Here is a 57671-nt window from a genome sequence, read left to right as displayed (position 1 = left end):
TTGTACGCGTGTGACGTGCTGACTTCCCCGTTGTTGGACACGATCGCCATCATCACATCGGCGCGTCGGCGGAAACAACGCGGTACGAGGCGGTGATCACGCGCCAGCACTCACCCGGCAACGGGCCAGGGGTACCGGTGTCGGTGCGGCACGGTGGAGGAGGGGGGAAGCGCACGCCCACAGCCCGTGCACGGCGCCGCCGTCGTATCCGCTGAAAGCAAAAGCCCCAGGCCACGGCGAGTGAGTCCTGGGGCTTCCACAGAGCCGCCTTCGGGATTCGAACCCGAGACCTACGCATTACGAGTGCGTTGCTCTGGCCATCTGAGCTAAGGCGGCGCGCCGTCCACACCATGGTGCGATCAGCAACGTCGGTAAGTCTACACAGTTTCGGGGGGTGCTCCGTACCACCCCCGGAGGAGCCGGTTGGCGGGGTGGCCGCCGGCGCTACGAGCAGCGTTTCCCGGCTGCCGGGGGCGCCCCGCGCAGGAGGTAGGCGTTGATCGTGGAGTCGACGCAGGCGCTGCCGCGGCCGTAGGCGGTGTGGCCGTCGCCCTGGTAGGTGAGGAGGCGGGCCGAGGAGAGCTGCCGGGAGAGGGACTGGGCCCAGCGGTAGGGGGTCGCGGGGTCGCGGGTGGTGCCGACGACGACGATCGGGGCCGCGCCCTTCGCCTCGATGCGGTGCGGCTCACCGGTGGGCGCGACCGGCCAGTACGCGCAGTTCAGGGAAGCCCAGGCGAGGCCCTCGCCGAAGACGGGGGACGCCTTCTCGAACGCGGGCAGCGCCCTGCGCACCGCGTCCGGGCCGTCGAAGGCCGGCGGCAGGTCGACGCAGTTCACGGCCGCGTTGGCGAACATCAGGTTGGTGTAACGGCCCTTGGCGTCACGCTCGTAGTAGCTGTCGGAGAGGACCAGCAGTCCCGATCCGTCGTTCTCCTTGATCGCCGCGGTGAGCGCCTCCCTCAGCTGCTCCCAGGCGCTCTCGTCGTACATCGCCGCGATCACGCCGGTGGTGGCGAGGGACTCGGTGAGCCTGCGGCCGTCCGCGTCACCGGTCGGCAGGGGCCGCGCGTCGGCCTTATCGAAGAACGCCTTGAGGTTCTTGCCGACGTCACCCGCCTTGGTGCCCAGCGGGCAGTCCGGCTGCCGTACGCAGTCCTTCGCGAACGACCGGAACGCCGTCTCGAAGCCCGCCGTCTGGTCCAGGTTCAGACGCCGGGCGGGCAGTGCCGGGTCCACCGCGCCGTCCAGCACCAGCCGCCCCACCCGGTCCGGGAACAGCCCCGCGTACGTCGCCCCGAGGAACGTCCCGTACGACGCCCCCACGTACGTCAGCCTCCGGTCCCCCAGTGCCGCGCGCAGGACGTCCATGTCGCGGGCCGCCTCGACGGTCGAGACGTGCCGCAGCAGCTTGGCCGACTGCGCCCCGCACCCCTCGGCGAACTTTTTGTAGGCGTCGACGAGTCCGACCGTCTCCCGCTGGTCGTCGGGCGTGACGTCGGTCCGCGTGTACGCGTCCATCTCGCGTCCGTCGAGGCACTTCACGGGCTCGCTGCGGGCGACGCCCCGCGGGTCGACGGCGACCATGTCGTAGCGGGCGCGGACCCCGGCCGGGTAGCCGACGCCGGCGTACTGCTGGAGGTAGCCGATCGCGGAGCCGCCCGGCCCGCCCGGGTTCACGAGCAGCGAGCCGAGCCGCCCGCCCGGGCCCGTCGCCTTCTTGCGGGCGACGGCGAGCCGGACGTCGCCCGCGCCGGGCCGGTCGTAGTCGAGCGGCGCCTTGAGGGTGGCGCACTCGAAGCCGGGGACGCCGCAGCCGCGCCAGCTCAGCTTCTGCCCGTAGTACGGCGCGAGCGCGGACGGGGTGGCGCGGGGCAGCGGGGCCAGCGTCGCCTCCGCCGCAGCCGGCGTGGCGGAACTCGTCACGCCCCCGGAGGAGCAGCCGGAGAGGAGCAGGGTGGCGAGGGCGGCGAGGGAGAGCAGGGTGACGCCGGTACGGGACCTGCGGGGGGAGCGCCTGATGTGCATCCAGTGAGCGTAACTCTGCGCGATGCCGTGAACGCGCTGCGTGCATGAAGTGCCACGGACGAGTGACGGGCTCGCTGTGGGGACGACGAGACGGGTGGTGCGTCGGCGGGGACGGTGAGGCCGGCGGGTCGCGGATCGGTGGGACGGCGCGCGGCCGCCGCCGACCCGCCGTCCCGACGTCCCGTCTCAGCCCGCTCTCAGCGCCATCGTCATCGCCTCCACCGCCAGGAGCGGAGCCACATTGCGGTCGAGGGCCTCTCTGCACGCGGAGATGGCCTCGATGCGGCGGAGGGTGGACTCGGGGGTGCTGCTGCGGGCGAGCCGCTCCAGGGTGTCCTCGGCGTCCGTGTTGGCCAGGGCGACGCGGGAGCCGAGCTGCAGGGCGAGGACGTCGCGGTAGAAGGCGGTGAGGTCGGTGAGCGCGAGGTCGAGGCTGTCGCGCTGGGTGCGCGTCCGGCGGCGCTTCTGCTTGTCCTCCAGGTCCTTCATCACGCCCGCCGTGCCGCGTGGCATCCGGCCGCCCTGGACGGCGCCCAGCGCCGCCTTGAGCTCCTCGGTCTCCTTGCCGTCCCGCTCCTCGGCGAGCTGCTTGGCGTCCTCCGTGGCCGCGTCGACGAGCTCCTGCGCGGCCTTGAGGCAGCCGCCGACGTCCCCGACGCGCAGCGGCAACTTCAGTACGGCGGCGCGGCGCTCGCGTGCGGCGGGGTCGGTGGCCAGGCGCCGGGCCCGGTCGACGTGCCCCTGCGTGGCGCGGGCGGCGGCGACGGCGACGGCGGGCTCGACGCCCTCGCGCCGTACGAGCATGTCGGCGACGGCGTCGACGGAGGGCGTGCTCAGGTTCAGATGGCGGCAGCGGGAGCGGATCGTCGGCAGGACGTCCTCGATGGAGGGGGCGCACAGCAGCCACACCGTGCGCGGGGCGGGCTCCTCGACCGCCTTGAGGACGGCGTTGGCGGACTTCTCGTTCAGCCGCTCGGCGTCCTCGACGAGGATGACCTGCCAGCGGCCGTTGGCGGGCGAGGTGAAGGACTTCCGCACGGTGTCGCGCATGTCCTCGGCGAGGATCTGCGTGCCCACGGCGGCGACGGTGGTGACGTCGGCGTGGGTGCCGATCAGGGCCGTATGACAGCCGTCGCAGAAGCCGCAGCCCGGAATGCCGCCGAGCGCCCGGTCGGGGCTCACGCACTGGAGCGCGGCGGCGAAGGAGCGGGCGGCCTGCGTCCGGCCCGCGCCGGGCGGTCCCGTGAACAGCCAGGCGTGCGTCATCTTCGACGCCTCGGGCCGCGGCGTGTCGGAGGCGACCGCGGTGACGAGCGCGTCGGCGTCCCGGGCAGCGGCGGCGAGCTGTTCACTCACCCTCTCCTGCCCGACGAGGTCGTCCCAGACGGTCATGGGTTACGCCGCCCCTTTCGTCACGGTGCGCGGTGTGGGTTCCATTGTGCGGGCTGCCACTGACAGCGACCCCGGCGCCGGCCGGAAGCCGCCCGGCACGAGACCGGCGGCCGGGCGTCGGTCACCGCCGCCGGGGACGCACGCGTGCATCAGGCCCCGCCCCGCCAGGCGACCCGACCACGCGCAGCCGGCCCCGACCTCGCCACCAAGCGGCCGAGACCGCGACGCAGCCAGACCGGGGACCTCGCCACCGGACAACCGGACCACGCCCAGCCGGCCCCCGACCTCGCCACCGGGCGGCCGAGACCGCGACGCAGCCAGACCGGGGACCTCGCCATCAGGCGACGCGACCGCACGGAGCCACGGCCGGACCGCTCGGAGCCGGACCGGAGCTCAGCGGCGGCGGCCCCGCCCGCGACCGCCGCCGCGGCCACCGTCTCGCCCGTCATCGTGCCCGCGGTCGTGCCCGTCGTCGTCGCGGTGCGGGCCCAGCAGCTCGTCCGCCAGCGTCGGCAGGTCGTCCAGGGGGGTCTCCTCGGCCCAGTCCGAACGCGGCCGGTGGCGGGGCGAGCCTTCCTCGTCGACCTGCGGCAGCTCGCGCGTACGGTCCTCGGAGCCGTCCGGCCCCGGCCCCGGCCGCTCGTCACGGAAGTAGCCCGGCGGCACCCGGTCGGCAGGGCTGTCCCCGGACACCGGCGGCCGCACGGCCGCCTCGTCCGCGGGGTCCTCCGCGCGCACCGGGGGCAGCACCGCCGTCTCGTCGGCGGCGCCGGACGGAGCCACGGGCGGCAGGACGGCCGTCTCGTCGGCGGCACCGGCGGGCGCCGGCGGCTGCGGCAGCTCGGCCGTGACCTCGGCGTCGGGCCCTGGTCCCTCGGGCGACCGGGACGTCCCGGTCGACGCGCCCGAACGCGTCCCCGAAGTCCTGGCCGCCGACTCCCGCGAGTCCGCCACCGGCTCCTTGTCCATCCGCACCCGGGGCAGCACGGCCGTCTCCTCGATCGGCCCGCCCGAGGCGTTCGTCGGCGTCACCACGGGCGTCGGCACGGTCGCCGCGTCCGGCGCGACCGAGGCCGGCGCGGGCGGCGTCGGCTTCCGCTTCGGGCCGGCCTGGGCCGCCGCAGCGGCCTGCTCCGCCGCGCGCCGTGCCTGCTCGGCCCGCAGCAGTGCCTCCTCGGCCTTCCGCTGCTTCTCCAGGCGCCGGGTCTCGGCCTCGGCGCGCAGCCGGGCCTCCTCCTCGGCCTGCTTGCGGCGCCGCTCCTCGTCCGCCCTGCGGCGGGCCTCCTCCTCGGCGCGGGCCTTCTCCTCGGCGAGGAGACGCACCCGCTCCTCCTCCGCGCGCCGGGCCGCCTCCTCGGCCCGCTGACGGGCCTCCTCGGCCTGCCGTTCGGCCTCGCGCCGCTGCGCCTCCTCCAGCTCGCGCCGCTTGCGCTCCTCCTCCTCGGCGCGCAGCCGGGCGAGCTGTTCCTGGCGCTCCCGCTCCAGGCGCTCCTCCTCGGCCTTGCGGCGGGCCTCCTCCTCGGCCTTTCTGCGCGCTTCTTCCTCGGCCTTCTTCCGCGCCTCTTCCCGGGCCCTGATCTCGGCCTCGGAGAGCGGCAGCATCCGGTCGAGCCGGGCCCGGACGACCGCGGTCACGGCCTCCGGCTCCTGACCGGCGTCGACGACGAGGTAACGGCCGGGGTCGGCGGCGGCCAGCGTGAGGAAACCGGAGCGCACGCGCGCGTGGAACTCCGCGGGCTCCGACTCCAGCCGGTCCGGCGCCTCCGTGAAGCGCTCCCGGGCGGTCTCCGGGGAGACGTCCAGCAGCACCGTCAGATGCGGTACCAGTCCGTTCGTCGCCCACCGCGAGATCCGCGCGATCTCGGTCGGGGACAGGTCGCGGCCGGCACCCTGGTAGGCCACGGACGAGTCGATGTACCGGTCGGTGATCACCACCGCGCCCCGCTCCAGGGCGGGCCGTACGACGGTGTCGACGTGCTCCGCGCGGTCCGCCGCGTACAGCAGCGCCTCCGCGCGGTGCGAGAGGCCGGCGCTCGACACGTCGAGCAGGATCGACCGCAGCCGCTTGCCCACGGGCGTGGCCCCCGGCTCGCGCGTGAGGACGACCTCGTGGCCCTTGGCCCTGATCCACTCGGCGAGTGCCTCGGCCTGCGTGGACTTCCCGGCGCCGTCGCCGCCCTCCAGGGCGATGAAGAAACCGTTCGACGTCGGCGTCTGCACCGGGTCGTCGCCGCCGAGCACCGCGTCCCGCAGGTCGTGCCGCAGGGGCACGCCGGAGCGGTCGTCGACCTTGGCCAGCACCAGCGCGGCCACCGGCAGCAGCAGCGCGCCCACCAGCATCAGCGTGAACGCGGCGCCGCCGTGCGCGAAGACGAACTTGCCGTTCTCCAGGCGGTGCGGGCCGATCAGCGCCGCCACCACCGGGGCGATCAGCGCGCCCAGCGCGACCAGGACCCGGACGACCGCGTGCAGGTGTTCCGTCACGCGCGTGCGGCGGTGGTCCTCGGTCTCCTGGTCGAGCAGCGTGTGCCCGGTGTTGGCGGCCACGCCCGCGCCGACGCCGGCGAGGGCAGTGATCAGCAGCACGGTGGTGACGTCCGGGACGAGCCCGGCCGCGAGCAGCGCCACGCCGGTGAAGGCGATGGCCAGCGCGAGCAGACGCCGCCGCGACAGCGTCACCAGCACCTTCGGCGCCATACGGACGCCGACGACGACCCCGCCGGTCAGCGCGAGCACGAGCAGGCCGTACGTCACGGGGCCGCCGCCCAGGTCCTTGGCGTGCAGCACCGCCACGGCGACCGCGGCCGCGATCGCGCCGGCGACGGCCGCGCAGGCGAGGACCAGCAGCGGGATCGCGCCCGTGCGGCCCGCGTCGACACCGGTGGCCGTCCGGGGCCGGCGCAGCCCCTCGAGCGGGGACCGCGCGCGCGGGGTGCGCGTGCCGGGCAGCTCCAGCAGGGTCACGACGGACAGCGACCCGGCGAACAGGCCCGCCGCCACGTACGAGGCGAGGGACGCCTGGTGCTGGGCGAACCACTCGATCCCGGCACCCAGCAGATTGTTGAGCAATGCCGCCACGAGCAGCATCGCCGCGCCCAGCGGGATCGCCACGAAGGTCGTGCGCAGCGACAGGCGGCGCAGTGCGTCGAGGTGGTCCGGAAGCGGCCGTACCGTCGCGCCCTCCGGCGGCGGGGCGGGCAGCAGCGCGGGGGCCGCGCTCTCGCGGGCGACCGTCCAGAAACGCTCGGCGACCCCGGTCACGAACACGGTGACCAGGAGCAGCGCCAGAGCGTCGTCCGGGGTCCAGTCGATCCACAGGGGCGCGACGATCAGCAGGGCGGCGCGCAGGCCGTCCGCGCCGACCATCGTCCAGCGACGGTCGAGCGGACCGTCCGGCGACGTCAGTGAGGTCAGTGGCCCCAGGAGGACGGCACCGAAAAGCAGGGTGGCGAGGATCCGCACCCCGAAGACGGTCGCGACCGCGAACGCCACGCCCCGGTAGCCGCCTCCGAAGGAGCCCTCGGCGATGGCCGCCTGGAGGGCGAGGAGGACAAGCACCAGGAGGGCGAGGGCGTCGGCGACGCCGCTCACCAACTGCGCGCCCCACAGCCGCTTGAGCTGAGGCTGGCGCAACAAAGCGCGAACGGCGCGCTCGCGGGAGTCCGCTACCAGGGCGTCGTCTGGGGCCGGGTGGTGGGCCGTTGGCTGCTCGGCTCGCGTCATGCTTTCAGCCTATCGGCAGTGACTGACAGGCCAGAGGGCCCGTCCACAGGTGCGCACACCCCGACACCAAAGTGATGCCGGGGCGTGCGTTTCGCGAAGCCGGTACGGGGAATCCCCGCGCGGTTCAGGCGGTGCCGTCCCGCTCAGGACCTCAATCCGTCCGAAACGTCGGCCCGTTCGGGACGGTCCGTATCGGAACCCGGTTCCCCGGGCGAGAGCTCAGTCCTCGGTCGTCGTCTTCGAGGCCGTCGCCTTCTTCGCCGTCGTCTTCTTCGCGGCCGTGGTCGTCTTCTTCGCCGCGGTCTTCTTGGCGGCCGTCTTCTTCGCCGGAGCCGCCTTCTTCGCGGGCGCCTTCTTGGCGGGCGCCTTCTTCGCCGTCTTCTTGGCGGGCGCCTTCGCCCGCTTCTCGGCGAGCAGCTCGAAGCCACGCTCCGGGGTGATCGTCTCGACACTGTCGCCGGAGCGCAGGGTCGCGTTGGTCTCCCCGTCGGTGACGTACGGCCCGAAGCGGCCGTCCTTGACGACGACCGGCTTGCCGCTGACCGGGTCCGCGCCCAGCTCCTTCAGCGGCGGCTTGGCGGCCGCGCGGCCACGCTGCTTCGGCTGGGCGTAGATCGCCTGCGCCTCCTCCAGCGTGATCGTGAACAGCTGCTCCTCGGACTGCAGGGAGCGCGAGTCCGTGCCCTTCTTCAGGTAGGGCCCGTAGCGGCCGTTCTGGGCGGTGATCTCCTGGCCGTCGGCGTCGGTGCCGACGACGCGCGGCAGCGACATCAGCTTCAGCGCGTCGTCGAGGGTCACCGTGTCCAGCGACATCGACTTGAACAGCGAGGCCGTACGCGGCTTGACGGCGTTCTTGCCGCTCTTCGGGGTGCCTTCGGGAAGCACCTCGGTGACGTACGGGCCGTAGCGGCCGTCCTTGGCGATGATCTGGTGGCCGGTGGCCGGGTCGGTGCCCAGTTCGAAGTCGCCGCTCGGCTTGGCGAGCAGCTCCTCCGCCAGCTCCACGGAGAGCTCGTCCGGTGCCAGGTCCTCCGGGATGTCCGCCCGCTGGTGGTTCTCGGCGTCCTTCTCCCCGCGCTCGATGTACGGGCCGTAGCGCCCGACCCGCAGCACGATGTCGTTGCCCACCGGGAACGACGACACCTCGCGCGCGTCGATCGCGCCCAGGTCGGTCACCAGCTCCTTGAGGCCGCCGAGGTGGTCCCCGTCGCCGTTGCCGGCGTCGGCGGCCACACCCTCCACGGTGCCCTCGCCGAAGTAGAACCGCTTCAGCCACGGCACGGACTGTGCCTCACCGCGGGCGATGCGGTCGAGGTCGTCCTCCATCTTGGCGGTGAAGCCGTAGTCGACGAGCCGCCCGAAGTGCTTCTCCAGGAGGTTGACCACGGCGAAGGACAGGAAGGACGGCACGAGCGCCGTGCCCTTCTTGAACACGTACCCGCGGTCGAGGATCGTGCCGATGATCGACGCGTACGTCGACGGGCGGCCGATCTCGCGCTCTTCGAGCTCCTTGACCAGGCTCGCCTCGGTGTAGCGGGCCGGGGGCTTGGTGGCGTGCCCGTCGACCGTGATCTCCTCGGCGCTGAGCGCGTCGCCCTCGTTGACCTGCGGCAGACGGCGCTCGCGGTCGTCCAGCTCGGCGTTCGGGTCGTCGGCGCCCTCGACGTACGCCTTCAGGAAGCCGTGGAAGGTGATCGTCTTGCCGGAGGCGCTGAACTCGACGTCCCGCCCGTCGGCCGCAGCGCCGCCGATCTTCACCGTGACGGAGTTGCCGGTCGCGTCCTTCATCTGGGAGGCGACCGTCCGCTTCCAGATCAGCTCGTAGAGCTTGAACTGGTCGCCGGTCAGGCCCGTCTCGGCAGGGGTGCGGAAGCGATCACCCGAGGGGCGGATCGCCTCGTGCGCCTCCTGCGCGTTCTTGACCTTGCCGGCGTAGGTGCGCGGCTGCGCCGGCAGGTAGTCGGCGCCGTACAACTGCGTGACCTGGGCACGGGCCGCCGCGACGGCGGTTTCGCTCAGCGTCGTGGAGTCCGTACGCATGTAGGTGATGAAGCCGTTCTCGTACAGCTTCTGCGCGACCTGCATCGTCGCCTTGGCGCCGAAACCGAGCTTGCGGCTGGCCTCCTGCTGCAGCGTCGTCGTACGGAACGGTGCGTACGGCGAGCGGCGGTAGGGCTTGGACTCGACGGAGCGCACGGAGAAGCGGGTGTTCTCCAGGGCTGCGGCCAGGGCGCGGGCGTTCGCCTCGTCGAGGTGGAGGGTGTTCGCGCTCTTGAGTTGTCCCAGGGAGTCGAAGTCGCGGCCCTGCGCGACCCGCCTGCCGTCGACGGTCTGCAGGCGCGCGACCAGCGACGACGGGTCCGACGGATCCCCCGCGCGGCCGGTCGCGAAGGTGCCCGTCAGGTCCCAGTACTCAGCAGAACGAAACGCGATGCGCTCGCGTTCCCGCTCGACCACGAGCCGGGTGGCGACCGACTGGACACGGCCGGCCGACAGGCGCGGCATGACCTTCTTCCACAGGACCGGCGAGACCTCGTAGCCGTAGAGGCGGTCGAGGATGCGGCGGGTCTCCTGGGCGTCGACCAGCTTCTGGTTGAGCTGGCGCGGGTTGGCCACCGCGGCCTGGATGGCGGACTTGGTGATCTCGTGGAAGACCATCCGCTTGACCGGGACCTTGGGCTTGAGCACCTCCTGGAGGTGCCAGGCGATGGCCTCGCCCTCGCGGTCCTCATCGGTGGCGAGGTAGAGCTCGTCGGACTCCTTCAACAGGTCCTTGAGCTTCTTGACCTGGGCCTTTTTGTCGGCGTTCACCACATAGATCGGCTCGAAATCGTGTTCGACATCCACACCGAGGCGGCGCACCTCGCCGGTGTACTTCTCCGGCACCTCCGCGGCGCCGTTGGGGAGGTCGCGGATGTGCCCGACGCTCGCCTCGACAACGTATCCGGGGCCGAGATAGCCCTTGATCGTCTTCGCCTTGGCAGGCGACTCGACGATGACGAGTCGGCGGCCGCCCTTCGCGGTCTCGCTGGTCGGGGACAACTTCGCTCTTCTCTCCGGTCGACGCTGGGGCCTCCCCAGGCCTTGCTCCCGGGGTCGGGTCTGCCTTCAGTGGCTCGTTCGCCTCCGGGGCGCTCGGAACCGGTACCGCGACCGCGACCGTGCTCAGCCCTCAAGGCCTCCGCGCGCTCGCGCCCTCGCCACCGGCGCACCTTCGGCTCACTCGCTCGTGACGCTGCGGAGTGTGACGGTACATCCCGCCCCCGTGTCAAACGGGAAAAGCCCGCAACGGCCACTCGAACGGTAACCCGACTACCGCCATTCCTGCCGCCCGGAGTCCCGACCGGCACTTTTCCGCCGGACCGGAGCACGACCTCTCCATTATCCGTATTGCCGCCCCTACGCGGTTCTCACCGGCGCTTCAGCAAGATCTTCTGGGGTGCCTCAGAGGCGGCTGAGGGACCATGTTCCGAGGGCCAGCGCGACCAGTGCGACCAGCGTCGCGAGGGTCGCCGATGCGACGGGGTTCACACCCTGGGCGACGGGTTGGCGCTGCCGTACGCGGATCGCGGTCCACCCCAGCAGACCGCCTCCGAACAGTGCGAACACCACTCCGGTGAAGATCGCCGGTCCGCTCTCCATGATCGCCCTGGCCTCTCTTCTCCCACCCGCGTGTGCCCCGGCCCCTGGGAGGCTGACACGCACGGGCGGCTGCCGCGCGAACCCGAGGTGAACGTCCGGTCGACGGGCGGGGTCGGCGGGCCGCCGGAAGCGGCGCCGGCAGATGCGACCGGCCTCACACCGAACCGGGCGGAGGTGTCTTTCCCGCCGTCTTTCCCGCGCTCTTCCCGCCGCCGGTCCCGCGCACCACGCACATGATCTTGGCGAATCCGGCGTTCCCGTCGGCCTCGCCGGCGATCCGGCGACCGCGATGTGCTCGGAACCGGGCGCCCGAATCGACTCGAATTTGTCGGCGCGGAGCTTGATCGCGTTGTCGAGGCCGTTCTTGTAGCGCATTTTGTCGGGCGCCTGAACGGATCCGATCACCGATCTGCTGGGGCGGCGCCGCTGACGGCCTGGGGCGGGCGCCGCCCGGCGCCGGCCCCTGAGGCGGGCGCCGCCCGGCGTCTCAGGCCGGCTCCAGGAACCCCTGCTCCACCAGCAACCGGATCTGCGCCGGGGTGCGGTCGCGCAGCAACACCGGGTCCTCGCCGACGAGCTGCGCGATGGCGTCCAGGATGCGGCCCGCACTCAGCGAACCGTCGCACACGCCCGCGAAGCCCGCGCCGACCGTGTCCACCTTGGTGGCCCGGCGCATGCCACGGTGCTGGCGCAGCACGACGTGCTCCGGGTCCTCGGCGCCCGGCAGCCCGACCTGCTCCTGCACGACCTCCGCGGCGAGTGTGAAGTGCCCCGTGAGCAGGGCCGCGTCGTCGTGCGCGCGCAGGTAGTCGAGGCGTGCGAAGTGCGCCCGGACCGTCTCGCCGAGGGGCTGTTCGACCGGGTGCGGCCACTCCTCGACGGTGATGGCGGGCTCGGTGGACGCCGTCTTCCGCAGCGTGATCCAGCCGAAGCCGACGGCCTTCACCTTGCGGGCCTCGAACTCGTCCAGCCACGCGTCGTACCGGGCCTGGTACTCCTCGGGGTCGCCCCGGTGGTCACCGGCGTCCCTGAGCCACAGCTCGGCGTACTGCGTGACGTCCTGCATCTCGCGCTGCACGATCCACGCGTCGCAGCCGCGCGGCACCCACGACCTGAGTCTGTCCTGCCAGTCCTCCCCCTCCACGTGCTGCCAGTTGCCGAGGAACTGCGCGAACCCGCCCTCGTTCAGCCGTTCCCCCGCCTGTTGAACGAGCGACCGGCACAGATCGTCCCCGCCCATCCCGCCGTCCCGGTAGGTCAGCCGGGCGCCCGGTGAGATCACGAAGGGCGGGTTCGACACGATCAGGTCGAACGTCTCGTCGTCCCGCACGGGCTCGAACAGGGATCCTTCGCGCAGGTCGGCCGCCGGGACGCCGGACAGCGCGAGCGTGAGCGCGGTGACGTGCAGCGCGCGCGGGTTGAGGTCGGTCGCCGTCACACGCGTGGCGTGCCGGGCGGCGTGCAGCGCCTGGATCCCGGAACCGGTACCGAGGTCGAGGGCCGAGGCGACGGGCGTACGGACGGTGATCCCGGCGAGGGTCGTCGACGCTCCCCCGACGCCGAGGACGACGTTCTCGTCCCGGCTGCCGATCCCGCCGGCCCCGCCGACCGCGCATCCCAGGTCGGACACGATGAACCAGTCCTCACCGCCCGGCCCTCCGTACGGCCGTACGTCGACGGTCGCGGCGACGTCGTCCGCGCCCGCGCGCCTCAGCCAACCGCTCTCCACGCACGCGTCCACGGGCAGAACGCCCTCCACGCGCGCGCGCGGCACCGGCTGCTGGAGCAGGAAGAGACGGACGAGCGCCTCGAGCGGAGTGTCCCCGCGGGTCGCCCGCAGCGCGGGCACGACCTCGCTGCGGGCCAGGGCCGCGTATGCGGGGGCGCCGAGCAGTTCGAGCAGCCCGTCTGCGGTGAAGGAGGCCGCGAGGAGGGCCACACGCAGCCGGGCGGCGACGTCGAGGCGATCGACGGAGGGCAGGGGGGACAGGGTGGCGTTACTCACGCCCCCATTGTGTCCCGCGTGGTGTCCCGCGCGCGTGCCCCACACCCGGGCCGGACCAGCCGACCGGCCGGCGTCCGCGGGTCGTGCTTCGACGCTGCCGGTCGCCGGGCGGTGCGAGGGGGCCCCGGCCCACGTCTGCCGTTCACGGTCCCCGGCGTCTGCCAGGACGCGGCCGGGCATCAGCCGTCGTCCACACATCACGGCCGGCGTCTGCCGGGCGTGCGCGGCGTCAACCGGGCGTGCGCGGCGTCAACCGGGCGTGGGCGGCGTCAGCCCGGTCGCCGGCCGCGTCCAGCCGGTCCCGCCCCGCATCAGCTGGTCGTAGCGGCGCGGGCCGAAGCCGAGGCGGCCACCTTCTTGCAGCTGTCCTGCTTGGCCATGGCGTTCTTGACGTCGCCCTGCTCCAGGTTCTTCAGCGCGGTGTTGCCGCTCTGGCTGAGCTTGCCCAGTTCGGTGGCGATGCCCTGGAGGCCGTCGGCGAACTTCGCCTGGTCCTTCGTGTCGAGTGCGTCGACCTGCTTCTTCAGGTCGGCGTAGGAGGCGGACAGGCCGTTGAGGGCCGTGACGGCGTCCTGCTGCTTCTTCTCGCCGTCCTCGACGCCGGGCGGCGTCCCCGCCTTCTGGACGGCCTGCGCGAGCGCCTTGTAGGCGTCGGACATGTCCTGGAAAGCCTGGGAGTCGGTCTTCTGGACGTTCGCCGGGGCGTTGTTGTCCGTGGCGGCCTTCTTGATGGCGTCGTTGGCCGCGTCGACCTTGGCGTCCTGGGCGGGCAGCGCGTCGCAGACCTGCTTGGCCCAGGCGTCGAGCTCCTTGTTGCCGTCGTCGCTGCTGCAACCCGACAGCGCCAGTACCAGTACCGCACCGCCGGACAGTGCGGCCGTGAGCTTCTTGTTCACCGGATTGGTCCCTTCCATGGCTCTCGGCCCCGGAAACATACACGCCAACCGGGCGACAACCCCAGGACGTATGTCCGCTCCATACATCCATAGGGCCATTTGCACCACGAGAGAGAAGGCTCACGGGCCGGGCGCACCCCGCACCGAAACGGGCGGCAGACGCGTCAACACGCGCCTGCCGCCCGCCTTTTGAGCTGCGGACCATCCCAGGGACCTATGAAACGACCGCCGGATCCGCCGACTTGGAGGGGGTGTCGGCGTTGTCTTCGTCACCCACGGCGATCCCGCGCCGCTTGGAGACGTACACCGCGCCGACGATCACGAGGAGCGCGAGGACCGCGATCACGATCCGTACGCCGAGGTTCTCGTCGTCGCCGTAGCTGAAATTGATCACCGCGGGCGCGATGAGCAGCGCCACGAGGTTCATGACCTTCAGCAGGGGGTTGATCGCGGGCCCCGCGGTGTCCTTGAAGGGGTCGCCGACGGTGTCGCCGATCACGGTCGCCGCGTGGGCCTCGCTGCCCTTGCCGCCGTGGTGGCCGTCCTCGACGAGTTTCTTGGCGTTGTCCCAGGCACCACCGCTGTTGGCGAGGAAGACCGCCATCAGCGTGCCCGCGCCGATCGCGCCCGCCAGATACGCGCCGAGCGGGCCGACACCCAGCGTGAACCCGATGAAGATCGGCGCCAGGACGGCGAGCAGACCGGGGGTCGCCAGTTCCCTGAGCGCGTCCTTCGTGCAGATGTCGACGACCTTGCCGTACTCCGGTTTCTCGCTGTAGTCCATGATCCCGGGCTTCTCACGGAACTGCCGCCGCACCTCGAACACCACGGAACCCGCCGACCGCGACACCGCGTTGATCGCCAGCCCCGAGAAGAGGAAGACGACCGCCGCACCCGCGATCAGGCCGACGAGGTTGTTCGGCTGCGAGATGTCCATCATCAGGCTCATCGGCGCCCCGTCACCGCTGAGCTTCTCGCCGACGTCCAGCGCGCCGGTCGTGATCGCGTCACGGTACGACCCGAAGAGCGCCGCCGCAGCGAGGACGGCGGTGGCGATGGCGATGCCCTTGGTGATGGCCTTGGTGGTGTTGCCGACGGCGTCCAGGTTGGTGAGCACCTGTGCGCCCGCGCCGGTCACGTCGCCGGACATCTCGGCGATGCCCTGCGCGTTGTCGGAGACCGGTCCGAAGGTGTCCATCGCGACGATCACGCCGACCGTGGTGAGCAGGCCGGTGCCGGCCAGCGCCACCGCGAACAGGGCCAGCATGATCGACGTACCGCCGAGCAGGAACGCGCCGTACACGCCCAGACCGATCAACAGGGCGGTGTAGACGGCCGATTCGAGCCCGACGGAGACGCCGGCGAGGACGACGGTGGCGGGGCCCGTCAGCGACGTCTTGCCGATGTCCCGGACCGGTCGTCGGCTGGTCTCGGTGAAGTAGCCGGTCAGTTGCTGGATGACGGCGGCCAGCACGATGCCGATCGCCACCGCGACGAGGGCGAGGATCCGCGGGTCGCCGTTCTTGCCCTGGATCGCCGCGTCGGTGACGCCCTCGAGGTCCGCGTACTTCCCGGGGAGGTAGACGAAGACCGCCACCGCGACCAGCGCGAGCGAGATCACCGCGGAGATGAAGAACCCCCGGTTGATCGCCGACATGCCACTGCGGTCCGTGCGGCGCGGTGCCACGGCGAAGATGCCGATCATCGCCGTGATCACGCCGATCGCGGGCACGAGCAGCGGGAACGCGAGTCCGGCGTCGCCGAAGGCCACCTTGCCCAGGATCAGCGCGGCCACCAGCGTCACGGCGTACGACTCGAAGAGGTCGGCCGCCATGCCCGCGCAGTCGCCGACGTTGTCGCCCACGTTGTCGGCGATGGTCGCGGCATTGCGCGGATCGTCCTCCGGAATGCCCTGCTCGACCTTGCCGACCAGGTCGGCGCCGACATCGGCGGCCTTGGTGAAGATGCCGCCGCCGACCCTCATGAACATCGCGATGAGCGCCGCACCGAGACCGAAGCCCTCCAGGACCTTCGGCGCGTCGGCCGCGTACACCAGCACCACGCAGGAGGCGCCGAGCAGACCGAGCCCCACCGTGAACATGCCGACGACGCCGCCCGTACGGAATGCGATCTTCATCGCTTTGTGCGAGACGGCGGTGAGATCCTTTTCCGGTTCACCCTCCGCCGGAGTCGCTTCCCGGGCCGCCGCCGCGACGCGCACGTTACTGCGTACGGCGAGCCACATGCCGATATAGCCGGTGACCGCCGAGAACGCCGCACCGATCAAGAAGAACACTGATCGTCCGGCACGCTGATTCCAGTCGTCCGCGGGCAGCAGCATGAGCAGGAAGAACACGACGACGGCGAATACGCCGAGTGTGCGCAGCTGCCGGGTCAGATAGGCGTTGGCGCCTTCCTGGATCGCTGCCGCGATCTTCTTCATGCTGTCGGTGCCCTCGCCGGCCGCGAGCACCTGGCGCAGAAGTACGCCCGCGACCACGAGCGCGGCCAGTGCGACGACCCCGATGACCACCACGAGGAGACGGTTGCCGTCGGTCAGCACTGCGGCTGCGAAGGTTGTGGGCTGGTCCAACCGATGAGGGAAAGAAAGCCCCGCCATTCGTCCTCCTTGACGCTTGGGCTGAGCTCAAGATGTGGACGGATTGTAGGTACCGGAACCTGATCAAAACAGTGCGCGGCAAATGGAATTCGCCTTCGCGCCCGAACCGGAAGATCGAGGGGAAGATCCGGGGGAGATCGGGGGAAGATCGATGGGAAAGTAATGCCTTGAGGGCATTGCCGTCGTGAATTGGTTCACGAAATTCCCGGGCGCAGGATTCACTTCTTCAAGATTCACTTCCTGGCACCACTGTAAGCGCGGGGGGCGATCTCCGCACATGCCGAAGGGCCCCACGAGGGGGCCCTTCGGGTGATGATGTCGCCGGGACCGCCGGATACGGCCGCGGGTGTCAGGCCAGCGGCGTGGCCACCGATGCGGACGGCCAGGTCATACGGATCGACCCGCCGTGTGCGCCGGCGGTGACCTCCACGTCGTCGACGAGGCCGCTGATGACCGCGAGGCCCATCTCGTCCTCCTCGGCCTCCACCTCGGCCTCTTCGCCGGAGCCCTCGACGCGGTCCCCGGGGACCGCGTGCGGCGCCTCGTCGCCCACCTCGATGGAGAACTGTTTCTCCTCCTCGATGAGCACGACCTTCACCGGCGCGGTGATGCCGCCGGTCTGATGCAGTCCGACGGCCCGGGAGCAGGCCTCACCGACGGCGAGCCTGACCTCGTCGAGAACGGCCTCGTCCACTCCGGCCCTGCGCGCCACCGCTGCCGCCACCAGTCGGGCGGTCCTGACGTGCTCGGGCAGCGCGCTGAAGCGGAGTTCAACGGTGGCCATGCATCCCCCTCGGAACTACGGGCGTGCTGTCGAGGGGCCGGGCCGCCGAGAGCCCGGTCCCCCGGTGTTCAACTGTTCCGAACCGGGCGCACCCGTTCGTGCGCCCGGATTCGGTGGGTCAGTCGGTGGCCGCCACCGCTTCGTCGACCGAGGTGTGGATCGGGAACACCTTGGTGAGACCGGTGATGCGGAAGATCTTCAGAATGCGCTCCTGGTTGCAGACCAGGCGCAGCGAGCCCTCATGGGCACGCACCCGCTTCAGGCCTCCGACCAGTACGCCGAGCCCGGTGGAGTCGAGGAAGTCCACGCCCTCCATGTCGACGACGAGGTGGAAATTCCCGTCGTTCACCAGCTCGACCAGCTGCTCGCGCAGCTTGGGCGCGGTATATACGTCGATTTCGCCACCGACCTCGACGACCGTACGATCGCCGACGGTACGGGTCGACAGGGACAGGTCCACGGATCCTCCAGCACCTTGCTATCGAGCGGTCGCCCCTCGGGACACCTCGGCAGGAGCCCCCGGGACGGTTCGCCAGCCGCGATGGCATTCAATCACTTACCGGCAGGCGTGCACGACGCCTTGGCTCCATTGTCCGTCACGCCAGTGACACACTCGGTGCCGATGGCCAAGAATCACCGACCCGATCGACCCACGGCACAGCCCGCCTCCCGCCTGTCGCCGGGCGAGGTCCTGGACCGGCTCGCCCCCGGACCGAGCCGGGCGTCGCGCATCACTCATACGGAGCACTTGCCCCCGCGCGCGGGCCGCCATGCCGTCTGGCCTGACCGGATTCGCCCGGAGGTGATCGCGGCCGTACAGGCGTGCGGTATCGAACACCCCTGGGCCCACCAGGCCCGGGTCGCCGAGCACGCCCTGGACGGCGATTCGGTGGTCGTCGCGACGGGCACGGCCTCCGGCAAGTCCCTCGCCTACCTCGTGCCCGTGCTGTCGACGCTCCTCGACGGCTCCGAAGCCCCGAACGGCCGCGGCGCCACCACCCTCTACCTGGCCCCCACCAAGGCTCTCGCGGCGGACCAGTGCCGATCCGTGAAGAAACTTTCACAACCCCTCGGCAGCGCCGTACGGCCGGCCGTCTACGACGGCGACACGCCGTTCGAGGAACGCGAGTGGATCCGGCAGTACGCCAACTACGTCCTCACCAACCCGGACATGCTGCACCGCGGCATCCTCCCCTCCCACCCCCGGTGGGCCTCCTTCCTGAAGTCGTTGAAGTACGTCGTCATCGACGAGTGCCACACCTACCGCGGTGTCTTCGGCTCCCACGTCGCCCAGGTGCTGCGCCGTCTGCGCCGCCTGTGCGCCCGCTACGGCGCCTCTCCCGTCTTCCTGCTGGCCTCCGCGACCGCGGCCGAGCCCGCGGTGGCCGCCGGGCGCCTGACCGGCCTCCCGGTGGTCGAGGTCGCCGATGACGCCTCACCCCGCGGTGAACTGGTGTTCGCCCTCTGGGAACCCCCGCTCACCGAGATGCAGGGCGAGAAGGGCGCCCCGGTCCGCCGCACCGCCACCGCCGAGACCGCCGACCTGCTCACCGACCTCGCCGTCCAGGGCGTACGCACCGTCGCCTTCGTCCGCTCCCGGCGCGGCGCCGAGCTGATCTCGGTGATCGCCCAGGAACGCCTCGCCGAGGTCGACCGCTCCCTGGCCCGGCGTGTCGCGGCGTACCGCGGCGGCTACCTCCCCGAGGAGCGCCGCGCCCTGGAACAGGCCCTGCACTCCGGTGAACTCCTCGGCCTGGCCGCCACGACCGCCCTCGAACTCGGCATCGACGTCTCGGGCCTGGACGCCGTCCTGATCGCCGGCTACCCGGGCACGCGCGCCTCCCTGTGGCAGCAGGCCGGCCGCGCGGGCCGGGCGGGACAGGGCGCCCTCGCCGTCCTGATCGCCCGCGACGACCCCCTGGACACCTTCCTCGTCCACCACCCCGAGGCACTGTTCGACCGGCCCGTGGAATCGACGGTCCTCGACCCCGACAACCCCTACGTCCTCGCCCCGCACCTGTGCGCGGCCGCCGCCGAACTTCCGCTGGGCGAGGAGGACCTGAAGCTGTTCGGCCCCGAGACCGAGGGACTGCTGCCGCAGCTGGAGGCCGCGAAGCTGCTGCGCCGCCGGACGAAGGCCTGGCACTGGACGCGCCGGGAACGGGCCGCCGACCTCACCGACATCCGCGGCGAGGGCGGCCGGCCGGTCCAGATCGTCGAGGAGGGGACGGGCCGCCTCCTCGGCACCGTCGACCAGGGCGCCGCACACGCCACCGTCCACGAGGGCGCCGTCCACCTGCACCAGGGCCGCACGTACCTGGTGCGGTCTCTGGACCTGGAGGACTCGGTGGCCCTGGTCGAGGAGGCCAACCCGCCGTATGCGACGGTCGCCCGCGACACGACGTCGATCTCCGTCCTGGAGACGGACGTCGAGGTGCCCTGGGGCGACGGCCGGCTGTGCTACGGCTCCGTCGAGGTCACCAACCAAGTGGTCTCCTTCCTGCGTCGACGGCTCATCACCGGTGAAGTACTGGGCGAGTCGAAGCTCGACCTCCCTCCTCGAACGCTGCGCACACGCGCCGTGTGGTGGACGGTCACCGAGGACCAACTGGACGCCGCCCGCATCAACCCCGAGATCCTCGGCGGTGCCCTCCACGCCGCCGAGCACGCCTCCATCGGCATGCTGCCCCTCTTCGCGACCTGCGACCGCTGGGACATCGGCGGAGTGTCGATCCCCCTGCACCCCGACACCCTGCTCCCGACGGTCTTCGTCTACGACGGTCATCCCGGCGGCGCGGGCTTCGCGGAACGCGCCTTCCACACGGCCCGCGCCTGGCTGACCGCCACCCACCAGGCCATCGCCTCCTGCGAGTGCGAGGCCGGCTGCCCGTCCTGCATCCAGTCCCCCAAGTGCGGCAACGGCAACGATCCGCTGCACAAGCGAGGAGCGGTACGGCTGCTCACGGAACTACTGCGGGCGGCTCCGGAGGAGAAGCCGGCGGATTAGCGGATCAGCGGACGGGGCCCGGAGGGAGCGGGGGCCCGGAGGGAGCGGGGGCACCCGGGTCGCCTGCGGTGGGGTGGATGGGGCACCCGCCATGCGGCGGTGGGGCACCCCCTGGCGGGCGGAGGCACCCACCTGGCGGGCGGCGGCGTCGCGGCGCCCTCGCGGCGGGCGGTAGGGGGTCGGCGGAGCACCCACGCCTCCCTGCGGCCGACCGGGTGGCACGGCAAGAACGGGGGTGAGGCGCTCCTGGCGCGCCTGAGGGCCGCGGAGGCAAGGCCGGGCGTCAGTGGGGGCCAGAGCTACGGCCCTCGCTCCTCCGGCACCACCTCCTCCGCCCCCGGAGGGCCCGCCCTCGCCCTGACCTCCGCCGCGAACGGCCCCTGCCCGGCAGCCGCCGTCACGTCCGAGATCTCCCCCACGACCGCGCACCGCACCAGCCGCGCGCCCTGCGCCCGAGCCACCCGCTCCGCCCGCGCACAGGCCGCCGTGGCACCGTCCGTCCAGTGGCCGGCGGCCGCGAGCGCCGCGAGGTCCGCGCCGCCGGCGGCCCGGTGCCGGGCCAGGACTGCCTGCCCCAGGGCGAGCACCGCACCGAACACCACGCACAGCACGGCGATCGCCCCGACGGTCCAGACGGTGGCCGAGCCGCGGTCGGAGCCACGACCGCGGTACCTGCCAACGCCCCGGCCTCTCCCCAACCCGGCTCGACGCCCGCTCATGGCCCCACCCCCACGCCCTCAGCCGCCGCCACGTCCTGCGCCACTCCCACGTCCTCCGCCAAGCCGACGTCCTCAGCCGCCGCCACGGCTTCCCCCCGCACCTCGAACGGCAGCCCGCCCAGCACCGGCGGCTCCGCCACGACCACCACTCGGACCTGGTCGCCCTCCCGGCTGACCGTCACTCGTGCCCCGCGGGGTGCCGTCGCCCGGGTCACCTCGACCACCGCCTCGGTCGGGTCCTGCCGGGCCGCGGCCCGGGCGCCTGACCTGGCCGCGTCCACGCACTGGAGCTGAGCCGCCATGACGAGCAGCCCCCACACCAGCGCCAGGGCGAACGCCACCAGCACCGGCAGCACGACGGCCGACTCCGCCGTCACGAACCCCCGATCCGCTCCCCGCTCCCGTGCCCACTCACGTACTCGCACTGAGCGCCCTCTGAACGAGGCCCTGCAGCTCCGCGGTGACCGTCCCGCTCGTCACCACCTTGTAGAGGATCACCGCGAACGCGACCGCCGCGACGATCCCCATCGCATACTCGGACGTCACCATCCCCGCGTCCCGCCGCGCCGAACGCCCCCTGCACACCAGGGCACGCAACCGCGCCCGTACCACCTTGCACATCTCAACCCCCGTGAGGTTCTGTCGCTGCTTCACCGGACCCGATGGGTCCCGCTTGGTCCTGGTCGATGGTTCTGTTGGACCTGTAAGTGCTGTTGAAGTCACTTGATCCCGAAGGGTCCGTCGGAACGGACGCCAGCCGGTTCCCGCCGACCCCGCCGGCCTCGCCGACTCTGTCGGTTCTCTGGTGCTCGACCTGCCTGCCGATCTCCCGCCGTCCAGCCATTCCCCTCACTCCCGACGGCGTCCTCGCTCACCTCACCGTCACGGCCTCACGGCCCACCTCCTCCCAGCGCACCACCCGCCAGGCCGATCACGACGGGCGCGATGCCCACCGTGATGAAGGCGGGCAGGAAGCACAGCCCCACCGGTGCGGTCACCATGACGGCCGCACGGCGGGCCCGGGCCGTCCCCGCGCGTGCCCACTCGGCGCGGGCGTCGGCGGCGATCCGGGCGACCGGTCCGGCCGCCGGAAGCCCCGAGACGTCGGCCCGCTCCAGCAGGCGGGCCAGGGCGGCCGCACCGGGCGCAGCGGCCAACCTCCGCCAAGCGGTGGCCGGTTCGCCGCCGAGCCGCACCTCCGCGGCACCGCGCGCCAGTCCGTCCCCGACGGGACCGCCGAGGGCCTCGCCCACCGCCTGTGCCGCGACCACCGGACCGGCGCCCGCCGCGATGCACGCGGCCAGCAGGTCGGCGGCGAGCGGGAGTTGCCGGGCGGCAGCCCGCACGTCCGCCTCGCTCACGGCGTCGGCCGCTCGCTGCCGACGGCGCCACCATCGCATCACCACCGCGCCGATGAGCCCCAGGACGAGCCCGACGACACCACCGCCCACCGCCCAGCCGGCACCCAGGACCGCCACCTCGGGCAGCCACCGCCGCACCAGCTCCCGCGCTCCGGGACGAGAGATCTCCGGCACCGACGGCACGGCCAGCGACTCAATGAGCCGCTGCCGCGCCCTCCGCTCACGCCGCACACCCGACAACCAGCGCACGAGCCACGCCAGGAGCATCGCGATCCCCACGGCCGCCCCCAACCTGTGGACAACTTCCGCACTCATTCCGACTCCGTTTCCCTCGACGGGCCGCACACGGCCCGCCCGAACGCCCCACCGTTCACTCCCGCCTCACATCCCATCTGCGCCTCACGCACCTCCACCCCGCCTCACACCCCCTCCGCGCCCCGCACGATCCGCACCGCCCACCACATCCCGATCCCCTCCAGCAAGCCGCCGACCAGCAGGCACCCCCATCCCGGGCCGGTGTGCAGCAGGACACGCAACGGGTCGGCGCCGAGCGCGGTACCCAGAGCCAGGCCCAGGACCGGCAGGCCGGCGAGCATCACCGCCGTCGAGCGCGCCCCCGCCAACTGCGCCCGCAGGTCGGCTCGCTGGTCTCGCTCCGCTCGCAACGCCCCCTCCAGTCGGTCGAGTCCGGCGGCGAGGCCCGCGCCCTGGTCCACGGCCACCCGCCAGCACGCGGCGAGCCCCAGCAGTCCGTCGGCCCCCGGTTGCCGGGCCGCGGCCGCGAGCGCACCGGGAACATCCCCGCCGAACCGCGCCGCCGCCAGCACGGCGGCCTGCGCCGAGCCCAGCCCTCCGGAGTCGCGGGCGGCCCGCTGCAACGCCTCCCCGGGCTGCCGTCCCGCCCGCACCTCCCCGGCGAGCGCCGCGCACAGCGCGATCACGGCGTCACCCCGACGCTCCCCGGCCCGCCGCACCTGGCGCGCCCGCCGCACCCGGCGCAGCAGAGGCACTCCGGCCGCCCCCGCGACGACCGGCAGCACCGAGGCGCCCAGCACCGCCAAAGCCAGTCCGGCAACCGGCCCCCACCACTCGGGCCGCCACCGACCACGGATCTTCCGCAGGTCGCGGGCCAGGTCCGGCCATGACGGGGGCCCGCTGCCGACCACCCCGCCTCCCGCCAGCAGCAGCTGTGCCCGCCGACCCCCGGAGTACGGCCCTCCGAGCAGCCAGATCGCCGTCCCGGCGCAGACCCCGGCCGCGGCCATCGGCACGTCAGGCATCACGCTCATCTCCCGCTCCGCTCCTCTCGCCTCGCAGCAGCTCCCGCAGCCGCTCCCACCCGCGCTCGCGGCGGAACATCTCCGCCTGCCACCGCAGCGCCGGTACCGTCCGGACCAGCCCGGACGGGTCCCGCTCCAGCACGTGCACCTCGGCGATCCGCCGCCGCCCGTCCCGGTCCCGCACGAGGTGCAGCACCACCGACAGCGCGGCCGCCAACTGGCTGTGCAGCGCCGCCCGGTCCAGCCCGGCCGCCGTGCCGAGCGCCTCCAGGCGGGCGGGCACGTCCGCGGCGGCGTTGGCATGGACCGTCCCGCAGCCGCCTTCGTGACCCGTGTTCAGGGCGGCCAGCAAGTGGACGACCTCGGGCCCGCGCACCTCGCCCACGACCAGCCGGTCCGGCCGCATGCGCAGCGCCTGCCGCACCAGGTCCTCGAGCGTGACGAGCCCCGCTCCCTCCTGGTTGGCGGGTCTGGTCTCCAGCCGGACGACGTGCGGGTGATCCGGCCGGAGCTCCGCCGAGTCCTCCGCGAGCACGATGCGCTCCCCCGGCCCGACCAGCCCCAGCAAGGCGCTGAGCAGGGTGGTCTTGCCGCTCCCGGTGCCGCCGCTGACCAGGAAGGACAGGCGGGCCCGCAGCAGGTCCCGCAGCACCTGGTCGCCGCCCGGAGGCACCGTGCCCGCGGCCACCAGTTCGTCGAGCGTGAACGCCCGCGGCCGTACCACCCGCAGCGACAGGCAGGTGCAGCCGACGGCGACCGGGGGCAGCACCGCGTGCAGCCGGGTGCCGTCGGGCAGTCGCGCGTCGGCCCACGGCCGGGCGTCGTCCAGACGCCGTCCGGCCACCGCGGCCAGGCGCTGCGCGAGGCGTCGTACGGCCATCGCGTCCGGGAAGGAGACGGTGGTCAGCTCCAGGCCGCCGCCGCGGTCGACCCAGACCCGGTCCGGGGCGGACACCAGCACGTCGGTCACCGACGGATCGGCGAGCAGTGGCTCGAGGGGACCGCTGCCGACCAGCTCGGACCGCAGTTGCTCCGCCGCGCCGAGGATCTCCGCGTCCCCCAGGACCCGCCCCTGCTCCCGCAGTGCCTGGGCCACGCGCGCGGGGGTCGGTTCGGCGCCGCTCTCGGCGAGCCACTGCCGTACACCGTCGAGCAGCGCGCCCGTGCCCCTCGGCCGTTCCAGTCCGGGCAGCGTGCTCATGCGCCACCCGCCTGGACCAGCGCCCGCTCCCAGAACTCCGTGCAGAACCGGGCGAGAGGGCCTCGAGGGACGGCGCCGGGTGGTGTCCTGCCGCCGTCCGGGCGCAGCAGACCCGATTCGACAGGCACCTCGCCGGCCAGGGGCAGTCCGAGCAGCCGGGCCACCTCGCGGTCGTCGAGTCCGGGCGCGTACGGCCCGCGTACCGCGACCCGCAGGTCGCGCAGGACCATGCCAATGGCGGAGGCAACCCGTCCGGCCGCCGCGACGGCGCGCAGCTCGGCGGGGACCACGAGGAGCCCGACGTCGATCTGCGCGAGAGCCTCGGCGACGCCGTCGTCGATGCGGCGCGGCAGGTCGACGACGACCGTGCCGCCGCGGCGCCGGGCCGCGGCGAGCACCGCGCGCACGGCCGGGGGCGGGATGGCGACGCAGTCGCCGCGGTCCCAGCTGAGCACCCGCAACTGGTGCAGTTCCGGCAGCGACTCCTCCAGGGCGCCGCCGCCGACCCGCCCGCGCGAGGCGGCGAAGGCGGGCCAGCGCAGTCCTTCCGCGGTCTCGCCGCCGAGGAGTACGTCGAGTCCGCCGCCCAGTGGATCGGCGTCCACGAGGAGGGTGCGCAGTCCCTCACGCGCGGAGGTGACGGCGAGCGCGCACGCGAGCGTGGACGCCCCGGCCCCGCCGCGCCCGCCGACGACGCCGACGGTGAGAGCGGGCCGGCCGACGCCCTCGGCGACGTCGGCGATGCGGTCGACGAGCCACTGTTCGCCGTCGGGCAGCACCAGGACGTGGTCGGCGCCGATCTCGACGGCCCTGCGCCACACGCCGGAGTCGTCCTGGTCGCGTCCGACGAGGACCACTCCCCGTCTGCGGGCGGCCCCGCGGACGCGGCGCGCGGCGTCGTCGCCGACCAGGACGAGCGGCGCGGACTCCCAGCCACCCCGGTGTTCGGGCACCGAGGGGTGCACCTCCGGTGTGGCGCCCGCCGCGGCGCACAGCCGCAGCAGGTCGTCGAGGAGCTCGGCGTCCTCGGTGACGATCAGCGGCCTGCCCTGCCGTCCGGCGGCGGGTGGCGGGTCGTGTGTGACGGCTCCGGTCACGGCTTCCATCCCCCTTCGCTGCGTGGCACGCACCTCTCTGCGGCCTCGCGATTCCCCTGCGTGTGAAGACCGGCGACAAGGTCCCCGGATGAACGGCCGGCGGATACCGGCCACCGTGTCGGCAAACGGAGCCGACCATGAACTCGGCTCGAGCGGGACGCGGTGGAATCACGGTGCAACGAACCCGGAAAATGGTGTGGATCTTGGTGGATAACTGTGGACGATTGCCTGGTTGTGAATATCGCTGTCACCCATACCGGTGACTGCCATGCCGCTTCCTGTGCGACTTCCGCAGAGGAGTCCGACGACTACGCACAGTGACGGATCGCGGGCATGCGAAAGGGGCGACCGCAGCCGCCACGAGACGGCACCACAGACGCCCACAGAAAGGAAAAACCCACCCGGACATGCGACGACCCCCGCCGGGGGGGAGAGCGGGGGTCGTCTCCACGGCCGACTCGGGGGGGGAGGAGCCGGACCGGGTTAGCACGGTCGCGAACGATCCGTGACTTCCATGGTGTACCCGAGAGGCCTCTCAGGCAAACCCACGCGCCCACCTTACGCCGAATGGGCTGCCCCTATGCTCTGGGTTGTGGAAAACCACTCCTTGCCCCGCACAGCGGCGTTCTTTGACCTGGACAAGACGGTCATTGCGAAGTCGAGCACGCTCACCTTCAGCAAGTCCTTCTACCAAGGCGGGCTGATCAACCGCAGGGCGGCCTTGCGCACCGCATATGCCCAGTTCGTCTTCCTCGTGGGCGGTATGGACCACGACCAGATGGAGCGGACCCGCGAGTACCTGTCCGCGCTGGTGCGCGGCTGGAACGTCCAACAGGTGAAGGAGATCGTCGCCGAGACCCTGCACGACCTGATCGACCCGCTCATCTACGACGAGGCGGCCTCCCTGATCGAGGAGCACCACACCGCCGGCCGCGACGTCGTGATCGTGTCGACGTCGGGCGCCGAGGTGGTCGAGCCGATCGGCGAGCTGCTCGGCGCGGACCGTGTCGTCGCCACCCGCATGGTCGTGGGCGAGGACGGCTGCTTCACCGGCGAGGTGGAGTACTACGCGTACGGCCCGACCAAGGCGGAGGCGGTCAAGGAGCTGGCGGAGTCCGAGGGGTACGACCTCTCGCGCTGCTACGCCTACAGCGACTCGGCGACGGACCTGCCGATGCTGGAGGAAGTCGGCCATCCGCATGCGGTGAACCCGGACCGTGCGCTGCGCCGCGAGGCCCTCACGCGCGGGTGGCCGATCCTCGACTTCCACCGGCCGGTGCGGCTGAAGCAGCGCATCCCGTCGTTCTCCGTTCCGCACCGCCCGGTGCTGGTCGCCGCGGCCGCCATAGGAGCGGCGGCCGCCACGGCCGGCCTGGTCTGGTACGCGAGTCGGCGCAGGGCGGCGCCGAGCGCCTGAGCAGCGACCCCACCGCCCCCACCCGGGCGTCCCTTTCACGCCCGTTCGCGAGTAAAAGTAAAGAACCGGTGGCAGCACTTCCGCTTGCCTGGGTCCTGGAGTACAAATGACTCAACGGCCCGCGAGACCAAGGACATCCGAAAGGATCACCTTAAACAACGCAATTGGCCCCACGGACCGAAGCATGAACGCCGGGCACCCACGCGACGTCGACCCGTCGATTACGGGCCAGCCGCACCAGGTGACGGGCAAAGTTCCCGACCTGATGGGCGACATTCGAGGACGCCTGGTAACTCGGCGAGCATGCCAGCGGCGGTACGAGAACTCGTACCGCCGCATCTTTGCGCAGGCCCCTCCGAGGGGCCTGTTTCTCGTTATGCCGCCCCGCGCTGGAGCGCCTCGCACACCGCCGTGGACTCCCGGGCGCCCAGCTCGACCGCCCGGCCGCAGTGGGCGATCCAGGCCGCCATGCCCTCGGGGGTCCCGGAGACGTAGCCGTCCAGAGCGGCCAGGTAGGCGGCCCGGCCGAGTTCCGCGTGGCCCACCTCGGCCGGGCAGACCGACTTCGGGTCGAGACCACTGCCGATCAGGACGATGCGCTCGGCGGCGCGCGCGACCAGGCCGTTGTGGGAGGCGAAGGGGCGCAGCGCGAGCAGTTCGCCGTGCACGACGGCGGCTGACACCAGGGCCGGAGCGGAGCTGCCCGCCACTATCAAGGCGGCCAGCCCTTCGAGCCGGCCGGAGACCTCGTCCGCGCTGGGCGGCGGCAGCTCGATCAGCGGCTCGTCGACCGGTTCACCGGCCTGCCGCGGGCGCCCGACCTCGTCGCCCTCACTCGCCGCGGCCACCAGGTGCAGCCGTGCCAGCACCCGAAGGGGTGACTGACGCCAGATGGACAGCAGCTGACCCGCTTCGGCGGTCAGCCGCAGCGCCGCCCCGACGACGCGCGCCTCGTCGTCGACGCCGAAGTCACTCCGCCGGCGCACCTCCTCCAGGGCCCAGTCGGCGCCGGACAGCGCGGCCGAGCCACGGGCGCCGCGCAGGGCCGCCTCCGAGGTGATCTCGGTGCTGCGGCGTCGCATGACGCGGTGCCCGTAGACCCGGTCCACGGCCTTGCGCACGGTCTCCACGGACTCGGCCACACCGGGCAGGGAGCCAAGGGCCGCGAGCGGGTCGGCGGTAGCGCCTGTCGTACTCATGAGTACGACACTACGCAACAGGAGGGCGCGCCCCTCGAAGGAGTGGTCTTCTTCACGCCGCCTGCCACGTACAGCTATCACGGAACTACGCTTGGTGAACATGAAAATTGCTTTCGTCGGGAAGGGTGGCAGCGGCAAGACCACCCTGTCCTCCCTGTTCATCCGGCATCTGGCAGCCGAAGGCGCACCCGTCATCGCCATCGACGCTGACATCAACCAGCATCTGGGAGCCGCGCTCGGCCTCGACGAGGCGGAGGCCGCAGCGTTGCCCGCCATGGGCGACCGGCTGCCGTTGATCAAGGACTATCTGCGCGGCTCGAACCCCCGCATCGCCTCCGCCGAGACGATGATCAAGACGACGCCGCCCGGCGAGGGCTCCCGGCTGCTGCGGGTGCGCGAGGACAACGCGGTGTACGACGCCTGCGCCCGGACCGTGGAACTCGACGGCGGCGCCGTCCGTTTGATGGCCACGGGCCCTTTCACGGACGCCGACCTGGGGGTCGCCTGTTACCACTCCAAGACGGGAGCGGTGGAACTGTGCCTGAACCACCTGGTGGACGGCTCTGACGAGTACGTCGTGGTCGACATGACAGCGGGCTCGGACTCCTTCGCCTCCGGCATGTTCACTCGCTTCGACATGACGTTCCTCGTCGCCGAGCCGACCCGGAAGGGGGTCTCCGTCTACCGTCAGTACAAGGAGTACGCCCGTGACTTCGGCGTCGAGCTGAGAGTCGTCGGCAACAAGGTGCAGGGCCAGGACGACCTCGACTTCCTCCGCGCCGAGGTCGGGGACGACCTGCTCGTGACCGTCGGGCACTCGGACTGGGTGCGCGCCATGGAGAAGGGCCGGCCACCCCGGTTCGACACACTGGAGGACACCAACCGCCACGCCCTGGACCGGTTGCGAACGGCCGTGGACTCGGCGTACGAGCGGCGCGACTGGGAGCGGTACACCCGTCAGATGGTGCACTTCCACCTGAAGAACGCCCGGTCGTGGGGCAATGAGCGGACCGGGGCCGACCTGGCAGCGCAGATCGACCCCGCTTTCGTCCTCGGCGAGAGCGTCACCGCCTCCGTGTGACGGCCGCCCGGCCGCCCCGCCCGCAGGTCACTGCCTGGCCGCCGGCGCCCCGGGCACGCCCCTCGGGGCCGGGGCGGGGTGGCCGGACAGGAAGGACGCCCAGCCCTGCTTCGGGGCCTGGCCGACCCCGAGGGTGCGCAGCTTCTTCAGCGTCTTCGGGTCCTGAGCGTCCAGCCAGTCGGCCAGCTGCCGGAAGGAGACGCAGCGCACCTCCTCCTTGGTGCAGACGCGCTCCACGACCTCCTCGATGGCGCGCATGTACGTGCCGCCGTTCCAGGACTCGAAGTGGTTGCCGATGATCAGTGGCGCCCGGTTGCCGTCGTAGGCCCGCTGGAAGCCCCTGAGCAGGCCGTCCCGCATCTGGTCGCCCCAGTACCGGTGCTTGGCGGGGTCGCCCTGGGTTTTGTTGCCGGACTGGTTGACCATGAAGTTGTAGTCCATGGTGAGCTGCTCGAAGGAGCGCCCCGGGAAGGGGACGAGCTGCATCGACAGGTCCCACAGGCCCTCCTTCCTGCCGGGCCAGACCTGGTTGTTGACGCCGCTGGTGTCGTAGCGGAAGCCGAGTTCCCGGGCCGCCTTCATGAAGTTCTCCCGGCCTTCGAGGCAGGGGGTGCGGGCGCCGATGAGTTCCTTGTCGTAGTCGAAGGGCAGCGGGGCCGCCCGCTTCAGGCCGGTGTTCGTCTTCCAGGTCTTCACGAACTGCTTGGCCTGGGTGATCTCGTCCTTCCACTCCTCCACCGACCACTCACCGACACCGCCGCCCTTGCCGCAGAAGTGGCCGTTGAAGTGAGTGCCGATCTCGTTGCCCTCCAGCCATGCCAGGCGCAGCTGCCGCACGGTGTCGGCGATGCCCTGCCGGTCGTTGAAGCCGATGTCGGAGCGGCCCGGCGAGTGCTGCGGCGGTTTATAGAGGTCGCGCTTCTCCTCCGGCAGCAGGTACACGCCGCTGAGGAAGTACGTCATCGTGGCGTTGTTGGCCTTGGCCACCTCGCGGAAGTGGGAGAACAGCCGCTGGCTGTCCTCGCCGGCGCCGTCCCAGGAGAAGACGACGAACTGCGGCGGCTTCTGGCCCGGCCGCAGGCGTTCGGGTCTGGGCAGGTGGGGCTGAGCGCCGGTGAAGGCGGTGGAGCCGTCGCCGATCAGGCGGACCGCGCTCCCCGGGGCCGGGGCGGGCTTCCCCTTCTGCGGACCGTGCGCTCCTTCCCGGGAAGCGTCGGGTCCGCCGGTTCCTGTCGTACATCCCGCGAGTGATGCGGCGACGGCCGCGGCGGCCACGACGCCCGCGGCGATCCTCTGGGTGGCGGCCATCTTCCGCCCACCTTCTTCCTTCTCTCGGACCAACGCCGCCAAGGGCGTTCTCGGTGGTGTGCCGGGACGAGCCGACAGCGCCGCCAAGGTCGCACGGGGCCGAGAAGGAATTAGTACGACAAGCCGATCAAATGCTCACTTCATCCCTGCGAGTGATCTATTGACCCATTTGCCCGAAATACCCATGCTTGGCCTTTACTCTGCATTACGATCTGTTTACCGAGCGTTGATTTTTCATCCCGCCGCTGCACGCCGTGACCCACGGCCGCGACCACCCCCGACATCGACGGGGGACCACTTGTTCCGCGACCGCGCTGCCCCGGAGGAGACGGGAAACATGTCAGCCTGCGTCCCCACCCGCACGTCCGACTCGACACACACCCCACGCGTCGACCCACCGCACAACCCCCCACCGGCCCGGCGCCGCCGCTTCCATGTCGCCGGCGCCGACGTGTCCGCCTCGATCGCGGTCTTCCTGATCGCCCTGCCCCTGTCCCTCGGCATCGCCCTCGCCACCGGCGCGCCCCTGCAGGCCGGCCTCGTCGCCGCCGCCGTCGGGGGCCTCGTCGTCGGATGGCTCGGTGGCGCGCCACTCCAGGTCAGCGGCCCCGCCGCCGGACTGACCGTCGTCACCGCCGACCTCATCCACCGCTACGGCTGGCGGACGACGTGTGCGATCACCGTCCTCGCCGGACTGGCCCAACTGGGCCTCGGCTGCCTGCGCGTGGCGCGCAGCGCGCTCGCCGTCAGCCCGGCCATCGTGCACGGCATGCTCGCCGGTATCGGTGTCACCATCGCCGTCGCCCAGTTGCACATCGTCCTCGGCGGCAACCCGCAGAGCTCCGTCCTCGACAACCTCCGCGCCCTGCCCGCCCAGTTGGCGGACCTGCACCCCGGCGCCGTGGCCGTGAGCGTGCTGACGCTGGCCCTGCTGCTGCTCTGGCCGCGCCTTCCCGGCCGGGTGGGCCGCCTGCTGCGCACGGTGCCGGCGGCGCTCGTCGCCGTCGCCGGGGCCACCGCGACCGCCGCGCTCGCCGGCCTGGCCCAACCCAGGGTCGAGCTGCCGTCCTGGAGCAGTCACGCCTTGGCCGGGCTGCCCGAGGGGCCGGTGCTCGGTCTCCTCGCGGCCGTGCTCACCACCACCTTGGTGTGCAGCGTGCAGTCGCTGCTCGGCGCGGTCGCCGTGGACAAGCTGATCGCCTCCCGCCCGGGCCTGCCCGCCCAGGTCGGGCGCTCCGACCTCGACCGCGAGCTGCTCGGACAGGGTGCCGCCAACATGGTCTCCGGCGCGCTCGGCGGACTGCCCGTCGCGGGCGTGGCCGTGCGCAGTTCCGCGAATGTGCATGCCGGTGCCGTCAGCCGGAACTCCACGATGCTGCACGGCGTTCTCGTAGTAGTCGCCGCGCTGCTGATGGTCCCGGCCTTGGAGTTCATCCCGCTCGCCTCGCTCGCCGCCCTGGTGATGGCCGTCGGCATCCAGATGGTGTCCCTGCACCACATTCGCACGGTGACCCGCCACCGAGAGGTGCTGGTGTACGCCGTCACCACCCTCGGCGTGGTGGTCTTCGGCGTCCTGGAGGGCGTGGCGCTGGGGATCGCCGTGGCCGTCGCCGTCTCCCTGCACCGCCTCGCCCGCACCCGGATCACGCACGACGAGAAGGAAGGAGTCCATCACGTACGCGTACGAGGCCAGTTGACGTTCCTCGCGGTGCCACGGCTCAGCCGCGCTCTGCATCACGTGCCCCAAGGCACCCATGTAGTCGTCGAGTTGGACGGCTCCTTCATGGACCACGCGGCGTACGAAACCTTGCAGGACTGGCAGAAGACGCACACCGCGCGAGGCGGCTCCGTAGAACTGACCGGCCGTCGCGCCGGCACCGATGGCATGGCCGCCGAGCCCACCGCCATCGAGACCCCCGACCCCATCCCGGCAGCGGGCACCTCCCTCGCCGACTGCCGCTGCCGTCCCTGGACACCCTGGCGCAACCACCAGTGCGAGGGTCCACGGTCCACGCCCTCTCACTCCCCCGACGACAGGGACGCGGAGGTGGGACCGCCGACCAGGGACCCAGTAGGGGAAAGCGGCGGGGAGCCCGGCGGGGCGGCTCGCACCGGGTCTCCAGCTGGATCTGCCACCGGGTCCACCGCCGGGCCCACGGCCGGGTCTCCCGCGGGGTCTCCGACCGGGTCCGCCAGAGCCGACGGGTCCGCCGGATGGAACGCGTCCACCGGATCGGACGTGTCCGCCACAACCGACGCGTCAGCCGGCCTTGACGCCTCCCTCACCTTCGACGCGTCCACCGGCCCCGACGCCTCCTCCACGCCCACCGCGTCAGCCGGATCCGATGCTCCGACCACACCTCGCCCCTCCACCGATTCCGACGCGTCCACCAGTCCCACCGCCTCCACCACCCCCGACCCCAACGCCTCGGCCGGTTCCGCCGATTCGGCCGGCTCAGGCAAGTCCACCGGCTCGGGGTGGTCCGCCGGCTCCGAGCCGAGCGGGCAGCGGCTCCTCCGTGGCATCAGCGCCTTCCAGCGCAACACCGCGCCGCTGGTGCGGGGTGAGTTGGCGCGGCTGGCCCGGGAGGGACAGCGGCCGTCCCAGCTCTTCCTCACCTGCGCCGACTCACGGCTGGTCACATCGATGATCACCTCCAGTGGTCCGGGCGACCTGTTCGTGGTGCGCAACGTGGGCAATCTCGTGCCGCCGCCCGGGCAGGAGAGCGGGGACGACTCGGTCGCCGCCGCCATCGAGTACGCGGTGGACGTGCTGCAGGTGCGGTCCATCACGGTGTGCGGGCACTCCGGGTGCGGGGCCATGCAGGCGCTGCTCAGCTCGGAACCCGGCGGTGCGCAGACCCCGTTGAGGCGGTGGCTGCGGCACGGACTGCCGAGTCTGGAGCGGATGGCCGACGACAGCCGCCCCTGGGCGCGGTTGGCCGGGCGGGCGCCCGCCGACGCGGTCGAGCAGCTCTGCCTGACCAACGTGGTCCAGCAGCTGGACCATCTGCGCGCCCATGAGTCGGTGTCCCGGGCGCTGCGGGCCGGGGCGCTGGAGCTGCACGGGATGTACTTCCACGTGGGCGAGGCCCAGACGTACCTGCTCGCCGAGGCGGGTGAGGGCGACGGAGGGTTGTTCGACCACGTGGGGGTAGTGGACGTGTCGGCATGAGCACGGTGCCGGTGTGCGACCCCCGTCGGGGCGGGACGCGCACCGGCACCGTCCCCGCCACCGGCGCCGTGACCGGTACCGCCACCGGCGCCGGGACCGGCACCAGCGCCGCGACCGGAACCGGCACGAGCGCCGCGAGCGGTACCGGCGCCAATGCCAGGCCGGAGCCGTCACCGGCGCCTCACTGATCCGCAGCCACGGTCACCGCTTCACCCGCACGCAGGGCGACAGCTTGCCCTCGACCGCGTAGACGCTTCCGGTCGGTGATCTCTCGTAGGCGCGCGTCACCTGTTCTCGCGTCGGGATGTGAAAGGCGTTACAGAGGCTGAACTCCGCCCGGTCGGCGTCCGTGGGTACGGGTGACCACGGCCGACGGAAGAGCACCGGACCTGCCTCAACAGGTCTAAACCAATTTTCCGTCGGCCCTTGTCACCGGCCCCCCGGGTCTGATGAGCTGTGGCCTGGGACACAACGGACACCCTGCGAGAGGGAGATGTCGTGAGCAACGAGAGCCTGGCCGACGTGCTGCGGGAGGAGAGGGAACAGTGAGCGAGTCTTCCTCCCTTTCCAACCTGCTTCGTGAGGAGCGTAGGTTCGTACCCCCCGCCGACCTGGCCGCGAACGCCAACGTCACGGCGGAGGCGTACGAACAGGCCAAGGCTGACAGGCTCGGCTTCTGGGCCGAGCAGGCCCGCCGGCTGACCTGGGCCAAGGAGCCGACGGAGACGCTGGACTGGTCGAACCCGCCGTTCGCCAAGTGGTTCAAGGACGGCGAACTCAACGTCGCGTACAACTGCGTGGACCGGCATGTCGAGGCCGGGCACGGCGACCGGGTCGCGATCCACTTCGAGGGCGAGCCCGGCGACAGCCGCGCCATCACCTACGCCGAGCTCAAGGACGAGGTCTCCAAGGCCGCGGGTGCCCTGCTGGAGCTGGGGGTGCGCAAGGGCGACCGGGTCGCCGTCTACATGCCGATGATCCCCGAGACGGCGATCGCGATGCTGGCGTGCGCCCGTATCGGCGCCGCGCACTCCGTCGTCTTCGGCGGCTTCTCGGCGGACGCGCTGGCGACCCGCATCCAGGACGCCGACGCCAAGGTCGTCATCACCGCCGACGGCGGCTACCGGCGCGGCAAGCCGTCCGCGCTCAAGCCGGCCGTCGACGACGCGGTCGCGCGGGTGGACAACGTCGAGCACGTGCTCGTGGTCCGCCGTACCGGCCAGGACGTCGCCTTCACCGAGGGCCGCGACGTGTGGTGGCACGAGATCGTCGGGCGGCAGTCCGCCGAGCACACCCCGGAGGCGTTCGAGGCCGAGCACCCGCTGTTCATCCTCTACACCTCCGGTACGACGGGGAAGCCGAAGGGCATCCTGCACACCTCCGGCGGCTACCTCACCCAGGCCGCGTACACCCACCACGCCGTCTTCGACCTCAAGCCGGAGACCGACGTCTACTGGTGCACCGCCGACGTCGGCTGGGTCACCGGGCACTCGTACATCGTCTACGGGCCGCTGGCGAACGGCGCGACCCAGGTCATGTACGAGGGCACGCCCGACACCCCGCACCAGGGCCGGTTCTGGGAGATCGTGCAGAAGTACGGGGTGACCATCCTGTACACGGCGCCCACCGCGATCCGTACGTTCATGAAGTGGGGCGACGACATCCCCGCGAAGTTCGACCTCAGCAGCCTGCGCGTCCTGGGTTCCGTGGGTGAGCCGATCAACCCCGAGGCCTGGATCTGGTATCGCAAGCACATCGGCGCGGACCGCACACCCATCGTCGACACCTGGTGGCAGACCGAGACCGGCGCGATGATGATCTCCCCGCTGCCGGGCGTCACCGCGGCCAAGCCGGGTTCCGCGCAGACACCGCTGCCGGGCATCTCCGCGACCGTCGTCGACGACGAGGCGAACGAGGTGCCGAACGGCGGAGGCGGCTACCTCGTCCTCACCGAGCCGTGGCCATCGATGCTGCGCACCATCTGGGGCGACGACCAGCGGTTCATCGACACGTACTGGTCGCGCTTCGAGGGCAAGTACTTCGCCGGTGACGGAGCGAAGAAGGACGACGACGGCGACATCTGGCTGCTGGGCCGGGTCGACGACGTCATGCTCGTCTCCGGCCACAACATCTCCACCACCGAGGTCGAGTCCGCGCTCGTCTCCCACCCCTCGGTCGCCGAGGCGGCCGTCGTCGGCGCGGCGGACGAGACCACCGGGCAGGCCATCGTCGCCTTCGTGATCCTGCGCGGTACGGCGGCGGAGACGGAGACCCTCGTCGACGAGCTGCGCAACCACGTCGGGGCCACCCTCGGCCCGATCGCCAAGCCCAAGCGGATCCTTCCGGTGGCCGAGCTGCCGAAGACCCGCTCCGGCAAGATCATGCGCCGCCTGCTGCGGGACGTCGCGGAGAACCGCCAGCTCGGTGATGTGACCACGCTGACGGACTCGACGGTCATGGACCTCATCCAGGCGAAGCTGCCGGCTGCGCCGAGCGAGGACTGAGCCCGCCGGGACCGACTGCAAACGCTCCGGAGGGGCACCCGGTGACCAGTGTGCCGGGTGCCCTCTTCGTGCCTGCTGGGAAGATCGCCGGGCCCTCCTGGCACACCTTAGGTAAACTAACCAAATAGGTGCGCCGGGAAGTCTGGTCGGCATGTGCTTCGTGCTGCCCCCGACCGGAGGTCTCCCCCATGACCGCGCCTACCCGCCCCACCACACCCCGCAAGGTTCTCGGACGCCTGTCCCTGCCGGAGCGGACCTACATCACGGACGCGCTGCGCACCGAGACCGTCGGTGGCGTGCTGCTGCTCCTGGCCGCGGTAGCCGCGCTGGCCTGGGCGAACATACCCGCGCTGCACCACAGCTACGAGACCGTCAGCCACTACCACCTCGGCCCCGAGGCCCTCGGCCTGAACCTGTCGATCGAGCACTGGGCCGCCGACGGCCTCCTCGCCGTCTTCTTCTTCGTCGCCGGCATCGAACTCAAACGCGAGCTGGTCGCGGGCGACCTCAGGGACCCCAGGGCCGCCGTCCTGCCCGTGGCGGCCGCCCTGTGCGGCATGGCCGTACCGGCCCTGGTCTACACCCTCACCAACCTCATCGGTGACGGCTCGATGAGCGGCTGGGCCGTGCCCACCGCCACCGACATCGCCTTCGCGCTCGCCGTGCTCGCCGTCATCGGCACCTCCCTGCCGAGCGCCCTGCGCGCCTTCCTCCTCACGCTCGCCGTCGTTGACGACCTGTTCGCGATCCTGATCATCGCGGTCTTCTTCACCGACACGATCGACTTCGCCGCACTCGGCGGCGCGGTCGCCGGCCTCGCCGTGTTCTGGCTGCTCCTGAGGAAGGGCGTACGCGGCTGGTACGTGTACGTCCCGCTCGCGCTGGTCGTCTGGGCGCTGATGTACAACAGCGGCATCCACGCCACCATCGCCGGCGTCGCCATGGGCCTGATGCTGCGCTGCACCACCCGCGAAGGCGAGCAGCACTCCCCCGGCGGGCACATCGAACACCTCGTGCGGCCCCTCTCCGCCGGCCTCGCCGTCCCCCTGTTCGCCCTGTTCAGTGCCGGTGTGGCGATCTCGGGCAGCGCGATGGGCGACGTGTTCACCCAGCCGGAGACCCTCGGTGTCGTCCTCGGGCTCGTCGTCGGCAAGACGGTCGGCATCTTCGGCGGGACCTGGCTGACCGCCCGCTTCACCCGCGCCTCGCTGAGCGACGACCTCGCCTGGGCGGACGTCTTCGCCGTCGCCTCGCTGGCGGGCATCGGTTTCACCGTCTCGCTGCTCATCGGGGAACTGGCCTTCGGGGGCGACTCGGCCCTGACCGACGAGGTCAAGGCCGCCGTCCTGACGGGCTCGCTGATCGCGGCGATCCTGGCGACCATCCTGCTGAAGGTGCGCAACACCAAGTACCGGCGGCTGTCGGAGGCCGAGGAGCGCGACGACGACCTCGACGGCATCCCGGACGTCTACGAGGAGCACAACCCGGCGTACCACCTGCGCATGGCCGAGATCCATGACCGCAAAGCCGCCGAGCACCGCCGGATCGCCGAGGAGATGGCCGCCGCGCCGCCACGGGCCGCCGATGTGGGGAGCGGGGCGGGCGAGGAGGGCGACCGTCCGGCATGATCTGACGGGACGGTACAAAAGACGGGACCGTACGCAGTCAGGCAGAAGACGGCGGAACCGTACGAGACGAGGGAGAACGCGATGAGCGCACCCGACGGCAGCCCGGTCGGCGCCGAACGCAGTATCGGCCAGCTGTTCGCCTCGGCGACGACCGAGATGTCGGCGCTGGTGCACGACGAGATCGCACTGGCGAAGGCACAGCTCAAGCAGGACGTGAAGCGCGGCGCCACGAGCGGCGGCGCGTTCTCGGCGGCCGGCGCGGTGCTGCTGTTCTCCTTGCCAATGCTGAACTTCGCACTCGCGTACGGCATCCGCACGTGGAGCGACTGGAACCTGGCGATCTGCTTCCTGCTCTCCTTCGCGGCGAACGTCCTGGTCGCGGTCGCCCTGGCCCTGATCGGCGTCGCTTTCGCGAAGAAGGCGAAGAAGGGCAAGGGACCGCAGAAGGTCGCCGCGTCGATGAAGGAGACGGCGGGCGTCCTGCAGAAGGCCAAGCCGCACCCGCGGACCGGGCTCGCGCCGGACCGGGCCCCCCAGGCCATCGAGCCTGTGGCACGCTCATCGTCATGACGGACCCCGCCACGCCTTCGGAGCAGCCCACCTCGGTCGTCCGGCCGGAGGGCCCCTGGACCCATCGCGAGGTCGCCGCGAACGGCGCGCGCTTCCACATCGCCGAGGTGGGCGAGGGCCCCCTCGTCATGCTGGTGCACGGCTTCCCCCAGTTCTGGTGGACGTGGCGGCACCAGCTGGCCGCGCTGGCCGACGCGGGTTTCCGGGCCGTCGCCATGGACCTGCGGGGCGTCGGCGGCAGCGACCGCACGCCCCGCGGCTACGACCCGGCCAACCTGGCCCTCGACATCACCGGCGTGATCCGCTCCCTCGGCGAGCCGGACGCCGCGCTGGTCGGCCACGACCTGGGCGGCTACCTGGCGTGGACGGCGGCCGTGATGCGCCCCAAGCTCGTGCGCCGGCTCGCGGTCGCCTCGATGCCACACCCCCGGCGCTGGCGCGCGGCGATGCTCGCCGACGTCCGGCAGACCGCCGCGAGCTCCCACGTCTGGGGGTTCCAGCGGCCGTGGATCCCGGAACGGCAGCTGACCGCCGACGACGGGGAGCTGGTGGGCCGGCTGATCCGGGAGTGGTCCGGGCCCCGGCTTCCGGAGGACGGGGCGCTGGAGACGTACCGGCGCGCGATGTGCATCCCGTCCACCGCGCACTGCTCGGTGGAGCCGTACCGGTGGCTGGTGCGGTCGATGGCGCGGCCGGACGGCATCCAGTTCTACCGGCGCATGAAGCGGCCCGTGCGCGTGCCGACGCTGCATCTGCACGGCTCCCTCGATCCGGTGATGCGCACCCGCAGCGCGGCCGGCTCCGGGGAGTACGTCGAAGCGCCGTACCGCTGGCGGCTGTTCGACGGTCTCGGCCATTTCCCGCACGAGGAGGATCCGGTCGCGTTCTCCACCGAACTGGTCAACTGGCTGAAGGATCCGGAACCCGATCGGTGACCGGGCCATCGCGCCCGGTATCCGACCCCTGAACACCTGTACTACGAACAGCCAATTGCCCCGCGCATAGGCCAATTGGCGGCCCCCCGGGCGGTTATCGACCTTGGGGCGGGGGCACACGTCCCGGTATGGGCTGGACGCACGACTACAGTGACGCACCACGCAATCGCCGCTCGGCCTCCGGCTTGAGCTCCCACCAACGAGGTACCGCCCCGCAAGAGGGCAGCGACCTCCGGGTGGGCATTCCGCGCATCCTGCGCCGCCGGGCCCGCTGGGTCTCGGTGCGCCTGCGTCACCCGCGCGGCTGACCACGTCCCCACCGCGGCACTCCCGCCGCGCTACAGCGCGCAGTTGTCGCTGTCCACTTCCTGGTTCGCGGTGCGTCCCTGGGCGATGTCCTGCCGGATCTCGTCCGCGGTGAGCGCGTAACCGGTGTCGGCGTCGTCGAGGGACTTCGCGAAGACCACGCCGTACACCTTGCCGTCGGGCGTGAGCAGCGGGCCGCCGGAGTTGCCCTGGCGGACGGTCGCGTACAGCGAGTAGACGTCACGGCGGACGGTGCCGCGGTGGTAGATGTCAGGGCCGTTGGCCGTGATGCGCCCGCGCACCCGCGCGGCGCGCACGTCGTACGCCCCGTTCTCCGGGAAGCCGGCGACGATCGCGCTGTCGCCGCTCTCCGCGTCCCCGGTGGTGAACTGCAGGACGGGCGCGTCCAGATCCGGTACGTCGAGGACGGCGATGTCGCGCTTCCAGTCGTACAGCACGACGGTGGCGTCGTACTTGCGGCCTTCCCCGCCTATCTGGACGGTGGGCTCGTCGACGCCTCCCACGACGTGCGCGTTGGTCATGACGCGGCGCTCGTCGAAGACGAAGCCCGTGCCCTCCAGGACCTTGCCGCAGCTCTCCGCGGTGCCCATGACCTTGACGATGGAGCGCTGCGCGCGGGTCGCCACCGCACTGCCCGCGAGGGCCGGGTCGGGCGGCCGGACGTCGGTGATCGGCTCGTTGGCGAAGGGGCTGAAGACCTGCGGGAAGCCGTTCTGCGCGAGTACGGAGGAGAAGTCGGCGAACCAGGTGTCGGCCTGGTCGGGCAGCGCCCGGGACACCCCGTGCAGCACCCTGGAGTTACGGACCTCCTTGCCCAGCGTGGGCAGGGTGGTGCCGGCGAGGGCGGAGCCGATCAGCCACGCCACGAGCAGCATGGCGACGACGTTGACGAGGGCGCCGCCGGTCGCGTCCAGCGCGCGGGCCGGGGACCAGGTGATGTGCCGGCGCAGCTTGTTGCCCAGGTGGGTGGTCAGGGCCTGGCCGACGGAGGCGCAGACGATCACGACGATCACCGCGACGACGGCGGCCGTCGTACTCACCTCGGAGTTGTCGGTCAGCGCGTCCCAGATCACGGGCAGCAGGTAGACGGCGACGAGGCCGCCGCCCAGGAAGCCGATCACCGACAGGATGCCGACGACGAAGCCCTGGCGGTAACCCACCACCGCGAACCAGACGGCCGCGACCAGCAACAGGATGTCCAGCACGTTCACCGTTCAGGCCTCGCCTCTTTCTTTCCCGGCCGGGGCAGGTCGGCCGGGGGTCCGGGGGCTGCCCCCGTCAGACACAGCACGAAGGACACCCTGTCATGACCGCCAGTCGAGCGGGACCTGCTTCTCGCGGTCCCAGGGGCGCTCCCACCCCGCGAAGTGCAGCAGGCGGTCGATGAGGCCGGCGGTGAAACCCCATACGAGCGCGGACTCGACGAGGAATGCCGGGCCGGTGTGTCCTCTGGGGTGGACGGCCATGGCTCGGTTCCCGGGGTCCGTGAGATCCGCCACGGGGACCGTGAAGACGCGGGCGGTCTCGTTCGGGTCGACCACGCCGACCGGGCTGGGTACGCGCCACCAGCCGAGCACGGGGGTCACGACGAAGCCGCTGACCGGGATGTACAGCTTGGGCAGCACGCCGAAGAGCTGGACGCCGGAGGGGTCGAGGCCGGTCTCCTCCTCCGCCTCGCGCAGGGCCGCCCTGAGCGGCCCGTCGCCGTGCGGATCTCCGTCCTCCGGGTCGAGGGCGCCGCCCGGGAAGGAGGGCTGCCCCGCGTGCGAGCGCAGGGAGCTGGCCCGCTCCATCAGCAGCAGCTCCGGGCCGCGCTCGCCCTCCCCGAAGAGGATCAGCACGGCCGACTGCCGCCCCGCGCCGTCCTCCGGGGGCAGGAAGCGGCTCAGCTGCACCGGCTTCACCGTCTCCACGGCCTGCACGACCGGCTCCAGCCAGCCCGGCAGCCCCTCCTTGCTGAGTGTCACCGAACCGCCCTGCGTGTCACTCGCGTTACTCACCCGTGCCACCGCCACACCACCCCCCGTCCTGCCGAGTACAACGCCCGAGGTCCGGTAGATCGTTCCACGCGGCGCCCCGACGCCGGGACGGGCGGGGCCGGGCGTTGAGGGGCGGCACCGCCGTGGGTGCCGGCCGGGGGGCAGGGACGGAGTTCTCCGTGCGAGCCGGCCGGGAACCGACGGCGGTGCTCACCGAGCGGGCCGGCCGGAGACCGAGGACGGTGTTCGCCGTGCGAGTGGGCCGGGGACCGAGGGACGGTTTCGCCGTCCGCCCTCCCGTCACCCGGTGGCCCCCAGCGGCGGAGCCGGCCTGCCGCCTGCGTCCAGGTAGGCCTGCGGGGGGTTCAGTCGCTGGCCCGGGAAGCCGCCCTTCTCGTACTTCAGGAGCTTCTGCGCCTTCTCCGGGTCCGTCTCGCCCTCGCCGTACGCCGGGCAGAGCGGGGCGATGGGGCAGGCGCCGCAGGCGGGCTTGCGGGCGTGGCAGATGCGGCGGCCGTGCCAGATGACGTGGTGGGAGAGGTCCGTCCAGTCGCTCTTGGGGAAGAGCGCGCCGACCGCGGCCTCGATCTTGTCGGGATCGGTCTCCTCGGTCCACTGCCAGCGCCGTACGAGCCGTTGGAAGTGCGTGTCCACGGTGATCCCGGGCCGGCCGAACGCGTTGCCCAGCACCACGAAGGCGGTCTTGCGGCCGACGCCGGGCAGTGTGACCAGGTCCTCCAGCTTCCCGGGGACCTCGCCGCCGAACCTCTCCACCAGGGCCTTCGACAGCCCTGTCACCGACCTGGTCTTGGCCCGGAAGAAACCGCAGGGCCGGAGGATCTCCTCGACCTCCTCCGGGTCGGCGGCGGCGAGGTCCTCGGGGGTGGGGTACTTCGCGAAGAGCGCGGGCGTCGTCTGGTTCACCCTGAGGTCGGTGGTCTGGGCGGACAGGACCGTGGCGACCACCAGTTGGAAGGGGTTCTCGAAGTCCAGTTCGGGGTGGGCGTAGGGATAGACCTCGGCGAGCTCGCGGTTGATCCGGCGCGCGCGGCGCACCAGAGCGGTACGGGACTCGGCCTTCCTGACCGCGGTCGTCCTCCGGGGCTGGCCGGACGCGGTCGCGGCCGCGTCCTTCCCGGGTGCCTTCTTCGTCACCTTTGCCGTCTTCCTGGCTGTCTGCTCACCCTCACCCAAGCCCTGTTCGCCCACGGCGGAATCACGACGTACCACCACCCGCCCAGCTCCCTCGGCCTGTGTTCTCACCGGCGTTTTGGACACCCGGCCAGCCTAAAGCCACCCACCGCCATCCGTCCCGGACCGTCGGGATCGGCCCCCGATTGGACCCCTGCCGCTTACCTCAGGACACCTGTGCGGCATCCTTGTGACAGATCACACTGTTTGGACCGTCCGGCAAAATGGGGAACACGGTCCCCTGGCACACGGGGGAGCAAGATCCCCTGAGCAGGTCGACAAGGAGAGAACTCGTGGACGATGTTCTGCGGCGCAACCCGCTCTTCGCGGCTCTCGACGACGAGCAGGCCGCGGAGCTCCGCGCCTCCATGAGTGAGGTGACCCTCGCCCGTGGCGACTCCCTGTTCCACGAGGGCGACCCGGGCGACCGGCTCTACGTCGTCACCGAGGGCAAGGTCAAGCTCCACCGCACGTCCCCGGACGGCCGCGAGAACATGCTGGCCGTGGTCGGCCCCGGCGAGCTCATCGGTGAGCTGTCGCTGTTCGACCCGGGCCCGCGTACGGCCACGGCGACCGCGCTGACCGAGGTCAAGCTGCTCGGCCTCGGCCACGGCGACCTCCAGCCCTGGCTGAACGCCCGCCCGGAGGTGGCCGCCGCGCTCCTGCGCGCCGTCGCCCGGCGCCTGCGCAAGACCAACGACGCCATGTCCGACCTCGTCTTCTCGGACGTTCCCGGCCGCGTCGCGCGTGCCCTGCTGGACCTCTCCCGCCGCTTCGGCGTGCAGTCCGAGGAGGGCATCCACGTCGTCCACGACCTCACGCAGGAGGAGCTGGCGCAGCTCGTCGGCGCCTCGCGCGAGACGGTCAACAAGGCGCTCGCCGACTTCGCCCAGCGCGGATGGCTGCGCCTGGAGGCGCGGGCGGTCATCCTGCTGGACGTGGAGCGGCTGGCGAAGCGCTCGCGCTGACGCCGGTCCAGGCGGTACGACGCCCCGGGGCCCCTCTTGCTGACAGGCGGGGCCCCGTCCCCCTGCCCGTCGGCTCCCGGGAACCTCCGCGCCGGACTGCCGGCTCAGCCCGGACGGGCTCGTCCTCAGTACCACCTGGGACCCGCGTCTCGGCCCGAACGGACTCGTCCCCGGACGCCGGGGGAGGCTGCTTCCCGGCCCGCCCCGGCCCGCCCCGGCCGGCCCCGGAAACCGACCGCCAGGACGCCGCCCGTGCGGCACAGTGGTCCCATGAGCGACACGGTGCGTCAGCGAGGCCTCGACTCCCAGGGATTCATCGTCCGCGAGGGCTCCCTCGCGCGCGTGCCGCCCGTTTTCCGCCCCGTGGTCGCGGCGGCCCGGGACCGGCTCCCCGAGGTCTTCGGCGCGCGGCTGCACAGCGCGTACCTCTACGGGTCGGTGCCGCGCGGCACCGCGCGCGTGGGACGCAGCGACCTGGATCTGCTGGTCGCCCTCAGGGAGGAGCCCACGGAGGCGGACCGGGCCGACGCCCGTGCGCTGGGGGTGGCGCTCGACGGGGAGTTCCCGCAGATCGACGGGGTCGGCACGCTGCTCTACGGCCGGGAGCGGCTGCTGAGCGGCCTGGAGAGGCACGACCTGGGGTGGTTCGTGGCGTGCCTGTGCACCCCGCTGGTCGGGGAGGACCTCGCCGAGCACCTGCCCCGCTACCGGCCGGACTCCCTGCTCGCGCGGGAGACCAACGGCGACCTCGCCCTGCTCCTCCCCCGTTGGCGGACCCGTGTCGCCGACGCCGAGGACACCGACGAGGCCCGGCGCCCCCTGGTCCGCTTCGTGTCCCGGCACCTCGTGCGCACCGCCTTCACTCTCGTCATGCCCCGCTGGAACGGCTGGACCAGCGAACTGCACGCGATGGCGGAGGCGTTCGCCGCGTACTACCCCGCGCGCGCGGAGCAGGTGCGGGCGGCCGCCGTACGTGGCTGTGAGCCGACCGGCGACGCGGCCGTCCTGCGCTCGTACGTCGACGACCTCGGGCCGTGGCTCGCCGAGGAGTACGCGCGCGTGCACGGCGTGAAAGCTCCCCGGCCGTCCTAGCCCGTAGCCGCCCCTCCCAGGCCCTCCGAGCCCGTACCGGCCCGTCCCGAGCCGAGCGGGCCGGCTAGATGAGCCCGTGCTCCTCCAGGTATTCCATCTGGGCCCGCACGGACAGTTCCGCCGCCGGCCACAAGGAGCGGTCCACGTCGGCGTAGACATGGGCGACGACCTCGGCGGGGGTGCGCAGTCCGTTCTCGACGGCCGTCTCGACCTGGGCGAGGCGGTGGGCGCGGTGGGCGAGGTAGAACTCGACGGCGCCCTGGGCGTCGTCCAGGACGGGACCGTGGCCCGGGAGGACCGTGTGGACGCCGTCGTCGACCGTGAGGGACCTCAGCCGCCGCAAGGAGTCCAGGTAATCGCCCAGGCGGCCGTCGGGGTGCGCCACGACCGTCGTACCGCGGCCGAGGATCGTGTCCCCGGTCAGCACCGCCCGGTCGGCCGGGAGGTGGAAGCAGAGCGAGTCGGCGGTGTGGCCGGGGGTGGGGACGACCCGCAGCTCCAGGCCGCCGACGGTGATCACGTTCCCGGCGGACAGGCCCTCGTCGCCCAGCCGCAACGCCGGGTCCAGGGCGCGCACCTTGGTGCCGGTCAGCTCGGCGAAGCGGGCGGCGCCCTCGGCGTGGTCGGGGTGGCCGTGCGTCAGCAGGGTCAGGGTGACGCGTTTGCCGGCCTCCTCGGCGGCGCGCAGGACCGCGCGCAGGTGGCCGTCGTCCAACGGGCCGGGGTCGATGACGACGGCCTGCTCGGAGTCGGGCTCGGAGACGATCCAGGTGTTCGTGCCGTCCAGGGTCATCGCGGAGGCGTTGGGCGCGAGCACGTTGACCGCGCGGGCGGTCGCGGGACCGGAGAGGACCCCGCCGCGGGGCTGGCCGGGAAGGGCTGCTGCGTCCGTCATGCCGGGGCTCCACCTGTGGGGATGTGCTTGGTGAACTCGTCGTGGCCCGGCCAGGACAGCTCGACCTCGCCGTCCACGAGGCGCGCCCGCGCCAGGACGGGCGTGAGGTCGCGCGCGGGAGCGGCGGCCAGGGCCTCGGCGGCGGTGGCGCAGGGGACCAGCTGGCGCAGGGTCGCGATGGTGGGCGGCATCATCAGCAGCTCGCCCCTGTCGTAGGCGTCCGCCGCGTCCACGGGGCGGATCCACACCGTGCGGTCGGCCTCTGTGGAGGCGTTGCGGGTGCGCTGGCCCTCGGGAAGCGCGGCGACGAAGAACCAGGTGTCGTAGCGGCGGGGCTCGAACTCCGGGGTGATCCAGCGCGTCCAGGCGCCCAGGAGGTCGGAGCGCAGGACCAGTCCCCGCCGGCCGAGGAACTCCGCGAAGGACGTCTCCCGGGCGACCAGGGCGGCCCGGTCGGCCTCCCAGTCGGCGCCGGTGGTGTCCCCGACGACGGACGCGGGGGTCGGCCCGGCCAGCAGGACGCCCGCCTCCTCGTAGGTCTCCCGTACGGCCGCGCAGACGATCGCCTGGGCCTCCGCCTCGTCCACACCGAGTCGCTCGGCCCACCACGCGCGCGTGGGCCCGGCCCAGCGCACGTGCCGGTCGTCGTCCCGTGGGTCGACGCCGCCGCCCGGGTAGGCGTACGCGCCTCCGGCGAAGGCCATGGAGGCACGTCTGCGCAGCATGTGGACGACGGGACCGCCCTCGGCGTCCTTCAGGAGCATGACGGTGGCCGCGCGTTTCGGGGCGACCGGCTCGAGCGTGCCGTCCGCGAGCGCGCGGATACGGTCCGGCCAGTCCGCTGGAAACCACTGCCCATTCGCCATGGCCGGAGGCTATCCCGCGATGCGCGATTGTTCGAGAGGTGCCTGTGGCGAGGGGGCGCGGCAGGCGCGGGCACCGGGAGGACGACCCGCTCTCGGGCACCGCCCGCCGGGGCGGCCACGCCGCCGAGGGCGCCGTGTATCGCCGCGTACAGGTAATTCCAGCGTCTACGGCTATCGGCCCGTACGGCCCGTGTCAGCCTCTTCCAGCCCCTGTCAGCCCGTACCGGCCGTTTGTCGGCCCGTACGGCCGTTGCCGGCCCCGTAGGCGGCCGTGGTGAGCCCCTACGGCCGTCCGCCAGCCGCACGCAAGGCCCTGTCCGTCGGCCCGGGAGCGCCCGGCTGCGGCAGCCGCGCGCCCGCGGTCCCGGCCCGGAGCCGGTGAGGCGCCGGTGGGGCGCCGGCCGCCCGTCCTCGGGCCGAACCGACTACGCCAGCTCGACCTGGATCTCCACCTCGACCGGCGCGTCCAGGGGCAGTACCGCAACGCCCACCGCGCTGCGCGCGTGCACGCCCTTGTCGCCGAGGACCTCACCCAGGAGTTCGCTCGCGCCGTTGAGGACGGCGGGCTGGCCGGTGAAGTCGGAGGCCGAGGCGACGAAGCCGACGACCTTCACCACGCGCGCGATGCGGTCCAGGTCGCCCGCGACCGACTTGACGGCGGCCAGCGCGTTCAACGCGCAGGTGCGGGCGAGGTCCTTGGCCTCCTCGGGCGTGACCTCCGCGCCGACCTTGCCGGTGACCGGCAGCTTGCCGTCCACCATGGGCAGCTGGCCGGCCGTGTACACGTACGGCCCGGACTGCACGGCGGGCTGGTAGGCCGCCAGCGGAGGCACCACCGCCGGCAGGGTCAGGCCCAGCTCGGCCAGCCTCGCCTCGACGGCGCTCACGCCTTCTCCCGCTTCAGGTAGGCCACGAGCTGCTCGGGGTTGTTCGGCCCGGGGACGACCTGGACGAGCTCCCAGCCGTCCTCGCCCCAGGTGTCCAGAATCTGCTTCGTGGCGTGGACGAGCAGCGGCACGGTTGCGTATTCCCACTTGGTCATGGGCCGACTGTATCCGCTGTGGACGGCGGGGTCCGTCGCAGGCCATGTGGCCGATTACGGCCCGCGTGACGGGGGCCCGTCCGCCCCGTTGTCCACAGCCTCCCGATTGGCTCGGGCGCCGACTGGTTACGCTCGAAGACGTGAGCAGGCTCCAGGTCGTCAGCGGCAAGGGCGGGACCGGAAAGACGACGGTCGCCGCCGCACTCGCGCTGGCCCTCGCGACGGAGGGGAAGCGGACGCTTCTCGTCGAGGTCGAGGGTCGGCAGGGCATCGCGCAGCTCTTCGAGACGGAAGCGCTTCCTTATGAGGAGCGCAAGATCGCCGTCGCTCCCGGGGGCGGGGAGGTGTACGCACTGGCCATCGACCCCGAACTGGCCCTTCTGGACTACCTCCAGATGTTCTACAAGCTGGGCGGCGCGGGCCGGGCTCTGAGAAAGCTCGGCGCGATCGACTTCGCCACCACCATCGCGCCCGGCCTCAGGGACGTGCTCCTCACCGGCAAGGCGTGCGAGGCGGTGCGCCGCAAGGACAGGAACGGGCGGTTCGTCTACGACTACGTCGTCATGGACGCCCCGCCCACGGGCCGCGTCACCCGCTTCCTGAACGTCAACGACGAGGTCGCGGGACTCGCCAAGATCGGCCCCATACACAATCAGGCTCAGGCCGTGATGCGGGTGCTGAAGTCCTCGGAGACGGCCGTGCACCTGGTGACCCTGCTGGAGGAGATGCCCGTCCAGGAGACCGCGGACGGCATCGCCGAACTGCGAGCGGCCAAGCTGCCGGTGGGCCGGATCGTCGTCAACATGGTCCGTCCCGAGGTGCTGGACGGGGACGGACTGGAACTCATGCGGGCGGTCGGGCGTTCCTCTGTCGCGCGGTCCCTGTCCGCCGCGGGGCTCGGCGGGGCGCGGCGTGGCGGGCACGCCGAGCGGCTGGTGGACCCGCTGCTGGAACAGGCCGAGGAGTACGCCGAGCGGTACGCGCTGGAGCACGAGCAGCGGTCCGTCCTGGCCGAGCTGGGCCTGCCGCTGCACGAACTGCCGTTGCTCGCCGAGGGCCTGGACCTCGCGGGCCTGTACGAACTCGCCACCGAGCTGCGGAAGCAGGGGATGTCATGAGTCCGGACCAGACTCACGACCGGGGGAGCACCCGACACGGCCTGTCCTCCGCGCGCGTACTGGACATCGATCCCCTGCTCGACGATCCGGCCACCCGGATCGTGGTGTGCTGCGGCTCGGGCGGGGTCGGCAAGACGACGACCGCCGCCGCGCTGGGTCTGCGGGCGGCGGAGCGCGGTCGCAAGGTGGTCGTCCTCACCATCGACCCGGCGCGCCGGCTCGCGCAGTCCATGGGCATCGACTCTCTCGACAACACCCCGCGCCGGGTGAAGGGGGTCGAGGGGGACGGTGAACTGCACGCCATGATGCTGGACATGAAGCGCACCTTCGACGAGATCGTCGAGGCGCACGCGGACGGTGACCGGGCGGCCGCGATCCTGGGCAACCCCTTCTACCAGTCGCTCTCGGCGGGCTTCGCGGGCACGCAGGAGTACATGGCGATGGAGAAGCTGGGGCAGCTGCGGGCGAGGGACGAGTGGGACCTGATCGTCGTCGACACGCCGCCGTCCCGTTCCGCGCTGGACTTCCTGGACGCGCCCAAGCGGCTCGGGTCGTTCCTCGACGGACGGCTGATCCGGCTGCTGACGGCCCCGGCGAAGCTGGGCGGCCGCGCCGGGATGAAGTTCCTGAACGTCGGGATGTCGATGATGACCGGCACCCTCGGCAAGCTGCTCGGCGGTCAGCTGCTCAAGGACGTCCAGACCTTCGTGGCCGCCATGGACACGACGTTCGGTGGTTTCCGCACGCGTGCGGACGCGACGTACAAGCTGCTCCAGGCGCCCGGGACGGCGTTCCTGGTGGTGGCGGCCCCCGAGCGGGACGCGCTGCGGGAGGCCGCGTACTTCGTGGAGCGGCTGGCCGCCGAGGACATGCCGCTGGCCGGTCTGGTGCTCAACCGGGTCCATGGCAGCGGCGCCGCCCAGCTGTCCGCCGAGCGGGCGCTCGCCGCCGCCGAAAATCTTGAAGAGCGCCGCATTGTGGATCAGGACGGCGGGAAAGCTGGACTTCGTAACTCTCCCGACACGTACGGCAGTTCAGAATCTCCCGCAGCTCCTCCCGCGTCCGGTCCCGAGTCCGCCTCCTCAGGCACCCACAAGAGCCCAGATCGCGGCACTGATCCCGGCACGGATCAGAGCGCCGATCGGCTCACCGCGGGCCTGTTGAGGCTGCACGCGGACCGTATGCACCTGCTCTCCCGCGAGCAGCGCACGCGGGACCGCTTCACCGCGCTTCATCCCGAGGTGGCGGTCACCGAAGTGGCCGCACTGCCCGGCGACGTACACGACCTCGCGGGGTTGCGGGACATCGGCGACCGGCTCGCGGCCAACCGGCCGGAGCTGCCCGACAGCCCGAGCTGAGGCGTACCCGCCGGGAAGAGCCGAGGGGTGCCCGACAGCTTGAGCTGAGGCGTGCCCGACAGGCAAGGCCCGGGCGTGCCCGGCAACCGGACCCGGAGGTCGTCCGACAGCTGAGCCCGGAGCCGAGGGGTCCCCTCAGCTCACCGCCGCGTAGTTCTCGTACACCTGGTCGTCGTCGAGCGGCACGATGCCCGCCCCGCGCTCGTACTCCGAGCGCGCCGTCTCCAGCAGCCGGCGCCACGAGGTGACGGTCGGCCGCCTGCGCAGCAGTGCGCGGCGCTCGCGCTCCGTCATGCCTCCCCACACGCCGAACTCGACGCGGTTGTCGAGCGCGTCAGCCAGACATTCGGTGCGTACCGGGCATCCGGTGCACACCGCCTTGGCCCTGTTCTGCGCTGCTCCCTGAACGAACAGTTCATCCGGATCGGTAGTGCGGCAGGCAGCCTGCGCACTCCAGTCGGTTACCCAGCCCATACCGGCGCCGTCCTCTCCCGAATCGAGGCTCCCCCACGGCGGCAGCGGCATATTCACCGCCGCCAGTTGAGGACGTTACGGAAGGTGGGCACAGCGCAACACCCCCTTCGGGCCCAATCTTGAATGGCCCGAACGGACTATGCGTAAGCGGCAGATCACCCGGGGGAGTGAGCCTGCGACATGCACGACTATCCCGACGAAAAGGGACAGTTCTCTTGGGTCACAACGGACGCCGGATGACACACAAGGCGGATACGGACACGCCCCCACCAAAAAAGTGAGGAACCTCCGGAACGATTCGGGGTCGCCGGACGTATTGATACGTAGCCCTGCTGCTGTGACAGTTGAGAGCAGCTTAGGCCAAGGCATATACGCGTGTCCGGCGAATGAGAACGTAGGCTGCCCTCATGCCAAAGAAGCGCTCGGGCGGTGGTCTCACAGCGACGCAGCAGGCCGCCAAGTTCCTCGGTGTCAGTGTGCTCTCGGGAGCCGTGCTGGCCGGCATCGCCCTGCCCGCGTTCGGCGCGCTGGGCCTGGTCGCCAAGGGGTCGGTGGAGTCCTTCGACGAACTACCGGCCAACCTCAAGACGCCACCACTGAGCCAGCGCACCACGATCCTCGACGCCAAGGGCAAGCAGATCGCCACGGTCTACTCCCGTGACCGCACGGTCGTCGACCTCAAGAACATCTCGCCGTACATGCAGAAGGCGATCGTCGCGATCGAGGACTCGCGCTTCTACCAGCACGGCGCGGTGGACCTGAAGGGCATCCTGCGCGCGCTCAACAAGAACGCGCAGAGCGGCGGTGTCTCCCAGGGCGCGTCCACGCTCACCCAGCAGTACGTGAAGAACGTCTTCGTCGAGGAGGCCGGCGACGACCCGACGAAGGTCGCGCAGGCCACCCAGCAGACCCTCGGCCGCAAGATCCGCGAACTGAAGTACGCGATCCAGGTCGAGGAGGAGCTCGGCAAGAAGAAGATCCTCGAGAACTACCTGAACATCACGTTCTTCGGCCAGCAGGCCTACGGCGTCGAGGCCGCCTCCCAGCGGTACTTCTCCAAGCACGCCAAGGACCTGACGCTGCCCGAGGCGGCCCTGCTGGCCGGCATCGTCCAGTCGCCCAGCCGCTACGACCCGGTCAACGACGAGGCGGAGGCCACCAAGCGCCGTAACGTCGTGCTGGAGCGCATGGCCGAGGTCGGCGACATCTCGCAGGCCGAGGCCGACCAGGCGAAGAAGGCCTCGCTGGGCCTGAAGGTCACCCAGCCGAAGAACGGCTGCATCACGGCCGTGCAGGGCGCCAGCTTCTTCTGCAAGTACGTCGAGCGGGTCTTCCTCAGCGACCCGGTCTTCGGCAAGACCAAGGAGGAGCGCGCCAAGGTCTGGAACCAGGGCGGCCTCACCATCCGGACGACGCTCGACCCGCAGGCCCAGCAGTCCGTCCAGGACTCGCTGAAGGACCACGTCTACAAGTCGGACAAGGTCGCCGCGGCCGCCACCCTCGTCGAGCCCGGCACCGGCAAGATCCTCGCGATGGGCCAGTCGAAGCCGTACGGCTACGGCAAGAACGAGACCGAGTACAACTACTCGGTCAACGCGGCGATGGGCGGCTCGAACTTCGGCTTCCCGACCGGTTCGACGTTCAAGCCGTTCGTGGCCGCGGCCGCCCTGGAGGAGGGCCGGCCGGTGAACCAGTCCTACCCGGCGCCGTACGAGATGCAGTACCCGGACACGGTCCAGACGTGCAGCGGCAAGCCGTGGGTCAACGACGGCACTCCGAAGTACCGGCTGGAGAACGAGAGCGAGTCCGAGAAGGGGCCGTACGAGCTCCGGAAGGCGATGGAGCTGTCGGTCAACACCTACTTCGTGCAGATGCTCGCCGACATCGGCATGTGCCCCGTGGTGAAGATGACCGACGCCCTCGGCGTCGTCCAGGGCAACGGCGACAAGGTCCCCGAGGTGCCGTCGTCCATGACCCTCGGTTCGACCGGCCTCTCGCCGCTGACGATGGCGAGCGCGTACGCCGCCTTCGCCAGCCGCGGCATGTACTGCACGCCGATCGCCATCGAGTCGATCGCCCAGACCGTGAACGACCAGAAGAAGTCGCTGGAGGTCCCTAAGTCGACCTGCTCACGCGCGATGAGCGAGAAGACCGCGGACAGCATCAACACGCTGCTGAGCGGTGTGGTCGACTCCGGTACGGGCCAGCAGGCCGGTCTGTCCGGCGGCCGCGCGAACGCCGGCAAGACGGGTACGACGGACGAGCGCAGGAACGCCTGGTTCGTCGGCTACACCCCGAACCTCTCGGGCGCCGTCTGGGTCGGCAGCGCCACCCAGAAGGTCAAGATGACCAACATCACCATCGGCGGCGTCTACCACGCCCAGGTCTACGGCGGCGACACCCCCGGCCCCATCTGGCGGGACGCCATGACCGGCGCCCTCGAGGGCAAGGAGGCCCCGTCCTTCAACCTCGTCGACATCCCGAGCAGCGACAAGGGCCGCGGCAACGGTGACAACGGGGGCAACGGCAACGGCAACGGCAACGGCAACGGCAACGGCAACGGCGGCAACAACGACGACGGCAACGGCGACGAGGGCTTCATCAGCGGCCTGATCGACGGCGGCACGACGGACGGCAGCACCGGCGGCATCACCCTCCCGGACAACCTGTTCCAGGGCCAGACCAACAGCGGGGGCAACGGGAACGGCAACGGAGGGCGTGGCTGAGCCCGGGCCCTGAGCCCCGGTAGGAGACGACGAACGGCCCCCGCCTTCCGTAGGGAAGGCGGGGGCCGTGGTCTTGAGGGCGACGCGCGTCCGCTCGCCCTGCCGGACAGGCCGGACCGGGGCCGTTCGCCCTGACAGCGGGGCCGGCCGGGTCAGCCGGCGAGGAGCTTCTTGACCGCGGCGGCGACCCGGCCGCCCTCGGCCTGGCCGGCCACCTTCGGGTTCACGATCTTCATGACGGCGCCCATGGCCCGCGGCCCCTCCGCACCGGCCGCCTTCGCCTCCTCGACGGCCTGGGCGACGATGTCGTTCAGCTCGTCGTCGCTGAGCTGCTTGGGCAGGTACGCGGCAAGCACCTCACCCTCCGCCTTCTCCCGCTCGGCGGACTCGGCGCGACCACCCTGCGCGAAGGCGTCGGCCGCCTCACGCCGCTTCTTCGCCTCACGGGTGATCACCTTCTGCACCTCGTCGTCGGAGAGCTCGCGCTTCTCCTTGCCCGCGACCTCCTCCTTGGTGATCGCGGCGAGCGTCAGCCGGAGCGTCGAGGAGCGGAGCTCGTCGCGCTCCTTGATCGCGGCGTTGAGGTCTTCCTGCAGCTTCGACTTGAGCGTGGTCATGGGTTTGATTGTCGCAGGTACGGACAGTTCGACGCCCGTTCATTTAAGGGGCGGTGGGTCTGACACGATGGACGTATGCGCGCGCGATACGGAGTACCCGTAGGAATCGCGGCGGTTGGTGCCGCCGGTCTGTTGTACTCGGCGGGCTTCGAGGCCCGCTCCTTCCGCCTCCGACGGGTGACGGTCCCCGTCCTCCCCGCCGGGATGCGTCCCCTGCGCGTGTTGCAGGTCTCCGACATCCACATGGTCAGCGGCCAGCGCAAGAAGCAGCGCTGGCTGCGCTCACTGGCCGGCCTGCGCCCGGACTTCGTGATCAACACGGGGGACAACCTCTCCGACCCGGAGGGCGTCCCGGAGGTCCTCGACGCGCTCGGCCCGCTGATGGAGTTCCCCGGCGCGTACGTCTTCGGCTCCAACGACTACTACGGCCCGAAGCTGCGCAACCCCGCCCGCTACCTGCTGGAGAAGGCCCAGGGCCGCCACGGCCTGAACGGCAACCCGCCCGCGGTCGGCGTGGTCCACAACCCGTGGGAGGACCTGCGGGACTCCTTCGACGCGGCCGGCTGGCTCAACCTGACGAACACGCGCGGCACGCTGAAGGTCGAGGGCGTGTCCGTGGAGCTCACGGGCCTGGACGACCCGCACATCAAGCGGGACCGGTACGCGCGGGTGGCCGGCGGTCCCTCCCGCTCGGCGGACTTCTCGATGGGCGTGGTCCACGCGCCGTACCTGCGCACGCTGGACGCGTTCACGGCGGACGACTACCCCCTGATCCTCGCCGGCCACACCCACGGCGGCCAGCTGTGCATCCCCTTCTACGGCGCCCTGGTCACCAACTGCGACCTGGACACGGACCGCGTGAAGGGCCTGTCCACGCACACGGCGGAGGGCCGTACGGCGTACCTCCACGTGTCGGCAGGCTGCGGGACGAACCGGTACACCCCGGTACGGTTCGCCTGCCCGCCGGAGGCCACGTTGCTGACGTTGGTGGGGAGGGAGTAGGGGAGGCGGGGGTTAGGCCAGGGGCTCGCGGGGCGCGGTCGGCGAGCTGAGGCCGACGGGACTGGCGCGGCTGGCGGGGCGGAGCTGGCGGAGTGAGACCGGCAGGTCCGTCGTGGCCGGCGGGGCTGGGGTTGGCGGGTCCGGCGAGCGGGATGGCGACGAAGACGGCCAGCGGGCAGGCGCTGAGGCCGGGGACTGGCGGTCCGGGGCTCGAGGAACCGCTGTCGCGGAATCCAGGCAGGTCGGAAGTGGCGGGCCGGGAGGACAGGCCTCCAGGCCAGCCCCTCCCGGACAGGGTCCCCCGGACGGGCGCGCCCGCATGGCCCTGTTTGTCCCCCCTGCCTAGCGTGAGGGCATGACCGCCCCGATACCCAGGGACCTCCCGGACCTGCCGGCGATCCCGCGGACCCATAGGCTGCTTCCCTCCTTCGTCCCCGCCTCGGCGGTGGTACCCCCCGTGCGCCGCCCCCTCGCCGGGGTGCTCCGTCTGCTGATCGCCGCCACGGCGGCGGCGGGCGTCACGCTGGCGCTGCTGCTCGGCAGCCCCCTGCGCATACTGAGCCACTTCGCGGTCCAGAGCAGCATCCTGCTGGCCCTCGTGACCGCACTGTCGGCCCGCCGCGTCTGGACGGGTCGCCGCCCCGTCCCCACCGCCTGGACCGGGGCGGCCCTGCTCTACGTCGTGATCACCGGCCTGGTGCACCAGCTGCTCCTCGCGGACGCGGCCCGACCGTTCTCCGTGACGGGCACGGCCGGCGCTCCGACGGGCTGGCACGCCGTCGCGGGCCACCTGCTGCACACGGTCACACCGGTGGCCGCCGTCCTGGACTGGCTGCTGCTGACACCCCCCGGCCGCCTGCGACTGCGCCAGGCGGCACCGTGGCTGCTGTACCCCCTGGCCTACCTGGCCTTCTCCCTGCTCCGCGCGGAAGTGATCACCCCGGACACCCCCGGCCGCTACCTCTACCCCTTCCTGGACGCAGCCGCCCACGGCTACAAGGACACCCTCGCCAACGCCCTCCTGCTGGGCCTGTCCTTCTACGCCCTGGCAATCGTCCTGGTCGCCCTCGACCACGCCCGCCCCAGCCCGATCCGCCACCGCGCCAAAACCGGATTTCGTCTCTAGCCACCGGTGGGCTAAAGTAAACGACGTCGCCGCGACGAGCAGCGACATCGGGGTGTAGCGCAGCTTGGCAGCGCGCTTCGTTCGGGACGAAGAGGTCGTGGGTTCAAATCCCGCCACCCCGACGCTGGTCAGAGGCCACATAGGAACGTTCCTATGTGGCCTCTGTCATGCCCGAGGGCCAAACCGCGAGGTCCAAACAGGAGGCCAGGCGCGCGCGGCGCCTACCTCCACTGCCGAGCGTGCGACTGCGTGACGACACCGACGCACGACGGCGCACCTCCTCCTTACGCGGGTTCCTGGAGGACCGACAGCACGTTCCCCGCGGGATCGGTGAACCACGCGATCAGCGGGCCGCCGCCGCGGAAGATGCCCTTCTCGTCCGCCTCGAGGTGGTCGTACCGCTCGAATCGCACTCCCCTGCTGCTCAGCTCGTCCACCGCCGCTTCGATGTCGTCGACGGGGAAGTTGAGGATCGTGTACGTGGCCGGGGTGTGGTCGGGCTTGGGGTAGACCAGGATGTCCCGGTCACCCGCGATGTGCAGGGTCAGCAGTCCGTTCTGCTCGGACACGCTGAGTCCGAGCGTCTCGCCGTAGAACTTCCTGGCCGCGTCGATGTCGTCCACCGAGAAGCCGCTGTACGCCTTCGTCGTACCGAACATGATCGCCTCCGGGGTTTTCGTTCTCACCATGGGGACCGGCCGGCAGCCGGAAACTCATCGGCCGCAGGAGAAGCGGGGGGAGAGAAGGGGCATCCACGGCGTGGATGACCCGGATACGGGATTCGGATCACTCGGAGGATGGCGACCGGGCGCCGGACGACCCATAGTCGTCCGTACCCGCACGCCGCTGACCGGACCAGCCGCCCACGTGCGGTCACCCCCAGCATGCCGTGCGCCGTCGGTGCCCGTGAAAGGCATGCCCCGCTCCCGTCACCGTCACCTGGAGTCGCCATGCCCGGTTCCGCCCCGCCACCGTCTCCTCTCGCGGTGGACGACGCCGCGCCCTCCCCCGTGGCCGTCTCGGGCCCCGCCCATCTGCTGCGCGTGACCCTGCTGATGGCGGGCAGCTGTCTGCCGATCCTGGGCGCGGTGCTGATCGCCCCGGTGCTGCCGAAGATGCAGGACCACTTCGTGTCGGCTCCGGGCGCCGAGGCGCTGGTCCCCCTCGCGCTGACCGTGCCGGCGCTCTCCTTGGCGCTGCTGGCCCCGTTCGCCGGGGTGATCGTCGACCGGCTGGGGCGCAAGCGGCTGATGATCGTGGCGACCCTGCTGTACTCCGTGTTCGGCACGGCCCCGCTCTACCTCGACTCCCTGGGCGGGAT

46 protein-coding genes and 2 tRNA genes (1 of these 48 cut by a window edge) are annotated in these 57671 nt (G+C 71.8%); 18 read left to right on the top strand and 30 right to left on the bottom strand.

Annotated features, from left to right (window positions below; genetic code table 11):
- Window positions 1–262: 262 nt before the first annotated feature.
- The 11 genes from ACIBBD_RS09175 to bldG form a co-directional block, all read right to left on the bottom strand.
- A tRNA-Thr gene (locus ACIBBD_RS09175) sits at window positions 263–336 on the bottom strand.
- A 108-nt stretch (window positions 337–444) separates the two neighbouring features.
- Window positions 445–2025 carry an alpha/beta hydrolase gene (locus ACIBBD_RS09170; protein ID WP_399418651.1) on the bottom strand — a complete coding sequence of 527 codons (1581 nt, stop codon included), beginning with the start codon at window positions 2023–2025 and terminating at the stop codon, window positions 445–447.
- A 186-nt stretch (window positions 2026–2211) separates the two neighbouring features.
- Window positions 2212–3417 (bottom strand): DNA polymerase III subunit delta', encoded by a 1206-nt coding sequence (locus ACIBBD_RS09165; RefSeq protein ID WP_399418650.1) that lies wholly within the window; start codon window positions 3415–3417, stop codon window positions 2212–2214.
- Between the two features lie 393 nt (window positions 3418–3810).
- Window positions 3811–7140 (bottom strand): dTMP kinase, encoded by a 3330-nt coding sequence (gene tmk / locus ACIBBD_RS09160; protein ID WP_399418649.1) that lies wholly within the window; start codon window positions 7138–7140, stop codon window positions 3811–3813.
- Window positions 7141–7359: 219 nt separating this feature from the next.
- Window positions 7360–10182, bottom strand: coding sequence for a type I DNA topoisomerase (gene topA / locus ACIBBD_RS09155; RefSeq protein WP_399418648.1), 2823 nt, complete (start codon window positions 10180–10182; stop codon window positions 7360–7362).
- A gap of 402 nt (window positions 10183–10584) precedes the next feature.
- Window positions 10585–10782 (bottom strand): hypothetical protein, encoded by a 198-nt coding sequence (locus ACIBBD_RS09150; protein WP_399418647.1) that lies wholly within the window; start codon window positions 10780–10782, stop codon window positions 10585–10587.
- 487 nt (window positions 10783–11269) lie between these two features.
- Window positions 11270–12787 (bottom strand): methyltransferase, encoded by a 1518-nt coding sequence (locus tag ACIBBD_RS09145; RefSeq protein WP_399418646.1) that lies wholly within the window; start codon window positions 12785–12787, stop codon window positions 11270–11272.
- 311 nt (window positions 12788–13098) lie between these two features.
- On the bottom strand, window positions 13099–13701 hold the full coding sequence (locus tag ACIBBD_RS09140) for a small secreted protein (protein WP_399418644.1): 603 nt from the start codon (window positions 13699–13701) through the stop codon (window positions 13099–13101).
- Window positions 13702–13897: 196 nt separating this feature from the next.
- The gene (locus ACIBBD_RS09135; RefSeq protein WP_399418643.1) at window positions 13898–16303 is read right to left on the bottom strand and encodes a sodium-translocating pyrophosphatase; all 2406 of its coding nucleotides are present in this window, start codon (window positions 16301–16303) and stop codon (window positions 13898–13900) included.
- A 349-nt stretch (window positions 16304–16652) separates the two neighbouring features.
- On the bottom strand, window positions 16653–17087 hold the full coding sequence (locus ACIBBD_RS09130) for an ATP-binding protein (RefSeq protein ID WP_399418642.1): 435 nt from the start codon (window positions 17085–17087) through the stop codon (window positions 16653–16655).
- A 118-nt stretch (window positions 17088–17205) separates the two neighbouring features.
- Complete coding sequence (gene bldG, locus ACIBBD_RS09125) at window positions 17206–17547, bottom strand: anti-sigma factor antagonist BldG (RefSeq protein WP_009189842.1); 342 nt, start codon at window positions 17545–17547, stop codon at window positions 17206–17208.
- Window positions 17548–17628: 81 nt separating this feature from the next.
- Between bldG and ACIBBD_RS09120 the strand changes: the two genes are divergently transcribed.
- On the top strand, window positions 17629–20094 hold the full coding sequence (locus tag ACIBBD_RS09120; protein WP_399418641.1) for a DEAD/DEAH box helicase: 2466 nt from the start codon (window positions 17629–17631) through the stop codon (window positions 20092–20094).
- Window positions 20095–20393: 299 nt separating this feature from the next.
- On the opposite strand, the gene ACIBBD_RS09115 is transcribed toward ACIBBD_RS09120, so the two are convergent.
- From ACIBBD_RS09115 to ssd, 7 genes are all read right to left on the bottom strand, one after another.
- Complete coding sequence (locus ACIBBD_RS09115) at window positions 20394–20813, bottom strand: Rv3654c family TadE-like protein (RefSeq protein WP_399418640.1); 420 nt, start codon at window positions 20811–20813, stop codon at window positions 20394–20396.
- Entirely contained in the window at window positions 20810–21190 is a 381-nt protein-coding gene (locus tag ACIBBD_RS09110) for a TadE family type IV pilus minor pilin (RefSeq protein ID WP_399418639.1), read from the bottom strand. Before ACIBBD_RS09110 ends, ACIBBD_RS09115 begins: the two co-directional genes overlap by 4 nt.
- A gap of 34 nt (window positions 21191–21224) precedes the next feature.
- Window positions 21225–21434, bottom strand: coding sequence for a DUF4244 domain-containing protein (locus tag ACIBBD_RS09105; protein ID WP_399418682.1), 210 nt, complete (start codon window positions 21432–21434; stop codon window positions 21225–21227).
- Window positions 21435–21703: 269 nt separating this feature from the next.
- Window positions 21704–22489, bottom strand: coding sequence for a type II secretion system F family protein (locus ACIBBD_RS09100; RefSeq protein WP_399418638.1), 786 nt, complete (start codon window positions 22487–22489; stop codon window positions 21704–21706).
- 104 nt (window positions 22490–22593) lie between these two features.
- Window positions 22594–23463 (bottom strand): type II secretion system F family protein, encoded by an 870-nt coding sequence (locus ACIBBD_RS09095; protein WP_399418637.1) that lies wholly within the window; start codon window positions 23461–23463, stop codon window positions 22594–22596.
- Complete coding sequence (locus ACIBBD_RS09090; protein ID WP_399418636.1) at window positions 23447–24655, bottom strand: TadA family conjugal transfer-associated ATPase; 1209 nt, start codon at window positions 24653–24655, stop codon at window positions 23447–23449. Before ACIBBD_RS09090 ends, ACIBBD_RS09095 begins: the two co-directional genes overlap by 17 nt.
- Complete coding sequence (gene ssd / locus ACIBBD_RS09085; protein WP_399418635.1) at window positions 24652–25761, bottom strand: septum site-determining protein Ssd; 1110 nt, start codon at window positions 25759–25761, stop codon at window positions 24652–24654. The genes ACIBBD_RS09090 and ssd overlap by 4 nt, the downstream gene beginning before the upstream one ends.
- Before the next feature lie 571 nt (window positions 25762–26332).
- Here ssd and ACIBBD_RS09080 point away from each other — a divergent pair.
- Window positions 26333–27169 carry an HAD family hydrolase gene (locus ACIBBD_RS09080; RefSeq protein ID WP_399418634.1) on the top strand — a complete coding sequence of 279 codons (837 nt, stop codon included), beginning with the start codon at window positions 26333–26335 and terminating at the stop codon, window positions 27167–27169.
- A 374-nt stretch (window positions 27170–27543) separates the two neighbouring features.
- On the opposite strand, the gene ACIBBD_RS09075 is transcribed toward ACIBBD_RS09080, so the two are convergent.
- A complete protein-coding gene (locus ACIBBD_RS09075) occupies window positions 27544–28368 on the bottom strand; it encodes an oxidoreductase (RefSeq protein ID WP_399418633.1) in 825 nt (274 codons plus the stop codon).
- 100 nt (window positions 28369–28468) lie between these two features.
- On the opposite strand from ACIBBD_RS09075, the gene ACIBBD_RS09070 reads away from it, so the two are divergent.
- Window positions 28469–29449, top strand: coding sequence for an ATP-binding protein (locus tag ACIBBD_RS09070; protein ID WP_399418632.1), 981 nt, complete (start codon window positions 28469–28471; stop codon window positions 29447–29449).
- 27 nt (window positions 29450–29476) lie between these two features.
- Here ACIBBD_RS09070 and ACIBBD_RS09065 read toward each other — a convergent pair whose 3' ends face one another.
- Window positions 29477–30757 carry a hypothetical protein gene (locus ACIBBD_RS09065; RefSeq protein ID WP_399418631.1) on the bottom strand — a complete coding sequence of 427 codons (1281 nt, stop codon included), beginning with the start codon at window positions 30755–30757 and terminating at the stop codon, window positions 29477–29479.
- Window positions 30758–31094: 337 nt separating this feature from the next.
- On the opposite strand from ACIBBD_RS09065, the gene ACIBBD_RS09060 reads away from it, so the two are divergent.
- From ACIBBD_RS09060 to ACIBBD_RS09035, 6 genes are all read left to right on the top strand, one after another.
- Window positions 31095–33932, top strand: coding sequence for a SulP family inorganic anion transporter (locus ACIBBD_RS09060; RefSeq protein WP_399418630.1), 2838 nt, complete (start codon window positions 31095–31097; stop codon window positions 33930–33932).
- A 545-nt stretch (window positions 33933–34477) separates the two neighbouring features.
- The gene (gene acs / locus ACIBBD_RS09055) at window positions 34478–36436 is read left to right on the top strand and encodes an acetate--CoA ligase (protein ID WP_399418629.1); all 1959 of its coding nucleotides are present in this window, start codon (window positions 34478–34480) and stop codon (window positions 36434–36436) included.
- A gap of 188 nt (window positions 36437–36624) precedes the next feature.
- Entirely contained in the window at window positions 36625–38064 is a 1440-nt protein-coding gene (gene nhaA, locus ACIBBD_RS09050) for a Na+/H+ antiporter NhaA (RefSeq protein WP_399418628.1), read from the top strand.
- Between the two features lie 81 nt (window positions 38065–38145).
- On the top strand, window positions 38146–38634 hold the full coding sequence (locus tag ACIBBD_RS09045) for a phage holin family protein (RefSeq protein WP_399418627.1): 489 nt from the start codon (window positions 38146–38148) through the stop codon (window positions 38632–38634).
- Window positions 38631–39569 carry an alpha/beta fold hydrolase gene (locus ACIBBD_RS09040; protein WP_399418626.1) on the top strand — a complete coding sequence of 313 codons (939 nt, stop codon included), beginning with the start codon at window positions 38631–38633 and terminating at the stop codon, window positions 39567–39569. The genes ACIBBD_RS09045 and ACIBBD_RS09040 overlap by 4 nt, the downstream gene beginning before the upstream one ends.
- A 128-nt stretch (window positions 39570–39697) precedes the next feature.
- Window positions 39698–39877, top strand: coding sequence for a hypothetical protein (locus ACIBBD_RS09035; protein ID WP_399418625.1), 180 nt, complete (start codon window positions 39698–39700; stop codon window positions 39875–39877).
- A gap of 30 nt (window positions 39878–39907) precedes the next feature.
- Here the strand turns inward: ACIBBD_RS09035 and ACIBBD_RS09030 are convergent, their stop codons facing one another.
- The 3 genes from ACIBBD_RS09030 to nth form a co-directional block, all read right to left on the bottom strand.
- Window positions 39908–41107 carry a MarP family serine protease gene (locus tag ACIBBD_RS09030; RefSeq protein ID WP_399418624.1) on the bottom strand — a complete coding sequence of 400 codons (1200 nt, stop codon included), beginning with the start codon at window positions 41105–41107 and terminating at the stop codon, window positions 39908–39910.
- Between the two features lie 93 nt (window positions 41108–41200).
- Entirely contained in the window at window positions 41201–41896 is a 696-nt protein-coding gene (locus tag ACIBBD_RS09025) for an NUDIX hydrolase (RefSeq protein ID WP_399418623.1), read from the bottom strand.
- Window positions 41897–42175: 279 nt separating this feature from the next.
- Entirely contained in the window at window positions 42176–43069 is an 894-nt protein-coding gene (gene nth / locus ACIBBD_RS09020) for an endonuclease III (protein WP_399418681.1), read from the bottom strand.
- A 290-nt stretch (window positions 43070–43359) separates the two neighbouring features.
- Between nth and ACIBBD_RS09015 the strand changes: the two genes are divergently transcribed.
- Entirely contained in the window at window positions 43360–44034 is a 675-nt protein-coding gene (locus ACIBBD_RS09015; protein ID WP_029382547.1) for a Crp/Fnr family transcriptional regulator, read from the top strand.
- 270 nt (window positions 44035–44304) lie between these two features.
- Window positions 44305–45126 carry a nucleotidyltransferase domain-containing protein gene (locus ACIBBD_RS09010; protein ID WP_399418622.1) on the top strand — a complete coding sequence of 274 codons (822 nt, stop codon included), beginning with the start codon at window positions 44305–44307 and terminating at the stop codon, window positions 45124–45126.
- A 64-nt stretch (window positions 45127–45190) separates the two neighbouring features.
- On the opposite strand, the gene ACIBBD_RS09005 is transcribed toward ACIBBD_RS09010, so the two are convergent.
- The 4 genes from ACIBBD_RS09005 to ACIBBD_RS08990 form a co-directional block, all read right to left on the bottom strand.
- Window positions 45191–46021: an MBL fold metallo-hydrolase gene (locus ACIBBD_RS09005; RefSeq protein WP_399418621.1), complete on the bottom strand. Its 831-nt coding sequence runs from the start codon at window positions 46019–46021 to the stop codon at window positions 45191–45193.
- A complete protein-coding gene (locus ACIBBD_RS09000) occupies window positions 46018–46887 on the bottom strand; it encodes an NUDIX hydrolase (RefSeq protein WP_399418620.1) in 870 nt (289 codons plus the stop codon). Before ACIBBD_RS09000 ends, ACIBBD_RS09005 begins: the two co-directional genes overlap by 4 nt.
- 425 nt (window positions 46888–47312) lie before the next feature.
- The gene (locus ACIBBD_RS08995) at window positions 47313–47774 is read right to left on the bottom strand and encodes a RidA family protein (protein ID WP_399418619.1); all 462 of its coding nucleotides are present in this window, start codon (window positions 47772–47774) and stop codon (window positions 47313–47315) included.
- Window positions 47771–47929 (bottom strand): DUF4177 domain-containing protein, encoded by a 159-nt coding sequence (locus ACIBBD_RS08990; RefSeq protein ID WP_003967454.1) that lies wholly within the window; start codon window positions 47927–47929, stop codon window positions 47771–47773. Before ACIBBD_RS08990 ends, ACIBBD_RS08995 begins: the two co-directional genes overlap by 4 nt.
- Before the next feature lie 140 nt (window positions 47930–48069).
- Between ACIBBD_RS08990 and ACIBBD_RS08985 the strand changes: the two genes are divergently transcribed.
- Complete coding sequence (locus ACIBBD_RS08985) at window positions 48070–49047, top strand: ArsA family ATPase (RefSeq protein WP_399418618.1); 978 nt, start codon at window positions 48070–48072, stop codon at window positions 49045–49047.
- Window positions 49044–50405: an ArsA family ATPase gene (locus ACIBBD_RS08980; RefSeq protein WP_399418617.1), complete on the top strand. Its 1362-nt coding sequence runs from the start codon at window positions 49044–49046 to the stop codon at window positions 50403–50405. Before ACIBBD_RS08985 ends, ACIBBD_RS08980 begins: the two co-directional genes overlap by 4 nt.
- Window positions 50406–50540: 135 nt before the next feature.
- Here the strand turns inward: ACIBBD_RS08980 and wblA are convergent, their stop codons facing one another.
- Entirely contained in the window at window positions 50541–50879 is a 339-nt protein-coding gene (gene wblA / locus ACIBBD_RS08975; RefSeq protein WP_190046553.1) for a transcriptional regulator WblA, read from the bottom strand.
- Between the two features lie 407 nt (window positions 50880–51286).
- Between wblA and ACIBBD_RS08970 the strand changes: the two genes are divergently transcribed.
- Window positions 51287–53605, top strand: coding sequence for a transglycosylase domain-containing protein (locus tag ACIBBD_RS08970; RefSeq protein ID WP_399418616.1), 2319 nt, complete (start codon window positions 51287–51289; stop codon window positions 53603–53605).
- Between the two features lie 152 nt (window positions 53606–53757).
- Here ACIBBD_RS08970 and ACIBBD_RS08965 read toward each other — a convergent pair whose 3' ends face one another.
- Window positions 53758–54222, bottom strand: coding sequence for a GatB/YqeY domain-containing protein (locus ACIBBD_RS08965; protein WP_399418615.1), 465 nt, complete (start codon window positions 54220–54222; stop codon window positions 53758–53760).
- Window positions 54223–54297: 75 nt separating this feature from the next.
- Here ACIBBD_RS08965 and ACIBBD_RS08960 point away from each other — a divergent pair, with 75 nt between their 5' ends.
- From ACIBBD_RS08960 to ACIBBD_RS08950, 3 genes are all read left to right on the top strand, one after another.
- Window positions 54298–55224 (top strand): metallophosphoesterase, encoded by a 927-nt coding sequence (locus tag ACIBBD_RS08960; RefSeq protein ID WP_399418614.1) that lies wholly within the window; start codon window positions 54298–54300, stop codon window positions 55222–55224.
- A 355-nt stretch (window positions 55225–55579) separates the two neighbouring features.
- Window positions 55580–56350 carry a Pr6Pr family membrane protein gene (locus ACIBBD_RS08955; protein ID WP_399418613.1) on the top strand — a complete coding sequence of 257 codons (771 nt, stop codon included), beginning with the start codon at window positions 55580–55582 and terminating at the stop codon, window positions 56348–56350.
- A 48-nt stretch (window positions 56351–56398) separates the two neighbouring features.
- Window positions 56399–56472: transfer RNA gene (locus tag ACIBBD_RS08950), tRNA-Pro, on the top strand.
- 162 nt (window positions 56473–56634) lie between these two features.
- Here ACIBBD_RS08950 and ACIBBD_RS08945 read toward each other — a convergent pair.
- Window positions 56635–57009, bottom strand: coding sequence for a VOC family protein (locus ACIBBD_RS08945; RefSeq protein ID WP_399418612.1), 375 nt, complete (start codon window positions 57007–57009; stop codon window positions 56635–56637).
- Window positions 57010–57300: 291 nt separating this feature from the next.
- Between ACIBBD_RS08945 and ACIBBD_RS08940 the strand changes: the two genes are divergently transcribed.
- On the top strand, window positions 57301–57671 hold the 5' end (the start) of the coding sequence (locus ACIBBD_RS08940; RefSeq protein WP_399418611.1) for an MFS transporter. Its footprint extends 907 nt past the window's final position; only the first 371 of its 1278 coding nucleotides appear in the window; it begins with the start codon at window positions 57301–57303; its stop codon lies off the right edge, out of view.

Origin of the sequence: Streptomyces sp. NPDC051315 (assembly GCF_044455165.1) — a bacterium.
Taxonomy (GTDB): Bacteria; Actinomycetota; Actinomycetes; order Streptomycetales; family Streptomycetaceae; genus Streptomyces.
Note: the sequence above shows the minus strand (reverse complement) of the source record. Positions and strands in the feature narration are given on the sequence as shown.

What these genes read in the sequence shown, in the direction of transcription:
- ACIBBD_RS09170 (WP_399418651.1), bottom strand. Translation starts at nt 2,025, where the DNA reads ATGCACATCAGGCGCTCCCCCCGCAGGTCCCGTACCGGCGTCACCCTG.
- ACIBBD_RS09165 (WP_399418650.1), bottom strand. Translation starts at nt 3,417, where the DNA reads ATGACCGTCTGGGACGACCTCGTCGGGCAGGAGAGGGTGAGTGAACAG.
- tmk (WP_399418649.1), bottom strand. Translation starts at nt 7,140, where the DNA reads ATGACGCGAGCCGAGCAGCCAACGGCCCACCACCCGGCCCCAGACGAC.
- ACIBBD_RS09150 (WP_399418647.1), bottom strand. Translation starts at nt 10,782, where the DNA reads ATGGAGAGCGGACCGGCGATCTTCACCGGAGTGGTGTTCGCACTGTTC.
- ACIBBD_RS09140 (WP_399418644.1), bottom strand. Translation starts at nt 13,701, where the DNA reads ATGGAAGGGACCAATCCGGTGAACAAGAAGCTCACGGCCGCACTGTCC.
- ACIBBD_RS09135 (WP_399418643.1), bottom strand. Translation starts at nt 16,303, where the DNA reads ATGGCGGGGCTTTCTTTCCCTCATCGGTTGGACCAGCCCACAACCTTC.
- ACIBBD_RS09130 (WP_399418642.1), bottom strand. Translation starts at nt 17,087, where the DNA reads ATGGCCACCGTTGAACTCCGCTTCAGCGCGCTGCCCGAGCACGTCAGG.
- ACIBBD_RS09120 (WP_399418641.1), top strand. Translation starts at nt 17,629, where the DNA reads ATGGCATTCAATCACTTACCGGCAGGCGTGCACGACGCCTTGGCTCCA.
- ACIBBD_RS09115 (WP_399418640.1), bottom strand. Translation starts at nt 20,813, where the DNA reads ATGAGCGGGCGTCGAGCCGGGTTGGGGAGAGGCCGGGGCGTTGGCAGG.
- ACIBBD_RS09105 (WP_399418682.1), bottom strand. Translation starts at nt 21,434, where the DNA reads ATGTGCAAGGTGGTACGGGCGCGGTTGCGTGCCCTGGTGTGCAGGGGG.
- ACIBBD_RS09100 (WP_399418638.1), bottom strand. Translation starts at nt 22,489, where the DNA reads ATGAGTGCGGAAGTTGTCCACAGGTTGGGGGCGGCCGTGGGGATCGCG.
- ACIBBD_RS09095 (WP_399418637.1), bottom strand. Translation starts at nt 23,463, where the DNA reads ATGAGCGTGATGCCTGACGTGCCGATGGCCGCGGCCGGGGTCTGCGCC.
- ACIBBD_RS09090 (WP_399418636.1), bottom strand. Translation starts at nt 24,655, where the DNA reads ATGAGCACGCTGCCCGGACTGGAACGGCCGAGGGGCACGGGCGCGCTG.
- ssd (WP_399418635.1), bottom strand. Translation starts at nt 25,761, where the DNA reads ATGGAAGCCGTGACCGGAGCCGTCACACACGACCCGCCACCCGCCGCC.
- ACIBBD_RS09080 (WP_399418634.1), top strand. Translation starts at nt 26,333, where the DNA reads ATGCTCTGGGTTGTGGAAAACCACTCCTTGCCCCGCACAGCGGCGTTC.
- ACIBBD_RS09075 (WP_399418633.1), bottom strand. Translation starts at nt 28,368, where the DNA reads ATGAGTACGACAGGCGCTACCGCCGACCCGCTCGCGGCCCTTGGCTCC.
- ACIBBD_RS09070 (WP_399418632.1), top strand. Translation starts at nt 28,469, where the DNA reads ATGAAAATTGCTTTCGTCGGGAAGGGTGGCAGCGGCAAGACCACCCTG.
- ACIBBD_RS09065 (WP_399418631.1), bottom strand. Translation starts at nt 30,757, where the DNA reads ATGGCCGCCACCCAGAGGATCGCCGCGGGCGTCGTGGCCGCCGCGGCC.
- ACIBBD_RS09060 (WP_399418630.1), top strand. Translation starts at nt 31,095, where the DNA reads ATGTCAGCCTGCGTCCCCACCCGCACGTCCGACTCGACACACACCCCA.
- nhaA (WP_399418628.1), top strand. Translation starts at nt 36,625, where the DNA reads ATGACCGCGCCTACCCGCCCCACCACACCCCGCAAGGTTCTCGGACGC.
- ACIBBD_RS09045 (WP_399418627.1), top strand. Translation starts at nt 38,146, where the DNA reads ATGAGCGCACCCGACGGCAGCCCGGTCGGCGCCGAACGCAGTATCGGC.
- ACIBBD_RS09040 (WP_399418626.1), top strand. Translation starts at nt 38,631, where the DNA reads ATGACGGACCCCGCCACGCCTTCGGAGCAGCCCACCTCGGTCGTCCGG.
- ACIBBD_RS09035 (WP_399418625.1), top strand. Translation starts at nt 39,698, where the DNA reads ATGGGCTGGACGCACGACTACAGTGACGCACCACGCAATCGCCGCTCG.
- ACIBBD_RS09010 (WP_399418622.1), top strand. Translation starts at nt 44,305, where the DNA reads ATGAGCGACACGGTGCGTCAGCGAGGCCTCGACTCCCAGGGATTCATC.
- ACIBBD_RS09005 (WP_399418621.1), bottom strand. Translation starts at nt 46,021, where the DNA reads ATGACGGACGCAGCAGCCCTTCCCGGCCAGCCCCGCGGCGGGGTCCTC.
- ACIBBD_RS09000 (WP_399418620.1), bottom strand. Translation starts at nt 46,887, where the DNA reads ATGGCGAATGGGCAGTGGTTTCCAGCGGACTGGCCGGACCGTATCCGC.
- ACIBBD_RS08990 (WP_003967454.1), bottom strand. Translation starts at nt 47,929, where the DNA reads ATGACCAAGTGGGAATACGCAACCGTGCCGCTGCTCGTCCACGCCACG.
- ACIBBD_RS08980 (WP_399418617.1), top strand. Translation starts at nt 49,044, where the DNA reads ATGAGTCCGGACCAGACTCACGACCGGGGGAGCACCCGACACGGCCTG.
- wblA (WP_190046553.1), bottom strand. Translation starts at nt 50,879, where the DNA reads ATGGGCTGGGTAACCGACTGGAGTGCGCAGGCTGCCTGCCGCACTACC.
- ACIBBD_RS08970 (WP_399418616.1), top strand. Translation starts at nt 51,287, where the DNA reads ATGCCAAAGAAGCGCTCGGGCGGTGGTCTCACAGCGACGCAGCAGGCC.
- ACIBBD_RS08965 (WP_399418615.1), bottom strand. Translation starts at nt 54,222, where the DNA reads ATGACCACGCTCAAGTCGAAGCTGCAGGAAGACCTCAACGCCGCGATC.
- ACIBBD_RS08960 (WP_399418614.1), top strand. Translation starts at nt 54,298, where the DNA reads ATGCGCGCGCGATACGGAGTACCCGTAGGAATCGCGGCGGTTGGTGCC.
- ACIBBD_RS08955 (WP_399418613.1), top strand. Translation starts at nt 55,580, where the DNA reads ATGACCGCCCCGATACCCAGGGACCTCCCGGACCTGCCGGCGATCCCG.
- ACIBBD_RS08945 (WP_399418612.1), bottom strand. Translation starts at nt 57,009, where the DNA reads ATGTTCGGTACGACGAAGGCGTACAGCGGCTTCTCGGTGGACGACATC.